The sequence below is a fragment of the Isoptericola sp. NPDC057653 genome (genome assembly GCF_042799955.1).
Classification (GTDB): Bacteria; Actinomycetota; Actinomycetes; order Actinomycetales; family Cellulomonadaceae; genus Isoptericola.
On the sequence record NZ_JBHVHP010000001.1, the window covers coordinates 542,698 to 599,349 of the forward strand.

A 56,652-nucleotide genomic window follows, 5' to 3' on the forward strand; every position below is an offset into this window, starting at 1 on the left:
CCACGTGACGTCGGGCGCGCCGTCGCCGACCCTCGGCTACCCGGTCGCCATGGCGTACGTGACGCCCGAGGTGTCCGCCGAGGGCACGGAGCTCGCCGTCGACGTCCGCGGCCGCGCCGAGCCGTTCGTCGTCGTCCGGCTGCCGTTCTACAAGAGGGCGTAGGACGATCGTCCTCGTCGCGTCCCGTCCTACCCGCTGAAGATCCCCGAAGGAGCAGTCCCATGGCCGACTTCCCCGAGAACCTCCGGTACTCCGCCGAGCACGAGTGGGTGGACGACGCGTCTCCCGCCACCATCGGCGTCACGTCCGTCGCCGCCGACGCGCTGGGCGACGTCGTCTACCTCGAGCTGCCGGAGGTGGGCGCGACGATCGAGGCGGGCTCCGTCGTCGGCGAGATCGAGTCCACCAAGTCGGTCTCGGAGCTGTACTCGCCCGTGAGCGGCACCGTGGTCGAGGTCAACCAGTCCGCGGTGGACGACCCGGCCGTGGTGAACGCCGACCCGTTCGGCGAGGGGTGGCTCTTCAAGGTCGACGTGACCGCTCGTGGGGCCCTGCTCACGGCCGACGAGTACGCCGCCCAGGCGGGCTGACGCTTTCCCGATTTCCGTGACCGAATCGTGACATTCGGGCCCGAAATGCGTTGATTGCCTGGGATAACCGCGCTGACCTGCGACAACACGGCCGGCCTCGCCTCACCGAGGGGCGGGGCCGGCCGTCGTCGTCGTCCGGCGGCAACAATCCGCAGAAATCTGCGTCATGACCGCCTCGCCTCCTCTTCCTTATCCATGACGGCTTCCCCTGGTCGACCATCGGTCGGCGGCCGTCGAGGAGGAAGAACGATGAGCACCATCGAACTGACCGGTCCCACGACGTCCCGTCTGCTGACACGCCGCGAGCGAGTGGTCCTTTCCAACCTGTCCGAGGACGTCACCCTCGAGCAGATCGCGACCAAGCTGTTCGTCACCCGTAACACCGTGAAGTCGCAGGTTCGCAGCGTGTACCGCAAGATCGGCGTCTCCAGCCGGGCCGAGGCCGTCGCATGGGCGCGACAGGCAGGTCTCGGCATCAGCTGAGGTCGGGTGGTGCGGGCCCCGCCCGGCGACAGGGGAGGTCGCCGGTGCGGGGCTCTCGCACGTCCGGGGCCGGATGAAAGACTCTGGCCATGACTGCACGCCGCCTCGTGGTCGCCGCCGCGATCGTCGACGACCTCGACCGCCCCGCCCACCTGCTCGCGGCCCGGCGGAGCCGTCCGGCGCACCTGGTCGGCCGGTGGGAGTTCCCGGGCGGCAAGGTCGACCCGGGGGAGACGCCGGTCGAGGCGCTGCACCGCGAGCTGCAGGAGGAGCTCGGCGTGAGCGTGGAGCTCGGCGACGAGGTGTCCGGCCCCGACGACGGCGGCTGGGTCATCACCGACCGCCACCTGCTGCGGCTCTGGCTCGCCGTCGTGACCGACGGCGACCCCGCACCCCTCGTGGAGCACGACGAGCTGCGCTGGCTGGGTCACGACGACCTGCTCGACGTCGACTGGCTCGACGGCGACGTGCGCATCGTGCATGAGCTCGCCGGGTCGCTGGAGCGCGCCGACGTCAATCGGTAGGCGTCCCGGGGGTCGGGTGCGCGGCGACCTCCCGCACCCAGGCATCCACAGCGCGGTGGCTGCGCAGCCGCACCACGCGCACGTGCGGTGCCTCGACGGCGAGGCGCTCGTCCAGGCCGCGCAGCTTGTGCCGCGTGCGCCAGGCCCAGCGCAGGATGTGGTCCTCGTCCGTGAAGAGCGTCCGCAGGGGCGGCTCGACGTTGCCGTTCCACAGCTCGACCCGGCCGAGCCTCCGACGCAGCGTGCGCCAGAGCACCTGTCGCAGGACGACGGGCACGGGCAGGTCGAGCCAGACCAGCAGGTCCGCGCGCCCGAGCAGCAGGGGGCGCACGGCGCCGTACTGCCACTCGCTGACCCAGGAGTCCTGCGCGACGATCGCCCGGACGTCGTCCTCGAACTCCGGCCGGGGCGTCCAGACCGGGCCGTGGTGGAGACTGTCGAGCTCGGTGTACGGGAGGTCGAGGGCGGCGGCGAGGCGTCCGGCCAGCGTCGTCTTGCCCGCGCCTGACGTACCGGCGATGAGGATGCGGTGAGGGTGCCGCGGTGGGGGAGGGGCGTCGTCGTCCGGGGTCGTCTGCAGAGACTGGGGCACCCGCAGAGGCTACGACGCCATCGACCGCGGACTGAAGATTCTTGCCCTGCGCCCAGTGTGTTGGGAAGAATTGCGCCGACTCGCGGAGGGGCGGAGCCGTCGAGCGCGAGGCATCGTTGCCAGGGAGGCCCATGGAGGTGCGGGGATGAAGGTACGACCCACGACCGGCGGCATGCGGCGCCCACGACCCCGCGAGGAGGGTGCGGGTTACGAGCTGCGCACGGACCTGCTCAGCCGGGTGGCGCACGCCCACGACGCGTCGCACTACCTGCTGCGCCCGGAGGCTGTGGCGCGCGCGGACGGTCTGGACGGCGTGGTCGCGGCGATGCGCGAGGCGAGCCGGCGCGGGCTGCCGGTGACGTTCCGCTCGGGGGGCACGAGCCTGTCGGGGCAGGCGTCGGGCGCGGGCATGCTGATCGACACGCGCACGCGGTTCACGCGCGTGGAGGTGCTGGACGGCGGCGAGCGGGTGCGCTGCCAGCCGGGCGCGACGCTGCGGCTGGTGAACGGGCACCTGGCCCGGCACGGGCGGCGCCTGGGGCCGGACCCGGCGAGCGAGATCGCGTGCACGGTCGGGGGAGTGGTGGCGAACAACTCGTCCGGGATGTCCTCGGGCACCACCCGCACGGCGTACCGCACGGTCGAGTCGATGACGGTGGTGCTGGCCGGCGGCACGGTCGTCGACACGGGCGCCGCGGACGCGGACGAGCGGCTGGCGGCGCTCGAGCCGGACCTGCACCACGGCCTGGCGGCGCTGCGGGACCGCGTGCGGTCGAGCCCCGCGATGCGCGCCGAGGTGGAGCGGCAGTTCGCGATGAAGAACACCATGGGCTACTCGGTGAACGCGCTGCTCGACCACGACACCCCGGTGAAGATCCTCGAGCACCTGCTGGTGGGGTCGGAGGGCACGCTCGGCTGGGTCGCGGACGTCACGTTCCGCACCGTGCCGCTGCTGACCAAGGTGGCGACGACGCTGCTGGTCATGGACTCGCTGGAGCGCGCCACGGACGCGCTGGTGCCGCTCGGCGCGACGGGCGCGGAGGCGATCGAGCTCATGGACGCGGCCTCGCTGCGCGTGGCCGCCGCCGACCCGAAGGCCGACCCGTCGATGCGGGCCCTCGCCCAGGGCGCGGGCATCACCGGCCAGACGGCGCTGCTCGTGGAGTACCGCGCCGCCACGGACGAGGGCCTGGCGCCCCTGCAGGACGCCGCCCGCGCGGTCGTCGACGGGCTCGCGCTGGAGCTTCCCGCCACCCTCACGACCGACCCCGCCACCCGCGAGCGCCTGTGGCGGGTGCGCAAGGGCCTGTACACGGCGGTCGCGGGCGCGCGGCCGGCCGGGGCGACGGCGCTGCTGGAGGACGTCGTCGTCCCCGTCCCCGACCTGACCGCCACCGTCCGCGACCTGGGGGGCCTGTTCGCCCGGCACGGGTACGACGGCACCCTCAACGACGAGGCGGTGACCTTCGGGCACGCGAAGGACGGCAACCTGCACTTCATGATCTCGCCGCGCCTGGGCGACGCGGCCGAGCTGGACCGGTACGCGGCGTTCAGCGACGACCTCGTGGACCTCGTGCTCGGCCACGGCGGCTCCCTCAAGGCCGAGCACGGCACGGGCCGCATCATGGCGCCGTTCGTGCACCGCCAGTACGGCGACGACCTGTACGCCGTGATGCGCGAGATCAAGCGCCTGTTCGACCCGCGGAACGTGCTCAACCCGGGCGTCGTCATCACCGACGACCCGCAGGAGCACCTGCGCGACCTCAAGGTGGAGGCGTCGGCCGGCGGCGAGGACGCCGCGCTCGTGGACCGCTGCGTGGAGTGCGGCTACTGCGAGCCCGGCTGCCCGTCGCGCACCGTCACGACGACTCCCCGCCAGCGCATCGCCCTCCTCAAGGAGCTGGCCGTGGCGCCGCCGGAGGAGCGGGAGGAGCTGCAGCGCGCGTACGAGTACTGGGGCGTGCAGACCTGCGCGGCGGACTCGATGTGCGTCGAGGCCTGCCCGGTGGGCATCGACACGGGCGTCGTGATGAAGGGGCACCGCGCGCGGTCCAACCCCGCCCTCGTGCAGAAGGGCGGCGAGGCGCTCGCGGGCAGCTGGGGGCCGGTGGTGGACGTGCTGCGCGGCGCGCTGGGCGTCGCGGCGAAGGTGCCGACCCCGGTCGTGCGGGCGGCGTCGGAGGTGGCGCGCGGCCTCGTCGGGACGGACGTCGTGCCCCGCGTGGACGACGACCTGCCCGGGCCCGGGCTCCGGCGCGAGGCCGACGACCTCCCGGCGGCCGACGGTGGCGCGCCCCGGGCCGTGCTGTTCGCGTCGTGCATGGGGGAGCTGTTCGCCCCGGCGCCCCGGGGCCTGCCGGACTTCGACGGGGGCACGGTCGGTGCCGAGTACGCCATCCGCACCCTGTGCGAGCGCGCCGGGATCGGGCTCGCCGTCCCGGAGGGGATCGGCGGGCTCTGCTGCGGCACGCCGTGGGTGAGCAAGGGCCTGCCCGACGGCGCGGCGCGGATGGCGCGGCAGGTGCTGGACGCCCTGTGGACGGCGACGCGCGGCGGCGAGCTGCCGGTGGTGTGCGACGCGTCGAGCTGCACGCACGGCCTGGTCGAGACGCCGCACCACCTCGCTGGCGAGGACGCCGAGCGGTTCGCGCGGCTGCGCATCGTCGACGCCGTGACGTTCGTGCGCACCGACGTGCTGCCGGCCCTCGCGGAGCGCGGGGTCGAGATCGAGTCGCAGGACAGCGTCGTCGTGCACCCCACGTGCGCCACGGTGCACCTCGGCGCCGTGGACGACCTGCGTGCGGTGGCGGCCGCCGTCGCGGACGAGGCGGTCGTGCCCGCCGCGTGGGGGTGCTGCGGCTTCGCCGGCGACCGGGGGATGCTGCACCCGGAGCTCACCGCGGCCGCCACGCACGCCGAGGCGACCGAGGTCCTCGCGGGCGGCCGGGCGGACGCCTACGTGTCGAACAACCGCACCTGCGAGATGGGCATGACGCGCGCCACCGGCCGCGACTACGTCCATGTCCTGGAGCTGCTGGAGGCGGCCACGCGGTCCGCGGCAGGATGACGAGGGTGAAGACGACCATCCTCTTCGACCACGACGGCGTGCTGGTGGACACCGAGCCCTGGTACTACCGCGCGGGGGAGCGGGCCCTCGCGGACGTCGGCTTCACGCAGGACCGGGACCAGTACCTGCGCGACATGGCCGACGGCAACCCCACCTGGGCCCAGGCTCGGGCGGCGGGCGTCGACGAGGCGACCATCGACCGCCAGCGCGAGGCGCGTGACGCCTACTACCAGGAGTACGTGCGCACCGAGCGCATCGAGATCGACGGCGTCGCCGAGGCCCTCGACGAGCTGTCCCGGCACGCGCGGATGGCCGTCGTGACGACGGCGCGGCGGGCGGACCTCGAGCTCATCCACTCCCACCGCGACATCCTGCGGCACATGGAGTTCGTCCTCGCCCGCGAGGACTACGCGCAGGCCAAGCCGCACCCGGAGCCCTACCTCACCGGCCTGGCGCGCTTCGGCGCCACCCGGGAGGAGACGCTGGTCGTGGAGGACTCGGCCCGCGGCCTGCGGTCCGCCGTCGCCGCCGGCATCGACTGCGCCGTCGTCCACCACGACTTCACGGCCTCGCAGGACTTCTCGGGCGCCCGCCACCGCATCGCCACCCTCGCCGAGCTGACGGACCTGGTCCGCGGCGCGAGCTGAGCCGGCCCCGCCCGCGGGCGGGGGCGTCGGGCGGCGCCCGGGCCTGGCAGGATCGCCCCCGGTCGTGCGGGCAGCGTGTCGGCGATCAGTGCCTCCGCGCCCGAAAGGTGCCCCGATGTCCCCGAGCAGTGCCTTCCCCCGCCTGTCCGCCGTCCCCGGAACCGGTGCCGAGCTGGACCAGGTCCTGGGGCTGACCTCCTCCGAGCCGGTGTGGCGGCTGCCGGCCGACGCCTACCGGGCGGAGGCCGCCCAGCGGCAGTACCGGCCGGAGTGGACCTGGGCCGCCTGGGGCCCGGACGGCCGGGTCCTGGCCCGCGCCCTCTGGTGGGGGCAGGGCGACAGCGCGCACCCGCTCGCGCTGGACTGCCTCGCCGTGGCCGACGACGTGCCCGCCGTCGACCGCGCGTCGCTCGCGGCCGCGCTCCTCGACGCGGGGCACGCGGCCTTCCTCGAGGCCGGCGCGGACGCCCCGCCCCTGTACAACCTCATGAAGCTGCCCGGCGGGTGGCGGGAGGACCCGGCGCACGTCGCCGCCGTCGCCTGGCGTCAGGAGGCCGCCCGCCGCGCGGGCCTGACCGTGGAGGTCGAGCGGCTGCAGTTCGAGTGGACGCCCGAGGCGCCGCTCCCCGCGGCCCCGGAGCGGCTGGTGTTCTCGCCCGAGCCGGACGACGAGGCGTTCCTCGCGGCGATGCGCCGCGTCGCGGAGGGCACCCTCGACGCGCACACGCTGGAGAGCGAGGCGGCCCACGGGCCGGAGGCCACCGCCCGCGAGAGCCTGGAGTTCTACCTCGACCGGCCCGGGAAGCGGGAGTGGTGGCGCCTCGCGCACACCCCGGACGGCGCGCTCGCCGGCCTCGCGATCCCGTCGGCCACGCCCTACGCCCGCAACGTCGGCTACCTCGGCGTCGTCCCGGAGCTGCGCGGGCGCGGGTACGTGGGGGAGATCCTCGCGGCCATCACCCGCTTCCACGCCGCGGACGGCGCGGAGCGCGTCACCGCCACGACCGACCTCGGCAACCACCCGATGGCGGCGGCGTTCGCCCGCGCCGGGTACACGAGCACCGAGGTCCGCCTCATCTTCTCGGCTCCCGTCCACCCGGGCTGAGCCGGCGCCGCCCGCCCGATACCGTGGGCCCATGCGCACCACGCGACCCGGAACCCTGCTGGCCGTGGGCCTCGGCGTGCTGGTGGTGATCACCGTGCTGCTGTTCACCGTGCCGCTCCACGACGGCGTCGAGATGGTGCTGCAGGTGCTGTGGGTCGCCCTCGTCGTCGTGCTGTCGTGGAGCACGTCGCGGCTCATGCGGCGGCGGCAGCGGGAGGGCGTGGGCCGCGTCAAGGCAGACGGCGCCGGCGAGACGGACGAGCTGCGTCAGCTCGACCGCCGCACGCTCACCGGGCAGGACAAGCAGCCGCCGCACGTGCGGTGACCTGCCCGCCCGGCCCCGCTCGGCCGGTCACCGCTCGGCCGGTCACCGCTCGGCCGGTCACCTGTCGGCGGGGTGCACCACCATCGCCGCCCCGCCGCCGCGGCGGCGGGGCTCGGAGACGGCGGTGAGCAGCCCGTCGTCGCCGATCTGGATGGCGGTGGCGGCGCCGATCTCGGCGGCGGACGTGAACTGGTCGCCCGACGGCACCAGGGTGTGCCCGTAGGCCTCGACCGCGGGGCCGTAGGCGGCGATGAACTCCGGCTCGGCCGTCACGGCCGCGGTGTTGCGCTGGGACGCGCGCGGTGCCGCGAGCGCGTCCCCGATGGGCATGCCGCGGTCGAGGTGGTTGGTGAGCGTCTGCAGCACCGTCGTGATGATCGTGGAGCCGCCGGGGGAGCCGAGCGCGAGCACCGGCTCGCCGTCGCGCAGCACGATCGTCGGCGCGATCGACGACCGCGGCCGCTTGCCCGGCTCGATGCGGTTCGGGTCGTCGGGGGCCCACACGGTGGTGAAGTCCGTGAGCTCGTTGTTGAGCAGGAAGCCGCGGCCCGGCACGAGCATCCCGGACCCGCCCGTCTGCTCGATCGTCAGCGTGTACTCGACCACGTCGCCCCAGCGGTCCACGACGGTGAGGTTGGTGGTGGAGACGTTCTCCGTGTCGGAGTCCGCGGGCGCCACGGTCTCGCCGCAGTCCGGGTCGTCGGCGTTCACGTCGCCGGGGGCCACCGGCTTCACGGCGGCCACCTCGGGGTCGAGGAGGCAGGCGCGCTCGGCGGCGAAGTCGTCGGAGAGCAGCGTGTCGAGGGGGACGTCGACGAACGCCGGGTCGCCCACGTAGGCGCCACGGTCGGCGAACGCCAGGGCGCTCGCCTCGAGGTAGTGGTGCAGGTAGGCGGCGTCGTCCATGCCCGCCAGGTCGAACGTCTCCAGGATGTTCAGCGCCTCGCCCACGGTCGAGCCGCCGCTGGACGACGGCGCCATCCCGTACACGTCGAAGTCGCGGTAGTCGGAGACGGCCGGGTCCTGCAGCAGGGCCTCGTAGCCGGCCAGGTCGGCGACGTCCAGGTATCCGGGCGGCACGGGGAGGTCCGTGGCCGGGTCGGAGCGCGGGTGCTGCACGACGTCCGCCATCTCCGCCGCGAGCGGGCCACGGTAGAAGGCGTCGGTGCCGTGCCTGGCGAGCAGGTCGTACGTGTCCGCGAGGTCGCGGTTGCGGAACACGCTGCCGACGGCGGGCGGCGCCCCGCCCGGCAGGTACAGCGCGGCCGTGTCGGGGAACGCGGCGAACCGCTCCGCGTTCGACGCCGTCTGGTCGTGGAACGTCTGGTCGACGACGAACCCGCGCCGCGCCAGCTGCGTCGCCGGCTTGAGCGCCTTCTTCAGCGAGTACGTGCCCCACTCGTCCAAGGCCGTCGCCCACGTGGCGGGCGTGCCCGGCGTGCCGACGGAGACGCCGCTCGTCACCAGGTCCGGCGTGAACGGGTACGGCCGGCCCGTCCCCGGGTCGATGAACGCGTCCGTCGGCATGTCGCCCGGCGCGGTCTCGCGGCCGTCGATCGTGTGCACCTCGCCGCTGCGGGCGTCGTAGTAGACGAGGTACCCGCCGCCGCCGATCCCCGCGCTGTACGGCTCCGTGACCCCGAGCGCCGCGGCCGCCGCCACCGCCGCGTCCACCGCGTTGCCGCCCTTGCGCAGCACGTCCAGCCCCACCCGGCTCGCCTCCGGGTCCACCGTGCTGATCGCACCGCCGTACCCGACGGCGGTGGGCACCTTCACGTCGTCGCGCGGGTCGGCGCTCGCGGTCGTCGTGGCGGCCGTGCTGCCGACGACGGCGGTCGTGGCGACCAGCGCGGCGCCACCGAGGGCGGCCCCGATCCGGGTACGGGCCGGCGAGCGGGTGGAACGACGGTGGTCCATGGCTGACTCCGGTGACGGTCGGTCTCGCGGCTATCGCTCCCCACAGTGGCGGAGAACGGGCGCCGTCGCGCGCCGAGGTCGTCGTCGCGCCGTCGCGGCTGCGGGCCGAAGTCGTCGGGCGGGTGGGATCGGGCGAACCCCCGCGGCACCGGCCACGTCACCGGTCGGCGGATACGATCCACGGGTGCCGACGATCAAGGACGTAGCGCGCCATGCGGGCGTCACACACGCCGTGGTGTCGCGCATCCTCAACGGCGACACATCGCTGCGGGTGCGGCCCGAGACGCGTGAGCGCGTGCTGGCCGCGGCGGCCGAGCTCGAGTACATCCCGCACCACGCGGCGAAGGCGCTCCGCGAGTCCCGCGCGGGCGCGATCGGGCTGGCTGTGCACGATCTGAGCAATCCCGTGTACGGCGAGGTGATCAAGGGGGCGCAGGAGGCTCTGAGCGCCCACCACTCCGTCCTCATGCTCGCCGACGCGGCCGAGCTGCACCGTGACGCGGCGGCCTTTCGCCGTTTCGTGGCGAGCGGCGCGATCGACGCGTTGCTGCTGCTGCCCGCAGGGGACGACTCCGACGCCGCGATCGCCCGGGACGCGGCGGCGCGCATCCCGACCGTGCTGGTCAACGAACGGTCTGCCGACTACCAGAGCGTCAGCGCGGACGAGTACGCCGCCGGCGCGCTCGCCGTGGAGCACCTGGCGGGGCTGGGGCACCGCGACATCGGGCTCCTGCACCTCGACGGGGCGACACGCCGCGGCTCGGACCGCATCGACGGGCACGTCGCCGGCCTTCGCGAGCACGGCCTCGAGCTGGACGAGCGTTGGGTCCTCGACGGCGGGCACGAGCCGGAGACCGGCCGGGAGGCGCTGCGTGAGCTGGTGGCTCGAGGCCCGCTGCCGTCGGCCGTCGTCGTGCACAGCGTCCAGGCCGCGGTGGGCGTGCTGCTCGGGGCGAAGGGGCTGGGGATCCAGGTGCCGGAGGAGCTCTCGATCGTCGGGTTCCACGACATGCGGTTCGCCGCCTACCTCGAGCCGGCGCTGACGGTCGTGCGGCTGGGGCTGCGCGAGATGGGTGCGGCCGCGGTCGAGACCGCGATGCGCCTGCTGGACGGTCAGGCGGTGGAGCGCCATGTGAAGGTCACCGAGCCGGCGCCGAGCCTCGTCGTGCGCGGCTCCACCTCGCCCCCGCGGCCTGCCGTGACGCCCGCGGCGCGCTGACCGGCCGAGCGCCGACGACTCCCGAACCGATGCCGAGGGTCCCTTGGCGACATCGTTAACACGTGTTACCGTCGCTCTCGCCCACGCCGGACGGCGTCCGTACGAGCCCGTCCCCCCGACACGTCAAGGAAGACGCCACATGTCGACAACAACCCTCAGCAGGCCCCGGATCGTCGCGGCGGCAGCCGCCGGAAACTTCGTGGAGTGGTACGACTTCGCGATCTACGGGTACTTCTCGGCCGTCCTCGCGAAGGTCTTCTTCCCCGAGAGCGAAGGGGTCGTCGGCCTGCTCGCCACGCTGGCGATCTTCGCGGCGGCATTCGTCCTCCGGCCCGTCGGCGCCCTGGTGTTCGGCCACCTCGGGGACCGTCACGGACGGCGCTGGGTCCTCTCCGTGGTCATCCTCCTGATGGCGGGGGCGACCACCCTGATCGGGGTCCTGCCGTCGTACGCGCAGATCGGTGCCTTCGCGCCCGCCGCCCTCACCGTCCTGCGACTGGTCCAGGGATTCTCGGCGGGCGGTGAGTTCGGCGGTGCCGCGTCGCTCCTGTTCGAGACCGCCAAGGACGGTCGCCGCGGCCTGATGGGCTCGGCGCAGCCCGCGAGCATCGTCGCCGCCCTCGCCGTCTCCGCGGGGCTCGGTGCCGCGCTGACCTCGGCGATGAGCGAGGAGTTCCTGTACAGCTTCGGGTGGCGCATCCCCTTCCTCCTCTCGCTGCCCCTGGGTGTCGTGGGGTGGTACATCCGCCGCCGCATCGACGAGTCCCCGGCGTTCGTCGAGCTCCAGGCGACGGACTCGCTGGAGGAGGCCCCGATCAAGGAGGTCTTCCGCTCCAGCTGGCGCATGATCGTGGCGGGCACCGCCGCGATCGTGTCCTGGACCGCCGGCGGCTACGTGACCCTCCAGTTCCTGCCCACCTTCTTCGAGGGGGTCCTGGAGCGTCCGCTCCACCAGGGCCTGACGGCCTCGCTCGTCGGGCTCACCGCGTACGCGGGCTTCGTCGTGCTCGGCGGCTGGCTGTCCGACCGCTTCGCCCGCTGGAAGGTCATGCTCGTGGGCGCGGTCCTGCTCGCGGTCCTCGCGATCCCCTGCTACCAGCTGCTCGTGGTGGGCACGCCCGCGGCGATCGGCGCCGCGGTGCTCCTCTTCGCCGCCGCCCTCGGACTGGTGGCCGGGCCCACCCCGGCGCTGCTGTCGGAGCTCGCCCCTGACAAGGTGCGGACCTCGTTCCTCGGCATCGTCTACGCCGTCGCGAACGCGGCGTTCGGCGGCGTGGCCCCCTACATCGTCGTGGCGCTCGTGTCGTCGACAGGGTCGCTGCTGGCCCCCGCCTACTACCTGATCGTCCTGCAGGTCGTCGCGATCGCCGGACTCGTCGCGGTCGGTGTCCACCAACGGAACGTCGCCCGGCGCCCGGTGCTCCAGACCGCGGTCTGACCGGCCCCATGCACCCCTGACCGAAGGAGTACCCCGGCATGCCGACCACCACCCTGCGCGGGCTGATCTGGGACCACCCACGAGCCGTCGACCCCATTCTCCGGGCCACCGACGAGCACGAAGCCCGTACGGGCACGACGGTGGCGTGGACCGCACGCCCGCTCGAGGAGTTCGAGGACGTCCCGCTCGACGAGCTGGCGGAGGACTTCGACGTCCTGGCCATCGACCACCCCTTCGTCGGGGACGCCGCGCGCAACGGCGCCCTCGCGCCGCTGTCGGAGCTTGTCGCGGCCGGCGAGCTGGACCGGCGCGACCGCGACTACGTCGGGCCGAGCCTCCGGAGCTATCTCTGGGAGGGGCGGCTGATGGCCCTCCCGGTCGACGCGGCGTGCATGGTGAGCGCCGCCAGGACCACGGGAGGTGCGGGCGTCCTGCCCCGCACCTGGCAGGACGCGGTCCTGCACCTGGCGTCGCTCGGGCCGGAGCGCACCCTGCTCGCCGCGAACCCCACGCACCTGTGGGGGACCTTCCTCTCGATGTGCGAGGCCGTGCACCAGGGCGGTCGGGCCGGCGACCGGCCGGCGTGGTGGGGCGACGGCGGACTGGACGAGGACACCGCGCTCGGCGCCCTCGACCTGCTCCGGGACGTCCTGGCGCTGGTGCCCGAGCGCTCGTTCGGCGCCAGCCCGATCCAGGTGCTCGACGAGCTCGCCGGAGCGGGTGCGGCCGTGTACTCGCCCCTCGTCTTCGGCTACGTCACGTATGCGCTGGAGCGGCCGGGTGCCGCGCGCGTCGCGTTCGGGGACGCGCCGTCCGGCGCGCCGGGGACGCCCACGGGCTCCCTCACCGGCGGGGTGGGGCTCGCCGTGTCGGCACGCTCGACGAACCTGCAGGAAGCTGCGGACTTCGTCCTCCTCGCGACGTCGCCCGACGTCCAGGCGGGAAGCTACGCCGCCGCCGGCGGCCAGCCCGCCGCCGCCCGGGCCTGGCACGACCCCGGGACCGACCGGCGCGCGGGCGGCTTCTTCGGCGGCACGCTCGCGACCATGGAGCGGTCCTTCCTGCGCCCGCGGGGCCCGGGCTACCCGCGGTTCCAGCGCGCCGCGGCGACGGCGCTGCACGACCTGATCCGCGGGGGTGCGAGGGACGCGCAGGTCGTCGCGCACCTCGACGAGCTCTGGGCGGGCGCTCGTGTCGGCTAGCCCACGCCTCGCCGGGACGCTCCCCGCCGTCCTCCGGGCGACGTACGAGCGGCACGCGGACGCCCCCGCGCTGTGGCACGACGGCCGCTGGCTGTCGTTCGCCGAGACCGCGCGGGTCGCCGCCGGGATCCGGGCGGTCCTCGCGGAGCGCGGGGCCGGGCCCGGGGACCGGGTCGTCGTGCACCTCGGGAACGGCGTCACGGCTCGGCTCGTCGACCAGGCGCTGCTCGGCCACGGCCTCGTCCGGGTGGCCGTGTCGGCACGGCTCCACGTGCGCGAGGTCGCGGCCATCGCCGCCGACTCGCGGGCGGCCGTCGTGTGCGGTGACACCGGGGAGGTCGCCCAGCTCCGGGCCGCGCTGCGCGAGGTCGGGTCGGCCGCCGTCGTGCTGGGGCTGGACCCCGACCAGCCGCCCGACGGCTCGTCGGCGTCCGACGAGCCGACGGCCCCGGGCCGCCTGCACGACGACGACGTCGCCATGCTCATGTACACGTCGGGCACGACCGGTGACCCGAAGGCGGCGGTGGTGACCCAGGGGGCGTGGGCGGCCCGTACCCGGGCGTCCCTCGCCCTGCTGCCGCGGCTCACAGAGGCCGACACGGTGGTCCTCGCCGCGCCGATGGCGCACTTCGCCGGGTCGGTGGCCCTCGACTGCCTGACGCAGGGTGCCCGCACCGTGGTCGCGCCGCGGTTCGACGCCGATGCCGTCCTCGACCTCGTGCAGGCGCACGACGGCACGGTGGTGCCGCTCGTGCCCGTGCTGCTGGCACGGCTGGTCGACGCGGCGGTACGGCGGCCGACCGCGGGCGGGAGCCTGCGCAGCCTCCCGTACGGCGGCTCGGCCGTGGGCACGGACACGCTGGTCCGCGCCTCCCGCCGCTTTCCCGGGACGCTCACCCAGTTCTACGGCCTCGCCGAGGCGCTCGCGCCGCTCACGGTGCTCACCCCCGAGGAGCACGACGCCGCGGCGGAGGCGCTCGTCGCCGGCGGCCCGGACGTCGCCTGGGCGCGCGGACGGCTCGCGTCGGCCGGCCGCTTCGTCGACGGTGTCCGGCACCGGGTCGACGACGGTGAGCTCGCCGTGCGCGGCCCGGCCGTCATGCCCGGCTACTGGGGCCGGCCGGACCTCGACGCCGAGGTGCTCCGCGACGGGTGGTTCGCGACCGGGGACCGCGCCAGCATCGACGACGACGGCTATCTCCGGCTGGCCGGGCGCGGCGCCGACGCCATCGCGTCCGGCGGGTTCACCGTCCACCCGCGCGAGGTCGAGCGGGTGCTCGAGCGGGTCACGGGGGTGGCCGACGTCGCCGTCGCCGGAGTACCGGACCCCCGGTGGGGCGAGGCCGTCCACGCGTTCGTCGTCGTCGATCAGGACGGACCGCTGCGGGACCCCGAGGTCCTGGCGGCGGCGCTGCGCGACGCGTGCACGGCGGCCATCGCCTCGTACAAGAAACCGCGTCAGATCCATGTGCGCGCCACGCTGCCGCGCAACCACCACGGCAAGGTCGACCGGCGGGCCCTGCGCGCCTCGGTCGAGCCCGAGCCGGTATCCGAGGAGAACGACTCATGACCCAGGCACTCGAGGGGATCCGCGTCCTCGACTTCACGCAGATGATGCTCGGCCCGTACGGCACGCAGATGCTCGCGGACCTCGGCGCGGACGTCATCAAGGTGGAACGCCCCGCGGGGGAGTGGGAACGCGGGCTGGAGATGATGGGCGACCTGGTCGCCGGTGAGTCGGCGGCCTTCCTCGCGATGAACCGCAACAAGCGGTCGGTCGCGCTCGATCTCAAGGACCCCGCTGCGCGGGCGGCCCTGCTGCGGCTCGCGGAGACCTGCGACGTCGTCGTGGAGAACTTCCGCCCGGGCGTGCTGGACCGGCTGGGGCTCGGCTACGACGATGTCCGGGCGGTGCGGCCCGACATCGTCTACTGCTCGGGCTCCGGGTGGGGGCAGAACACGCCGTTCGCCCGAGAGGGCAGACCCGGCCAGGACCTCCTCATCCAGGCCATGTCGGGGCTCGCGGCCGCCACCGGTCGCCGTGGCGACCCGCCGACGCCGGCAGGGACGGCGATCGTCGACCACGCCACGGCCCTCACGCTGGCCAACGGCGTCCTCGCCGCCCTCGTGGCGCGCGAGCGGCACGGCGTCGGACAGCGCGTCGAGGTGGACCTCTACTCCACCGCGATCGCGATGCAGTGCCAGGAGATCTCGGCGTTCCTCAACCAGGACGAGGCCTACGAGCGGTCCGAGGAGGGCATCGGGCAGGCATGGCTCTCCGCGCCGTTCGGCGTCTACGAGGCGCGGGACGGCTGGGTCGCGCTGGCCATGGCTCCGCTGGACGTGGTCGCCGCCGTCGTGGGCGACCCGTCCCTCGCGGACCTCGACCCCTGGGCCGAGCGCGACGAGGTCAAGCGCCTGCTCGAGGGACACCTGCGCCGAGAGCCGGCCGCCCACTGGGTCCGGGAGCTCGGGGCCGCCGGGCTCTGGGCGGCGCGGGTGCGGACGACCCAGGAGGCCGTCGCCGAGCTCCAGGAGCAGGGCTCCGACCTCCTCGTCACCACCGACGGCCCCGACGGCACGCCCATCTCGCTGATCGGCTGTCCCGTCACTCTCAGCGAGACCCCCTGGCAGCTGCGCCTGCCCCCGCCCCGCGTGGGTGAGCACACGGCAGAGGTGCTGCGCGAGGTGCTCACCGACGACGAGGTCGCACGACTCACGACGACCGCGACCACCACCGGCGAGAGGACCCCGACCCATGGCTGACCAGCGACGTGTCCACCCGCACCTCGTGGTCCACGACGACGGCGCGGTCCGCGTCCTGCGGATCGACCGGGAGGAGAAGCTCGGTGCCTTCTCCGGTTCGCTCGTCGCGGCTCTCGGGCGCGAGGTCGCCGCGCTGCAGGACGCGGAGGACGTGCGCGCCGTCGTCCTCACGGGGACCGGCAAGGGCTTCGTGGCCGGTGCCGACATCGGCGAGTACGCGACGTCGGGCCGGGCCGAGTTCGAGGCGTATCAGCACCGTTCGCGCCTCGTCTTCGACGCCCTGAGCGCGCTGCCGCAACCGACCGTCGCCGCGGTGAACGGCTATGCCTTCGGCGGGGGTTTCGAGATCGCGCTCTGCTGCGACGTCATCCTGTGCTCGTCCAACGCCCGGTTCGGGCTGCCGGAGGTCCGGCTGGGACTGGTCCCCGGCGGGGGAGGGCCGCCACGGCTGGCCCGCGAGTTCGGCACCCGGTGGACCAAGGAGCTGGTCATGACCGGGCGCACCGTCTACCCGGAGGAGGCGCGTGCCCGCGGCGTCGTCGCGCGGGTGGTCGAACCGGACCAGCTGTCGGGCGCGGCGCTCGAGCTGGCCACGACGCTCGCGGAGCTGCCGGCCGAGGCGGTGCGTGTCGCGAAGCGACGGATCGACCTCGGCCGGGAGCAGGACCTCGAGGCGGCACTCACCGACGACCAGACGGCCCTCGGTGAGCTGTTCGAGACGCCGGACGCGCGCGAGGGGATCGAGGCCTTCCTCGAGAAGCGCCCGCCGGTCTTCGCCCGGCCGCCGCTCGGCTGATGAAAAGTTTCCCTGCCTGTTGACATCATGAAAGTTGATGGCAACCTGGACGCGGGACGCTGCGACGGCGCACGTCCCGGCCCGACCAGCGGAGGATCCGATGAGCCGAGCTCTGCCCCCTGCCCGACGCCCAGCGACCGTCCCGGCAGGGATCGGCGTCCTGCTCGGCCTGGCGATGGCGGTCCCCGCCGGCGCCGCCGCGGCCGCGACGCCCGACCCCGACCTGCCGGTCGCGACCGCCGACCTCGCGCCCGCCGTGGCCACGGCGCTGCGCGACGACGTCGTGGACGTGCCGCTCGACGACGGCGGCGCGGCCATCGTCACCGAGCGCACGGAGCGGCTGATCGCCCCCGGCCTCGAGCTCACCGAGTTCGCGCGGGTGTCCGCCGCGGGCTGGCTGAGCGGCGAGGTGCTGGTCGCCCACCTCGGGCAGGACGACGGACCGCGGCTCGGCTACCTCGGCCCGGACGCCGTCGCCGGCAACGCCACCGTGAGCGAGATGGCCGCCGACCGCGGTGCCGTCGCGGCGGTCAACGGCGACTTCTTCGACATCAACAACTCCGGCGCGGCCCTCGGCGCCGCGGTGGACGACGGCACCCTGCTGAAGTCGGCGACCCCCGGGCGCGAGAAGGCCCTGACGGTCGACACGTCCGGCGTCGCGCGGCTCGCGGAGCTCTTCCTGGAGGGCACCGTCTCCTTCGGCTCGGGCGCCGGCGCGCGCGAGCTGCCCGTCGCCGGGCTCAACGTCACCGGCGTCCCGGCCGGCGGCGTCGCCGTCTTCGACGCCGCCTGGGGCGACGTGGCGCGCACGCGCCCGCTGGGCGCGGGGGAGCAGGGCGTCGAGGTGCAGGTCCGTACCGCGGACGGTGCGACCACGGGGACCGTCGTCTCCGTCGGGACGCCGGGTGCGGGCCGCCTGCCCGCCGACGTGCGGGCCGTCGTCGCCCGCCCGGGCGCCGCGGCCGACGCGCTCAAGGCGCTCGCGCCCGGCGCCGAGGTGTCCCTCGCCTACGGGCTGCGCGAGGACCTCGGCGAGATCCGCACCGCCATCGGCGGCGACCCGGACGACTGGCTGCTCGAGGACGGCGAGGTCACGTCGTCCACCAGCGACTTCGCGACGCTGCGGCACCCGCGCACGGCCGTCGGGATCAGCGCGGACGGCGGCACGGCCTACCTCGTCGTCGTCGACGGGCGGCAGGCGCAGAGCATCGGCGCGTCGCTGCCGGAGCTCGGCCGGTTCCTCGGCCAGCTCGGCGCCGACGACGCGATCAACCTCGACGGCGGCGGCTCCACGACGATGGTCGCGCGGCTGCCCGGCGACGCCGGCACCAGCGTGCTCAACAGCCCGTCCGACGGCACCGAGCGGCTCGACGCCAACGGCCTCGGCCTGTTCACCCCCGAGGGCTCGGGCGAGGTGCACGGGTTCGACGTCCGCGCGGCCGTCCCCACCGGGGACGCCCCGGCGACCGACGCGCTGCGCGTCTTCCCCGGCCTGCACCGCACCCTGACGGCGGCCGGCTTCGACGAGACCCGGGCGGCCGTCGACACCCGCCCGGACTCCTGGACGACGAGCGCCGCCGCCGCGGCGACGGTCGCGCGCGGCGAGGACGGCGCGGGCGTCGTCACCGGCGTCGCGGCCGGCACGACGACCGTCCGCGCGGCGGCCCCGGCGTCCGACGGCGTGGCGACGGGCTCCGCGGACCTCACGGTGCTCGGCGAGCCGGTGCGGCTCACGGTCCCCGAGCCCGTGGTGACGCTCCCCGACGACGACGCGACGGCGTCGCTCACCATCGTCGGGCACGACGCCGACGGGTACTCCGCGCCGGTGGAGGCGCGCGACGTGGAGGTCACGGGCGGCGACGGCGTGGCCGCGCTGGAGCCCGCGGCCGACGGGTCGTTCACCGTCCGTGCGCTGCGCCCCTCGGGCGCCGCGAGCTTCACGCTCGCCGTCGGGGACGAGGAGGTCGAGGTCGCCGTGGCGGTCTCGCTGGAGGACGTCGTCGTCGCCGACCTGGCGGACGCCGCCCGCTGGACCTCCGCGAACGACCGGGCCGCCGGCGGCTCGGTCGCCCCCGCCGCCGGGCACGACGGCGCGGCCGGCCTGAAGCTCACCTACGACTTCACGCAGTCCACCGCCACGCGCGGCCAGTACGCCGTGGCCCCCGACGGCGGGATCGTCGTGGCGGGCCAGCCCCGCAAGGTCACGATGTGGATCGACGGCGACGAGCAGGGCGCCTGGCTGCGCCTGCAGGTGCGCCAGGGCGACGGCGTCGTCACCAACCTCGACGGCCCCACCGTGTCCTGGAAGGGGTGGCGACAGGTCGAGTTCGCCGTCCCGGAGGGCGTCGCGTACCCCCTCACGGTGCAGCGCGTGCGGGTGCTGGAGACGCGCGCGGCCTCCCAGTACAAGGGCGCGCTCACGATCTCGGACGTGCGAGCGCAGGTGCCGCCGGACGTCGACGCGCCGCAGGCCGAGCGCGTCGAGGACCCCGTGGTCGTGGCGGAGGGCGCCACGGACGACGCGCCGCTGCGCGTGGCCGTCCTGTCCGACGCGCAGTTCGTCGCCCGCGACCCGGGTTCCGGCGCCGTGCAGGGGGCGAAGCAGGCGCTGGCCGAGATCGTCGCCGAGGACCCGGACCTGCTGGTCATCAACGGCGACCTGGTGGACGAGGCGTCGCCCGCCGACTTCGACCTGGCCCGCGAGGTGCTCGACGAGGGTCTCGCCGACGCCGACTTCCCCTGGTACTACCTGCCGGGCAACCACGAGGTCATGGGCGGCTCGATCGCGAACTTCGAGGACGAGTTCGGCGAGCGCACGCACGTCGTCGACGTGCCCGACCCGCGCGACCCCGACGGCGGCACCACGCGCCTCGTGATGCTGGACTCGTCCAGCGGGCGGCTCGGCAGCGACTTCGCCCAGCTGCGTGCCCTGCGGGACGCGCTCGACGACGCGGCGTCGGACGACGCCGTCACCGGCGTCGTGACCCTCTTCCACCACCCGCTGGACGACCCGCTGCCCACCAAGGCCAGCCAGCTCCAGGACCGGGTGGAGGCCCGGACGCTGCGCGCGTGGTTCGAGGACTTCCGCGAGACGTCGGGCAAGCAGGTCGCGTCCGTCGGGTCGCACGTGGGCGTCTTCCACGCGGGCACCGAGGACGGCATCCCCTACGTCGTCAACGGCAACTCCGGCAAGAGCCCGGCGAGCACGCCGGCCGACGGCGGCTTCACCGGCTGGTCGATGGTGGGGATCGACCCGGCCGCGCGGGGCACCGGCGACGGCGGCTGGTTCTCCTGGGAGGTCAACGCCCGCGCCGCGAGCGTCGCGGTGAGCGGGCCCGAGGAGCTCGCCGTGGGCACGTCCGGCCAGGTCAGTGCCCTGCTCACGCAGGACGGCACCCGCGAGGTGCCGGTCGCGTGGCCGGTCTCCTCGCGCTGGGGCGGTGACCGGGTGTTCGTCGGGTCGGCCGACGACGCCCCCCGCGGCACCGTCCTCGCCCTCGACCCGGTCACCCACGAGGCGACCGCCGTCGCCCCCGGCCGCGCGACCGTCGAGGTCGAGGTGAACGGTGTCGTCGGGACGCGCGAGGTGCTGGTGCCCGCGGGGGCGCCCGGCCAGGCGCGGATCAGCGACGACAACGGCTGGGACACGGGCCTGCGCGACGGCGACTACGACGTCCTCGTCGACCTCTGGTGGGGCGAGAACGCCACCAGCATGCGGCTCTACGAGGACGGAGCGCTGATCCACACGGAGAAGCTGACGCACGGCGGCACCGGCGCCCAGCGGGTCGCCGTCCCCGTCACCGGCAAGAGGAACGGCGCGTACGAGTACACGTGCGAGCTGGTCAACGCCGCGGGCACCACCCCCTGCGCCGGCAGCCACACGGTGCGGGTCACGGACGCGAACCCGGGCACGCCCACGCTGTCGCACGACAACGGCGACGGGGACGGCGACTACGCCGTCACCATGCACAAGTGGTGGGGCACGCAGGCCACCGGGTACGTCCTGTACGAGGACGGCGTCGAGGTGGACCGGCAGGAGCTCGTGCCGGGGACCGGGGGAGACGCGCAGTCGGCCACGACCGTCCTCACCGCCCGCGCCGCCGGCGCGCACCGGTACGTCGCGGTGCTCACCAACGCCGCGGGCGAGACGCGCAGCAAGGAGCTCACGGTGCGCGTGCGGTGACGTCCGGGGAGTCGCCCGCCGCGGTCGTTGGCCCCGCCCGCGGCGGGCGGCATATCCTCGGACCATGAGCGACTTCCAGGTCAACCCGCGCGTCAAGTCCGAGCCCACCGGTGCCGTCCTCGGGCGCTTCATCGGCGCGTTCGTGCTCTTCCTGGGCGGCCTCGTGCTGTTCGGCTCCGGCGTCTCCGGCGGGAACCCGACCCTGGACCCCTACTTCGTCGTCGGCGGCATCCTCGCCGTCTCGCTGGCCTTCGGCCTGCCGATGATCGGCGCGCACGAGCGCGGCTGACCCCGCCGCGCCGCACTGCCGAACAGGCGGTTGGCACCGGTATGGACCGATCTCTCGCTCCATACCGGTGCCAACCGCCTGTTCGTCGTCCTGCGGGGTCGGTCAGGTCATGACCGGCGCACCGTGAGGACCTCCGAGACGTTGCCCGCCCGGTCCGTCGCCCGGGCCTCGACCCGGTCGTGGGGCCGGATCCCGACCACGTCCTCGTAGCGCGTCCAGGCGGCGCCGTTCACCCGGTACTCCAGCAGCGCGACGCCCGACGCGTCGTCGGTGGCGCCGAGCGTCAGGGACTTCCGGTTCGGGTGGGCCCACGCGAAGGTCACCTCGGGCGCCGTGACGTCGGGCAGCAGGTATGCCCCGGTGCCCTGCACGGCCGTGCGGGTGGTGTCCTCGAGCAGCCACCGGGTGGCGTCGGCCGGGTCGGTGAGGGTGAGGGATACGCCCGAGGTGGTACGGCCGTCGACGTCGAGGGCGCCACCGCTCGCCGCGTTCACGAGCCGCCCGTCGTACTCCTCCGCGGTCGAGGTGTCCGGGACGAACCTCCACCGCTGTCGCGGGTCGTCCGCGTCCGCCTCGACGCCGGCGTACCGGACCTCGGTGTCCGAGACCGCGGCGAGGGCGCCGGAGCCGTCGGACGCCGCGATCGTGTACGCGCCGCCGCCCGCCGGGGCGAGCGACCCGACGCCGTCGCCCCACCGCGACCAGACGACGACGTCGCGCTCGGGGTGGTCGGGGTCGCCGGCGTACCGGTCCACCTGGTACTCGGTGCCGACGCCGGTGGTCACGATCCGGAACGCGTCCGTGGCGAAGTCGACGTCCTGCGCCGTCTCCCGCTCCGGGGCCGGGGGAACCTGGGTGTAGTCGCCGTGGTAGACGTCGGGCGCCGGCTCGTCCCACGGGGCGGGGAGCGTGAGGTCGGCGGGGTAGACCTTGGCGAACAGCGCGTAGGCCTGCGGGTCGTACTCCTTCAGCTCGGCCCGGGTGTTGATGGGGCTGCGTACGCCGTCGGTCCAGTCCGGCTTCTCCGCCATGACGTCGAACCAGATCGCCGAGAGCGTCGCGAAGTACTCGTCGATGTTGCCGATCGCGTAGGTGTTCGGCCACCGACCGGTCGCCCAGGAGTTCTCGTACGCCGCGTACAGCTCGTCGGAGAGGCTCTCGTCCGCGAGCGTCTCGATCCCGACCAGGCGCACGGCGTGGCCGAACTCGTGGACCAGGATGTTCTCGTTCCGGTAGCCCGTGTTGAGGAACGCGTTCTCGTCGTCGCGCGTGCGCAGCACGTTGCGCTCGGAGATCGACGAGACGCAGCCGTTCCACTCGCTGCCGCCGTAACCCTCGACGTCGTACATCTCGGGGTCGTACCCGCCGCGGTGCTCGGGGACGAGGTACGCGTTCTCGCGCGCCGCGTACACCGCCAGGGAGCAGCCGAAGTCGGCCATCCGGTCCGCGATCCCGTTGTCCGTCTTGCCGAGCTGGACGTCCACCTGGGCGGCGGCGAGGTCCAGCGTGGCCGGGTCGACCCGCGGGTCCGCCTTGACCGTGATCCCCGCCCCCGTGGTCACCGACTGCGTGTAGTAGTCGAGCCGGGGGACGCCGGTGTAGGTCACGTCCTGGGCGGGGCGGCCCTCGGCGTCCTCGATGCTCGAGCCGTCGATCGTGAGGGTGAGCGGCTGGTCGGGGTCGAGGGCGCCGGTGTACGCCACGCTCGCGAGGTGCAGGTCGTCGGGGAGCCGCGCCATGCTGTCGGCGTCCGACGCCGCGATCTGCCGGTTGTCCTTGTCGAAGAAGATCGTGTCCGTCGGTCCGGTGGCGGGCTTCGGAGTGAGGGCGACCCTGGTGCCGCCGCTGGTCAGGGTGAGGTTGTCGACGCTGACCGCCGCGGTCTCGTCCACGTAGCGGTCCCAGGAGATCTCGAGGAACTTGCCCTCGTTGATGACGCGGACCTCGGTGACCTGGGGGCCGTCGAACCCAGGGTCCGTCGCCACCGTGCCGTCGGCGGCGACGGGGACGGCCGCCGCGTCCTCGTCCGCGGCGGCCGGCCCGCCCGTCCCTGCGAGCAGCGCCGCGAGCGTCGCCGACGCCGTGAGCGTCGCGGTCAGGGCGGCTCGAGCGCCCCGTTCTCGTCCGTTCTTCACACCAGTCTTCCCTTCGTCTGCGGAGGTCCTGCCTGACGTTGGTGACGCGGGTGTTGCTCGTCCCTGCCCCGGCCGGCGCCGGGGCAGGGACGCCTTCAGACGGACGGGGCCAGCAGGTCCGTCGTCCAGGCCTCGACGCCGGCCGCGTCGATGGGCAGGGCGTCGGAGAGCACCTCGTGCCCGTCGTCCGTGACGAGCAGGTCGTCCTCCAGCCGCACGCCGACGCCGCGCAGCTCCGGCGGCACGGTGAGGTCGTGGGCGTGGAAGTACAGCCCCGGCTCGACGGTCATGACGACGCCCGGCTCGAGGTCGGCGCCCATGTAGTCCTTCCAGTCGCTGTGCGCGCAGTCGTGCACGTCGAGGCCCAGGTGGTGCCCGATGCCGCACACGAGCCAGCGGCGGTGGTGCTGGCCCTGCGGCGACAGCGCCTCGTCGACGGAGACGGGCAGCAGGCCCCAGTCGTGCAGGCCCTCGGCGAGCACCTCCATCGCCGCGTAGTGGAAGTCGAGGTAGTTCACGCCCGGCCGCACGTGCGCCATCCCGGCCCGGTGGCTCTTCTCCACCAGGTCGTGCACGGCGCGCTGCTCGGCGCTGAACCGGCCGGACGGCGGCACGGTGCGCGTGACGTCGGCGGTGTACAGGGTGTCGGTCTCGACCCCCATGTCGAGCAGCAGGGGCGCGTCGGGCAGCACGGGGCCGTCGCAGCGCACCCAGTGCAGCGTGGGGGCGTGCGGCCCGCTGCCGATGATGGTCGCGTAGCCGGGGCCGTTGCCCGTGGTCCGGGCGTGGCGGTCGAACGTGCCCTGCAGCCAGCGCTCGCCGCCCGAGCGCACCGCCGCCGGGATCTCGCGCGCCACCGCCTCGAAGCCGGTCACGGTGTGGTCGACGGCGGCGCGCAGCTGCGCCACCTCCCAGGCGTCCTTGACCATGCGCAGGTCGGAGCAGACCCGGGCGAGCTCGGCGGACCGCTCCAGGCCGTGCCGTGTCACGACGTCCGCCGGCACCCCGCGCCCGGCCCACCAGCCGGACCCGTGCGCGAGGGCCTCGTCCAGGTCGGCCAGGGGCCGCACGGGGACGCCCAGCGCGCGCTCCCACTCGCCGAGACCGGGGGAGGCGCCCACCCACAGCTCGCCGTGCAGGGCGTCGGAGTAGAACGCCGGGTCGCCCGGCCTGGCGGGGGGCGGCGCGAAGAGCACGGCGTCGGTGCCGTGCAGCACGACGACGGCGTCCTCGATCTGGCACCCCGTCAGCCACACGAAGTCGCTGTCGGCGCGGAAGTCGTACGAGGTGTCGTTGCTGCGCACGGGCGCGCGCCCGGCCCCGACGACGACGGTGCGCCCGCCGAGCCGTTCCGCGAGCCGCGCGCGGTGGGCGGCGGCCGCCTCGGCCGCGCCGTCGGGCACCCGGGCGGGCACGACGTCGGTGCCCCAGCCCTCGGCGATCATCGCGTTGAAGGCGGGCACCTCCGTGAGGCGTGGGGTCCGGTTGCCCGCGTGGGGCGGACGGTGGCCCTGGTCGTGGTGCGTCATCGTCGTTCTCCTCCCGCGTCCCGGACGAGCTCCCGCAGGCGCCGCAACACCCGGGGGTCGCCGAGACCGTCGTGCTCGTACTCGTTGGTCACCCAGGCGTGCGAGCCGCCCAGCCTGGACAGGGTGTCGAGCTGCAGGCCCGAGTCCACGTACATGTCGTCGAAGTAGACGGCCGCGGCCAGGGGCACGTCGTTCGCGGCGAGCCGCTCGAGGTCGTACAGCGGGCTCCACCCCGCGCGGGCGGCGAGCGCGTGCACGGCCGGGGCGAACGGCCGCAGCAGCCGCACCTCGTCGAACATCCACGGGAAGGCCATCTCGCCCGTGAGCAGCAGCGGCCGCTCGTCCGGGCCGAACTGCGGCCGCTCGTCGCGGGCCCGCTGCGCCGCCCAGGCGGTCGGGCCGTTCGCCCCGTCGCCGTAGATGGACTCCTGCAGGGTCCAGAACAGCGGGTTCGACGCCGACGACGAGCGCACCAGCACCTGCTCGAGGAACCCGTGCGACAGCCGGCCGGGGCGTACGAACGCGTCGTCGACCAGCCAGTGCAGGCGCTCGGACCCGGGCTTCATCCCCAGGTCGATCCCCAGGGACTGGAACCGGTGCACGGTGAGGGCGTCGCCGTCGGGCAGGCGCACGTCGCCGGCGGCGAGCCGGTCGGCGATCGCGGCGACGGCCTCGACGTCCTGCGGGTACAGGTCGTAGTAGCGGCGGGTCTTGGCCTCCGCGCGGGCGAACGTGCGCCGGTACACCTCGTCGGCGCTCGCCGGCGTCCCCGGGATGCCGCCGGTGACGTAGCAGGCGGTGAGCCCCTCGGGCGCCGTCGACAGGTACGCGAGGGTGATCCAGCCGCCGAACGACTGGCCCAGGCTCGCCCAGCGGCGGCCGTCGTAGTGCGTGCGGCGCACGTGCTCGAGGTCGGCCACGATCGAGTCCGCGCGGAAGCAGGCCAGGTAGTCCGCGCCCGCCTCGGCGTCGCCGCGCGCGGCGACCTCCTCGCCGTCCAGCGGGGTGCTGCGGCCGGTGCCCCGCTGGTCGGGCAGCACGACGCGGTACGTCTTCAGGGCCTCGTCGATCCATCCGCCGCGGTCCAGGGGGCGCGGGGACGCGCCGCCCGGCCCGCCCTGCAGGTAGACCAGGAGGGGCAGGTCGTCGCCCCGGCGGTCGGGGTCGACCACCTCGCGCCAGAAGACGCGGATCTGCTCGCCGTCGGGCCGCGACCAGTCGAGGGGGACGGTGGTGCCGTGCTCGGTGACGTGCAGGCCGGGCAGGTGGTAGGTCGTCACGCGGTGGTCTCCTCCTCGGGGGCGGCGGGCCGGGCCCGGGCCGCCTCGCGGCGCGCCCGCTCCCACTCGGGCCGGATCCGCGGCACGGCGGCGAGCAGGGTCCGGGTGTACTCGTGCTGCGGGTCGTCGAAGACGGCGTCGCGCGCGCCCTGCTCGACGATCCGGCCCTTCGACATGACGGCGACGCGGTCGGCGATCTGCCGCACCACCGCGAGGTCGTGCGCGATGAAGAGGTAGCTGAACCCCTCCTCGCGCTGCAGCCGCCGCAGCAGGTTGATGATCTGCGCCTGCACGGACACGTCGAGGGCGGAGACCGCCTCGTCGCACACCACCAGCCGAGGCGAGACCGCGAGGGCCCGGGCGATGCCGATGCGCTGCGCCTGGCCGCCGGAGAACTGGGACGGGTAGCGGCGGTGGTGGTCGGGGTCCAGGCCCACGCGCTCCATGAGCTGCTGCGTGAACGCCCTGGTGCCACCGGGCACGTCGTGCCCCTGGTAGACGAGCGGCGCGGTGACGATCCGCTCCACCGTGTGCCGCGGGTTCAGCGACGAGTACGGGTCCTGGAACACCACCTGCACGTCGTTGCGGAACCGGCGCAGCCGCTCGCCGCGCACCTGGGTGACGGGCTCGCCGTCGAACATGATCTCGCCCGACGTCGCGTCCATGAGCCGCGCGACGATCCGCGCCGTCGTCGACTTGCCCGACCCGGACTCGCCCACGAGCGCGAGCGTCTCGCGGTCGCCCACCTCGAGGCTCACGCCGTCGACCGCGCGGAACGTGTCCGCCCGGGCCAGCAGGCCGCCCGTGCCGGGCACGGCGAACTCCTTGACCACGTCGGTGACGGTCAGCAGGGCCTGCCCGGTGCGGGCGGCCGGGGCGGCGGGGGCCTCGGTCCCGGTGCTGATGGTGCTCATGCGTTCCCTCCCACCACGTCGATGCTGCGCAGCTCGCCGATCTCGTCGTCGATCCGGGGGACGGCGTCGAGCAGCGCGCGGGTGTACGGGTGCTGCGGGTCGGAGAACAGCCGCTCGGCGGACGCCTGCTCGACGCTCACCCCGTGCCGCATCACGACCACGTCCTCGGCGATCTCGCTGACCACCGCGAGGTCGTGCGAGATGAGGATCAGGGCCGTCCCGGTCTCGCGCCGCACCTCCTGCAGGAGGTCGAGGATCTGGGCCTGCACGGTGACGTCGAGCGCGGTGGTGGGCTCGTCGGCGATGAGCAGGTCCGGCTCGGTGGACAGCGCCATCGCGATCATCACGCGTTGGCGCATGCCGCCGGAGAACTGGTGCGGGTAGTGGTCCACGCGGCGGGCGGCGTCCGCGATGTGCACGCGCTCCATGGCCTCGACCGCGACCTTCCGGGCCTGCCGCCGGGTCACGCCCGCACGGTGGGCCCGGTAGGCCTCCTCGATCTGCTGCCCCACCGAGTAGTAGGGGTTCAGCGAGGACAGCGGGTCCTGGAAGATCATCGACATGCGGTCGCCGCGCAGGTGCCGCACCTTCGACTCGGACAGCGAGGTCAGGTCGGCGCCCTCCAGGGCCACGCGGCCCCGCAGGCTCGCCGTCGGGGGCAGCAGCCCCATGACGGCCAGGGACGTCATCGACTTGCCGGAGCCCGACTCGCCGACGATCCCCAGCGACGCGCCCCGCTCCAGGGTGAAGGAGAGCCCGTCGACGACGTCCACCGGGCCCTGCGCGGTGCGGAAGGTGACGGTGAGGTCCTCGACCTCGAGCAGCGCGCTCATGCCCTCGCTCCGATCCGGACCCGCGGGTCGATGGTCGTGTAGACGATGTCCACGACCACGTTCCCGACGATCACGAGGAACGCCGCGACGAGCGTGACGCCCATGATGACCGGCTGGTCGTTCTTGGTGATGGAGTCGGACGCCATCTTGCCGACGCCGTTGAGACCGAACACGGTCTCGATGATGATCGCGCCGCCCAGCAGCCCGGCGAAGTCCATGCCGAACAGCGTCACGACCGGCGTCAGGGCGGGGCGGAGGGCGTGCCGCCGCCACACGAGCCGCGGGGCGAGGCCCTTGGCCCGCGCCGTGCGGACGAAGTTCTCGTCGAGGGTGTCCAGCACGTTCGCCCGGGTGAGCCGCTGGTACATCGACGCGTAGGTGAACGCGAGCACGAGCCACGGCATGACGAAGTTGAGGAACCACTGGCCGGGGTCGGTGCCGAACGGCACCGCCTGCGGGAAGGGCAGCCACCCGAGCCGGACCACCAGCACGTACTGCAGCACCAGGGCCAGCACGTAGTTGGGGATCGAGACGCCCCCGAGCGCGGCGCCGGTGGCGGCGCGGTCGAACCAGGTGCCCTTCTTGATCGCGGCGAGCAGCCCGCCGCCGACGCCCATGAGCAGCCACAGCACGGCCGCGCCGACGGCGAGCGTCGCGGAGACGCCGATCCGCTGCTCGAACATCGCGAGCACGGGCTGGCCGGTCTGGAAGGAGTAGCCGAGGCACGGCGCCGCGCAGTCGATCGCGTTGGCGCCGGTGCCGTAGGTGGTGCCGACGAACAGCCCCGACAGGAACCCGAGGAACTGCTCGTAGAACGGCCGGTCGAGACCCAGGTTGGTGCGGATCTGGTCGATCAGCTCGGGCGTGCAGTTCTTGCCGCAGATCTGCACGGCGGGGTCGGGGGAGAGGGCGAAGAAGATCGCGTAGGTGAACAGGACGACGAGGAACAGGACGCCGACCATGCCGGCGAGCCTCGTCACGAGAAAGCGGGCCATCAGCGCCTCTCCCCCGCGTCGACCACGTCCTTGAGCCGGTCGCCGAGGACCGTGAAGGACAGCACGAGCAGGAACAGGAAGGTCCCGGGGATCGCGAAGTACATGGGGTCGACGGCGTACCAGCTCATCGACTGCGCGATCATCTGGCCCCAGGAGGGGGTCGGCGGGACCACGCCGACGCCGAGGAAGCTCAGCCCCGCCTCCGTGCCGATGTACCCCGGCACGGCGAGGGTGGTCATGACGATGATCGTGGAGCGCAGGTTCGGCAGGATCTCGAGGAGCACGATCCGCCACCCCGACGCCCCGGACGCGCGGGCCGCCTCGACGAACTCGCGCTGCGCGAGCGTCATCGTCTGCCCGCGCACGACGCGGGCGAGGTACGGCCAGCCAAAGACCGAGATGACCAGCACCAGCAGCGGCGCCCGGTTGCTCGCCGGCAGCGCCGAGAGGATCGCGATCATGAAGATCAGCGCCGGGAACGCCATGAGGAAGTCCATGACGCGCGAGACGACCTGGTCGACCTTGCCGCCGTGGTACCCGGCGAGGAGGCCGAAGAGGACGCCCAGCAGGGTGGTGAGGGTGGTCGCCGCGAGCGCGATGAGCATGGAGGTGCGCGCGCCGTAGACGATGCGCGCGAACAGGTCGCGCCCGGTGCCGGGCTCGACGCCGAACCAGTGCTCGGCGCTGATCCCGCCCAGGGGCCCGATCGGCAGGCCGCCGAGGTTCGGGTCGATGGCCGACTGGTCGAACTCGTACGGCCCCCAGCCGGAGAGCTTGACGACGAGCGGCGCGGCGACGGCCAGCAGCGCGACGAGCGCGATGTAGGACAGGGCGAGCACCGCGCCGCGGGAGCGGAGCAGGTGGTGCCAGACCCCCTGCCGGCGCGCCGGGGGCGCGACGCCGACGGACGGCGCGCCCCCGGTCTCGGTCTCGAGCGTGGTCATGCTGATGGTCATGGGTCAGCCCTTGCTCGGGTCCTTGAGGCCGACGCCGGTGTAGTCGAGACCACCCGTCGCCACGCCGGGGCTGGAGTACACCCCGGTGATGTTCTCGCCGGGCAGCAGCACGACCTTCTCCACCAGGAGCGGCACGATCGGCGCCTCCTTGAGGACCTGCTCGTCGAGGTTGCCCCAGGCCTCGTTCGCGGCCGCCGGGTCGGTGATGGCGAGCGCGTCGTCGATGGCGGAGTTGATCGCCGGGTCGTCGATCTGCCCGAGGTTCGAGTTGCCCTTGGGGGTGATGCGCCGGCCGTCGAACAGCGGCGGGACGACGGTGCTCGCCGACGACGCCCAGTCGGGGCACCAGCCGGTGATCGCGGCGTCGTTCTGCAGCTTCGGCGTGCCGATCGTCTCGTAGAACTTCGAGGTGTCGATCGGGTTGAAGGTGACCTTGATGCCCATGCGGGCCAGCGACTGCTGCACGGCCTCTGCCTGCGCCTGCAGCTTGGGCTGGGTGCGCATGTCGAGCACCATCGAGAACCCGTCGGGGTAGCCGGCCTCGGCGAGCAGCTGCTTCGCCTTGTCGGCGTCGCCCGCGTTGTTCTCGCTCGGGTACAGGTCGAAGTCCTTGTAGCCCGCGACGGACGTGGGGATCGTCGTGGTGGCGATGTCGGCGAGCATGGTGCCGCCGGTGCCGTTCTGGACGGCGGTCTTGTCGATCGCGTACGAGATCGCCTGGCGCACCTTGACGTCGTCCAGCGGCTTCTTCGTGGTGTTGAGGCCCATGTAGGTGGTGCAGACGCCGGGCCAGTCGACGAGGCGGTCCTTGTACCGCGGGTCCTGCACGCGGGCGAGGGTGGCGGGCTGGAGGTTGCCCGCGATGGCGTTGACGTCCGTGCCCTGCCCGGCGAGCAGGCGCTCGTCGATCGTGGACGGGTCCAGGCCGAGCTGGAAGTTCCAGCCGTCCGGCTTGGCGGTCCGCACGTCGTCGGTCGCCGGGTCCCAGTTCTCGTTGCGCGCCAGCTTGATGACGCTGCCGGGGGTGTAGGTGTCGAGCGTGTAGGGCCCGGAGGCGACGATGTCGTTGAGGAACTCGTCGCCGGCGCCGGAGCCCACGGGGAACGGCGCGAAGTTCGGCTGCGACGCGACGGCCGGGAAGTCGGGGAACGGCGCCTTGAGGTGGAAGACGATCGTCGTGTCGTCGGGCGTCTCGATGGTCGGCAGGTCGCCGGACCTGTACGGCCCCTCGTAGTCCTTCGGGGCGTCGATGACCTGCTTGGCGTAGGGGGAGCCGATGCCGATCTCCGGGTCCCAGGCGCGCGAGACGCCGAACTTGACCTCCGCCGACGTGATCGGGTCGCCGTCGTCGAACTTCAGGCCGTCCTTGAGCGTGAACGTCCAGGTGAGGCCGTCGTCCGACACCGTGCCGGTGTCCGTGGCGAGGTCGGGCACGATCTCGTTCGGGTCCTCGGCGCTGCCGGACGCCGGCGTCGTGAGGGTGCGGTACACGAGGCGGTAGAAGTTGTTCACGCCGCCGTCCCAGCCCTTGGCCGGGTCGAGGTAGGAGAAGTCGGCGTTCTGCAGCACCTGGACGACGCCGCCCTCGGCGGGCTCGCCCTCGAGGCCGCCGGCGGTGCTCGCCGTCGAGCCGCCGCCACCGCCCCCGGACGAGCAGGCGCCGAGCGCGAGGAGGGCCGCGACGCCGAACGCTGCGGCACGGAGGGCTGGTCTGGTCACTCGTCGTGTCATGGAAAACCTCCCAGGTGGGGATGGTGCGACGGGTCGGTCGGGTGAGCGGTGGTGCGGGTCAGGACAGGCGGAGGAAGACGCGCATGGCGCCCGCCTCGCGGTTGCCCCAGAGCGCGTAGGGCACGAGGGCCACGTGCGCGCGGTCGGTGGCGGGCGCCGCGGGGGCGCCCAGCGGGGGGTACGGGTCGTCGCCCGCGGGGGGCGCGACGGCGAGCGCGCCGCGCAGCACGTGCCACGGGTGGTCGTCGTCGGCGACGAGCCCGGGCACGTCCTCGGCGGCGAGGAGCAGGTCGTCCACCGGGGCGGGGGAGTCCTGCTGCTCGACGCAGTACACGAGCGGCCCGCGCAGGACGGCGGCCGTGCCGCGCGCGGCGTCCAGGTGCGGGTGCGCGGTGACGGCCCGCACCGGCATCGGCAGGTCCAGGGTGACGGTCTGTCCCGACCGCCAGGCGCGCGTCAGCCGCAGCCACCCTTCGGTGGGCCGCTCCGGGACCGCGACGCCGTCCACCGCGGCGGCGGCGCCGTCGGCCCAGGCCGGCACGCGCAGCACCAGGGTGGCGGGGTCGTCGGTCGCGCGGCGCACGTGCACGGCCACGCGGCCGTGCCACGGGAGGTCCGTCTCGACGTCCACGTCGATCGCCGGCGAGCTCACCGCGACGCTCGCGTACAGCGCGAGGGTGAGGGAGTCGTCGTCGGCGACGGCGAGGTGGTCCTGCAGCTCGGACATCCACCGCACCACGTTGGGCGGGCAGCACGGGCAGCCGAACCAGGCCCGGCGCAGCAGCTCGCCGTCCTTCTCGGCGCCGCTGCGCTGCTCGTGGTCGGGGCGGCGCTGCAGCGGGTTGTCGTAGAAGAAGGCCGCGCCGTCCTCCGACAGACCGACGGCGAACGCGTTGTGCAGCACGCGCTCGAGGTGGTCGAGGACGTCGGCCCGCCCGGTCGCGAGGAAGAGCCGCCACCCCCACTGCAGGGTGCCGATGGCGGCGCAGGTCTCGGCGTAGGCGCGCTCGCCGGGCAGCTCGAAGCGGTCGCCGAACGCCTCGTCCGAGTGCCGGGACCCGATGCCGCCCGTGAGGTAGGACTTGCGGGCCACCATGTCGTCCCAGAGGCGCTCCAGGTGCGCGACCAGGGCGGCGTCGCCGGTCTCGAGCGCGACGTCGGTGGCGCCCGCGGCGAGGTAGACCATGCGCACGGCGTGCCCGGTGACGGAGCCCAGCTCCCGCAGCGGGACGGCGTCCTGGAAGTAGTCGGCGGCGAAGATCGTGTGCTCCAGCGTCCCGGCGCCACGGCGCTCGACGAACAGCCGGGCCTGCTCGAGGTAGCGCCGGTCGCCGGTCTCGCGGGCGAGCTCGACCAGGGCCATCTCCACCTCCGGGTGGCCGCAGTACGCGGGCTCGCCCTCGGGTCCGTAGCGCTCGACCACCAGGTCCGCGAACCGGGCCGCGACGTCGAGGAGGCGGCGGTCGCCAAGCTGGCGGGACGCGGCGACCGCGGCCTGGGCGAGGTGCCCCAGGTTGTACATCTCGTGCCCCCAGGACAGGTCCTGCCACGGCTCCTTGGGGCTCTGGGGCGACTGGTAGAAGGTGCCGAGGTAGCCGTCGGGCCGCTGGGCCCGCTCGATCAGCGCCACCGACTCCTCGTAGAAGTCGCGGGCGACGGCCTGCGCGTCGGCCTCGCCCGCGTCCTCGGGCTCCCGGGCGAGCTCGTAGGCCAGGCCCTCGAGCGTCTTGTACACGTCGGTGTCGAGGAACGGGTAGCGGCCCCGGTAGTCGCCGACCGCGGGGTCGGCGAGCCGGCGGAAGTTGTCGAGGTTGCCCGCGCCGCGGACCTCCCGCACGACGTGCGGGACGGTGACCGTCCGGTTGCGGCGCTGCCAGTCGTGCAGCAGGCCGCCCGTGAGCCGCACCCGGTCGGCGCCCAGGGGCGAGCCGGGACGGCCGCTCGCCGTGACGGCGGCGGCCCGGGTGGGGACGGGGGTCGGGTGCGGGGCGATGGCCACGAGGCCTCCTCAGTGATATATCACATTGCACAGGTGCTGACGGGTCGCCCAGGGCTCACCGTCAGGACGCCGTCGTCCGGTCCGTTCCGGCGACTACGGCGTCGCGTCGTCCAGGTCTCTGTCGGGGCGGGAAACGTGGTGTTCTCCCGGGTGGGGAGAGGGTCCGGGTCGCGGTCTCCCCCGCCATCGACGGGCGGGCCGCCTTGACCTCTGCGCCGATGTGGGCGGTAACATATCACGCGCTACTGTGATGTCTACCACCCCCGCGAAGCCCGTCCCGAGGAAGTGTCCATGTCGGAAGCCGTGTCGTCGTTCCGCCGTATCGAGGCGCCGGTGAGCCTGCGCGAGAGCGTCTCGCGCGCCCTCACCGCGGCCATCGTGTCGGGCGACCTCGCCCCCGGCACGCTCGTGTCCGTGCCCTCGCTCACCGCGCGGTTCGCGGTGTCGGCCACCCCGGTGCGGGAGGCGATGCTCGACCTCGAGAAGCGCGGCTTCGTGACCGCGGTGCGCAACAAGGGCTTCCGGGTCACGGAGGTGTCGCCCGAGATGCTGGGCCACATCGCCGCCGTCCGGCAGCTCCTCGAGCCGCCGGCGATGGAGCTCCTCGCGGGCCGGTTCCCGCAGGCGGCGCTGCCCGCGCTGCGGGAGCAGGCCGACGCGATCGTGACCGGCGCGCGCTCGGGGGACCTGGTGACCTACCTCGAGGCCGACCGGGACTTCCACCTGCGCCTCACGACCCTGGCGGGCAACCCGCTCCTCGTGGACGTCGTCGCCGACCTGCGGAGCCGGGCGCGGCTGCTCGGTCTCTCGCAGATGGTCGCGACCGACCGCCTGGAGCAGTCCGCGGCGGAGCACCACGAGCTGCTGGACCTGCTCGCGTCCGGCGAGGCGGCCGGCGCGCGGGACCTCATGCACCGGCACATCGGTCACACCACGGGCTGGTGGGCGGGGCGCCCCGAGGAGGAGTGACGCGCCCGGGTCGGCCCCCGGGCCGACTCGTACCCGTCGCTGGTATGTGACATATTACTGATCCGTCGTGAGGGGAGCCGCATGTCCGACGTCGTGGTCGTGGGAGCGGGGATCGTGGGTGCCGCGTGCGCCCGGGCCCTCGCGCGCCGCGGGGTCACGGTGACCGTGCTCGACCGGCGCGGCGCGGCGTCCGGCACCACCGCGCACGGGGAGGGGAACCTGCTCGTCTCCGACAAGGAGCCCGGCCCCGAGCTGGTGCTCGCTCAGCACGCCGCGCGCCGCTGGCCGTCGCTCGTCACGGAGCTGTCCGACGAGCTCGGCCCCCGGTTCCCCGACATCGAGTACGACGCGAAGGGCGGGCTCGTCGCCGCGACCACGGCGGGCGGAGCGCAGCCGCTGCGCGACTTCGCCGCCCGGCAGCGTGGCGCGGGCGTCGACGCGCGCGAGGTCGACGTCGCGCAGGCGCTCGAGCTCGAGCCCGCGCTCAACCCGGGCCTGACCGCCGCCGTCTGGTACCCCGAGGACGCTCAGGTGCAGCCCGTCGCCGCCGCGGAGGCGCTGCTCGCCTCCGCCCGCCGCGCCGGGGCGCGCGTGCGCACGGGGGTCGAGGTCCTCGGCGCGCTGCGCGCGGGCGACCGGATCGTCGGGGTGCGCACGTCCGACGGCGACCTGCCCGCCGGGGCCGTCGTGCTCGCCGCGGGCCCCTGGTCCGGCGTCGTCGCCGCGCGGCTCGGCGTGGCGCTGCCGGTGCGGCCCCGGCGCGGGATGGTGCTGGTGACCACCCGGATGCCGCACGTGGTGCGGCACAAGGTCTACGACGGCGACTACGTCGGCGCGACCCAGTCCGGCGACGCCGCGCTGCAGACGTCCAGCGTCGTGGAGTCGACGGCCGCCGGCACCGTGCTCATCGGGTCGAGCCGTGAGCAGGTCGGCTTCGACGAGCGGCTGCGCGCCGTCGTGCTGCGCGAGATGGCCGCGCGCGCGATCCGCCTGTTCCCGTTCCTCGCCGACGCGAGCGTCATGCGCACCTACCTCGGCTTCCGCCCCTACGTGCCCGACCACCTGCCGATCGTCGGCGCCGACCCCCGGTCGCCGGGGCTGTGGGTGGCGACGGGGCACGAGGGAGCCGGCATCGGCCTGGGGCCCGTGAGCGGCGAGCTGCTCGCCGACCTGTTCACCGGCGCGCCGCCCGCGGTCGACCCCGCGCCGTTCCGCGTCGACCGCCCGGCGGTGCTCGCCGGCCCGCCCGTCGAGCCCACCGAGGAGGCCTCATGACGCCGGAGTCGCCCGGTGCCCCGGACCCGCTGACCATCACCCTCGACGGCGAGCCCGTCGCGGGCACCGCGGGGCAGACCGTCGCCGGGATCCTGCTCGCCGCCCGCCGCAGGTCGTGGCGCACCACCAGCGTGGACGGCGCGCCGCGCGGCGTCTTCTGCGGCATCGGCGTGTGCTTCGACTGCCTCGTCACCGTCAACGGCGACCGCGACGTGCGGGCCTGCCTGCGCCGCGCCGCCGACGGCGACGTCGTCGAGTCGCAGCACGACCCGCTGCCGGGGGCGGCGTCGTGAGCCGCCGCACGGTGGTCGTCGTCGGGGCGGGCCCCGCCGGCCTGTCCGCCGCCCGCGCCGCGGCCCGCGCGGGCGCGGACGTGACCCTGCTGGACGCGTCCGACCAGGTCGGGGGCCAGTTCTGGCGCCACCGCGTGCTCCCCGGCGGCGGCACGGCACCCGACGAGCCGACGTTCCACCACGGCTGGGGCACGTTCACCTCCCTGCGCGACGTCGTCGCCTCGCACCCGCGGGTCACGCTGCTGACGTCGGCCCAGGTGTGGGCCCTGGAGCGGCTCGACGACGGTGTGCGGCTGCGCGTGCTGGTCGGCCCGGCCGACTCCCGCGACCGCGAGCACCTCACCCTGACCCCCGACGCGCTGGTCCTGGCCACCGGAGCGCACGACCGCACGCTGCCGTTCCCCGGCTGGCAGCTGCCCGGCGTCACCACGGCCGGGGCGGCCCAGGCCCTCGCCAAGGCCGAGCGCGTGGCCGTCGGCGAGCGGGTCGTCGTCGCCGGTGCGGGACCGTTCCTGCTGCCCGTCGCGACCTCCCTGCTGCGCACCGGCGCGCGCGTCCTGTCGGTCCACGAGGCCGCGACCCCGGCGTCGCTGGCGCGCGGCTGGGGCGCGCGCCCCGCCGGGCTGCTCGGCGCCGCGCACAAGCTGGGCGAGCTCGGCGGGTACGCCGGCGCGCTCGCCCGCCACCGGGTGGCGTACCGCCTCGGCGAGGCCGTCGTCGCCGCCCGCGGGGACGGCCGGGTCGAGGAGGTGACCGTCTCGCGCGTCGACGCCCGCTGGGCGCCCGTGCCCGGCACCGAGCGCACCGTCGCGGCCGACGCCGTGTGCGTCTCGCACGGATTCACGCCGCGGCTCGAGCTCGCCGTCGCTGCCGCGTGCGCGATCTCGCCCGACCGGTTCGTCGTCGTCGACGAGCGGCAGCGCACCAGCGCCGCCGGGGTCTGGGCCGCGGGCGAGGTCACCGGCATCGGCGGCGCCGAGGCCGCGCTCGCCGAGGGGTGGGTGGCCGGGCACCACGCGGCGTCCGGGGCCCCCGACGACGCCGCCCTCGTCCGGGCCGTGCGCCGGCGGGACCGCTCCGGCGACTTCGCCCGCAGGCTCGAGGCGGCGCACGGGATCCGGCGCGGCTGGACCGCGTGGCTGCGCGACGACACGCTCGTGTGCCGCTGCGAGGAGGTCGACGCCGGCACCCTGCGCGCCGCCGCCCGCGCCACCGACTCCACCGACCTGCGCTCCGTGCGGCTGACCAGCCGCGCGGGCCTCGGCCCGTGCCAGGCGCGGGTCTGCGGCCGCACCGTCGCCGAGCTGGTCGGGGCCACCGGGCCCGCGGCCGCGGGCTGCGGGGCGACGTCCGGGTTCCCGCCGGAGTCGCCGCCCGCCGTCCCCGACCGCCGGCCCCTCGTCGTCCCGGTGCGTCTGGGCGACCTCGCCACGCTGCCGGACGACCTGACCCGACCTGACCCGACCTGACCCGACCGCCCCGGCCCGCCGCCGGACACCGACCTTGCGCGTCCGAGCCCGTGACGCGCGAACCGAGAGGAAGACACCACATGAGCTCCCGCACCATGGACCTGGGCGGCGTCGTCGTCGCCACGACGCTCCCGTTCGTCGCCGACGCGGCCGCGCCCGCCGGCCTCGCCGTCGACCACGAGGGGTACGCCGCGCACGTCGACCACCTGATGAACGCCGGCTGCCGCGGCGTGGGGCCGAACGGGTCGCTGGGCGAGTACTCGTCGCTCACCGACGACGAGCGCCGGCAGGTCGTGAAGACCGCCGTCGAGGCCGTCGCCGGCCGCGGCATCGTCATCGCGGGCGTGCACGGCGTGGGCTGGCACCAGGCCCAGCACTGGGCCGAGCTCGCCGCCGAGGACGGTGCCGACGCCGTCCTGCTGCTGCCGCCCACGATCTACCGCGCGAACCGGCGCGAGATCGTCGAGCACTACACGCGTGTCAACGAGGTGGGCCTGCCGATCATGGTCTACAACAACCCGTTCGACACCAAGGTCGACCTCACGCCGGACCTCGTCGCCGAGCTCGCCGAGCTCGACAACGTCGTGGCGATCAAGGAGTTCTCGGGCGACGTGCGCCGCATCACCGAGCTGCGCGAGGTGGCCGACATCGACGTCGTCGCCGGCGCCGACGACCTCCTGCTCGAGTCGCTCGTCATGGGCGCCACGGGCTGGTTCGCCGGGTACCCGAACGCCATCCCGGAGGTCGCCGTCGAGCTCTACGAGCTGGTGCGGGCCGGGAAGGTCGTGGAGGCGCGCGCCCTGTACGAGAACGTCATCGCCATGTTCCGCTGGGACTCGCGGACCGAGTTCGTCCAGGCCATCAAGCTGTCCACGCAGATCGCGGGTCGCCCGTTCGGCACCGAGACGCGCCCGCCCCGCGGTCCGCTCTCCGCCGAGCAGGAGGCCGCCGTGCGTCGTGACACCGAGAAGGCGCTGGCGTACATCGCCAACCGCTGATCCTGTACAGACACCTCGAACCCGTCCCACCGAGCCCCACCGAGGAGGCCGACCATGCGATCGTCCCGGACCTTCACCGCCGTCGACTCGCACACCGAGGGGATGCCCACCCGGGTCGTCACCTCCGGGGTGGGCGTCATCCCCGGCGCCACGATGAACGACAAGCGCCTGTACTTCGTCGAGCACCTCGACGACGTGCGGAAGCTGCTCGTCAACGAGCCGCGGGGGCACGCCGCGATGAGCGGCGCCATCCTGCAGCCCTCGACGCGTGACGACTGCGACTGGGGCGTCGTCTACATCGAGGTGTCCGGCTGCCTGCCGATGTGCGGGCACGGCACGATCGGCGTCGCGACGGTGCTCGTGGAGACGGGCATGGTGACGGTCACCGAGCCGACGACCACCATCCGGCTGGACACGCCGGCCGGGGTGGTCGTCGCGCAGGTGGAGGTGCGCGACGGGCACGCCGAGTCCGTGACCATCGCGAACGTGCCCAGCTTCGTCGTGCGGCTCGACGACGAGATCGAGGTGCCCGGGCTCGGCACCGTGCCGTACTCGCTGGCGTTCGGCGGCAACTTCTACGCCCTCGTCGACCTCGACGAAGTGGGGCTGCCGTTCGACCGGTCCCGGCAGCAGGACATCCTCGCCGCCGGCCTGGCGATCATGGACGCCATCAACACGACGGCGCCCCCGTCGCACCCGACGATCGCCGGGGTGGACCACTGCCACCACGTGGAGTTCATCGCGCCGGGCTCCACCGCCCAGCACTCGCGGCACGCGATGGCGATCCACCCCGGCTGGTTCGACCGGTCGCCCTGCGGCACCGGGACGTCCGCCCGGCTGGCGGAGCTGTGGGCGCGCGGCGAGCTGGGGCTCGACCAGGACCTCGTCAACGAGTCCTTCATCGGCTCGCGGTTCGTGGGCCGGGTCGTCGGCGAGACCGAGGTCTCCGGCATCCCGGCCGTGCTGCCCACCGTCACCGGCCGCGCCTGGGTCACGGGCCTGGGCACCTACCTGCTCGACCCGAGCGACCCGTTCCCCACCGGCTTCCAGTTCTGAGGTTCCGCATGTCGATCCCCACCACGCCACAGGTCACCTCGCCCGTCCCCGCTGCCATGGCGCCGGCCGACGTCGAGGCGGTCGCGCGCGCCGCGCAGCAGGCCGCGCCCGCCCTCGCCGCGCTGCCGCCCCGCGCCCGGGCCGCCGCGCTCCGGGCCGTCGCCGACGCGCTCGGCTCGCACGCCGACGAGCTCGTGGGGCTCGCGGCGGCCGAGACGCACCTGGCCGACGCCCGCCTGCGCGGCGAGCTGAACCGCACCCAGGTCCAGCTCCGCCTCTTCGCGCGCACGATCGAGGCGGGCGACTACCTCGACGTGCGGCTCGACGCCGCCGACCCGGGCTTCGTGCTCGGGCCGCGGCCCGACCTGCGCCGCACGCTGTGGCCCGTCGGTCCGGTGCTCAACTTCGCGGCGAGCAACTTCCCCTTCGCGTTCTCCGTGGCGGGCGGCGACACGGTGGCGGCCCTGGCGGCCGGGTGCCCGGTCGTCGTCAAGGCGCACCCCGGCCACCCGGGCCTGTCCCGACGGGTCGCGGCCCTGGTGACCGAGGCGCTGACCGCCGCCGGGCTGCCCGCGGGCACGTTCGCCCTGGTCGAGGGCGACGACGCGGGCCGCGCGCTCCTGGCGCACCCCGCGGTCCGCGCGGCCGCGTTCACCGGGTCGACACGGGTGGGCCGCCTGCTCGCCGACGCCGCGGCCGCGCGGCCCGACCCCATCCCGTTCTACGGCGAGCTCGGGTCGCTCAACCCGGTGCTGGTGACCCCGGCGGCCCTCGCCGAGCGCGGGGAGGAGATCGCCCGCGGCTGGGTCGCGTCCGTGAGCGGCTCCGCCGGTCAGCTGTGCACCAAGCCGGGCTTCCTGCTGGTGCCCGAGGGGCACGGCCTGGAGGGCGTCGTCGCCGAGGCCGCCGCCGCGGTCGCCGAGCACCCGCTGCTCAACCCCCGCGTCGGGGCGGGGTACGTCGCCCGCCGGGACGCCGTGCTCGGCACCGACGGCGTGACGGTGCTGGCCGAGGGCGCCGTCGCGACCGACGACGACGGGACCGTGCGGGCCACGCCGACGCTCGTCGCCACCGACCTGGAGGCCCTGCGCGCGCACCGCGACCCCGTGCTCGAGGAGACGTTCGGACCGTTCGCCGTGCTCGTCACCTACCCCGCGGGCACGGACCTCGGCGCCGTCGTCGGGGAGCTGTTCGCCGGCGAGCTCACCGCCACCGTGCACCGCGGGTCGGGGGAGTCGGGCGAGCTCGCGGGGCTGCTGGGCACCCTGGGCCGGCACGCCGGGCGGGTGCTGGTGGACGGGTGGCCGACCGGCGTGGCCGTCACCCCCGCGATGCAGCACGGGGGTCCGTGGCCCGCCACCACCAGCGACGGGACGTCGGTCGGCACCGCCGCCATCGGCCGGTTCCTGCGCGGTGTCACCTACCAGGACGCCCCGCAGGACGCGCTCCCGGCGCCGTTGCAGGACGGTAACCCGTGGGGGGTCCCGCAGGCGCGGTCGGGTGTGGGAGAGTCGGCGCACTGGTGAGGCAGCGAGGCCGGGACCAGCCGCGACACACGGGAGGAACGACGACGTGCTCATCGCCGAGGAGCTGCTGGTGCTCGCCCACGACGACCGCCGCACGGGCCCGTCGCTGTTCGACGACGCGCCCTACCGGCTTGCCGGTGCGCTGCTCGTCGAGCTGGTGATCTCCGGCCGGGCCGCGGTGCTCGACGGGCCGGCCGAGGACGGGCGGGTCGTGGTCCTGGACCCGGCGCCGACCGGGCGGCCCGAGCTGGACCGCGCCCTCGGGCTCGCCGGCGGGCGCCGCGCGGTGGAGCTGGTCGACCTGCTGGCCCGCGACGTCGAGCGGCCCCTGCTCGACGGTCTCGTCGCGCAGGGGCTGCTCCGGCGCGAGGAGCGGTCGGCCTGGGGCGTCCTGCGCAGCACGCGCTGGCGCACCGCGGACGGGCCGGCCCTCTCGGCGCTGCGCCGCCGCGTGCACGGTGTGCTGCTCGACGGCGGCGAGCCCGACGACCGCACCGCCGCGCTGCTCACCCTCGCGGACGGGTCCGGCTGGCTGCAGCCCCGGGTCCCGCGCGAGCGGCGGCGCGACGCCGAGGCGCGGATGGGCGAGGTCGCGGCGACGTGGTGGCGCGGCACCCCGGTCCGGGAGGCCGCCGGGGCGGTCGCCGCCGCCGTCCTCGGCGTCGTCGGCTCGGCCGCGCTGCTCGTGCCGGCCGGCACCTGACCGTCAGCGGTCGTCGTCGAGGCGGCCCAGCAGGTCGACGGCGGCGCGGGCGTAGTCGCCGATCCACCGGTCGTGGAGGCGCTTGATCGGCAGCGGCGCGAGGGCCAGGTGCCGCTCCCGCCCGACCTTGCGGCCGGTGACGAGCTCCGCGCGCTCCAGCACGCGCAGGTGCTGCAGCACGGTGGTGCGGTCCAGCTCGGGGAACAGCCCGCACAGCTCGCCGGTGGTGCGCGGGGAGGTCTTGAGCGCGTCGAGCATCCGCCGGCGCACCGGCGCCGCCAGGGCCTTGAACACCCGGTCGTCGTCGGCCGCGTCGTCGTCCGCCGCCCTGGTCGCGTCCCCACTCATGTGATAAAAATACAACATGAACGAGCAGCAGGCACTCACCGAGCTGACCTTCACGGTCTCGGGCCGCGTCTCGCGCCCGAGCCGCGACGTCTACGAGGCCATCGCGGACCCCGCACAGCTGTCCCGCTACTTCACGACCGGCGGCGCCCGTGGGCGCCTCGAGCCCGGGGCCGACGTGTCCTGGGACTTCGCCGACTTCCCCGGCCGCTTCCCCGTCACCGTCGTCGAGGCGGACCCGCCGCGGCGCATCGTCATCCGGTGGGAGGGCTCCGAGACGGCGGGCGGCTCCGCCACGACCACCACCACGTTCGAGCTCGAGCCCCTCGACGACGACACCCGCACCCTCGTCACCATCTCCGAGTCGGCGTGGTCCGCCACCCCTGGCGGCGCGAAGAACGCGTTCGGCAACTGCGAGGGCTGGACGGGCATGCTCGCCGCGCTCAAGGCCTGGGTCGAGCACGGCATCAACCTGCGCGACGGCTTCTACCGGTAGGGCTGCGCCGGTCGTCGTCCGCCGCTACGGTGAGCGCACGCCGCGCGACGTCGCACACCCGCCGGCCGTTCCTGCAGGTCGGTCGACGGATCGGGGACCCATGGACGCCACGCTCCTCGTCGGGGTCGCGACGGCGGTGCTCACGTATGTCGCGCTGCGCGCCGGGCGCGCGTGGCGGGCGGTGGCGGCGATCCTCGTGCTCGCCGCCTGCGTCGACGGGCTGGCGGGCGACGACGGCGACCCGCCGTGGCTCGTCCCGTTCATCGTGGGTGCGGGCGTCGCGTTCCTGGCGGACGCCCTCGTCTCGGGTGCTCGCGCCCTGCGGCAGGCGGACGCGGACCGCCGAACAGGCACCTGACACCGTGATCGGGGGTGAATGCCCCGAGAACGGTGTCACGTGCCTGTTCGGCACCGGTCCGCGGCGCGCGTCAGGCGGTGCGGCGGACCTCGTCGAGGAAGCGGCGCACGCGGTCGCGGAGCGAGTCCACGCGCCGCTCGATGATGGCGGCCCGCACGCCCTCGTCGTCGGACCCGGCCTCGGCGAAGGTCGGGCGCCGTCGGGCGTTGCGGGAGCAGTGGAACTCGCTGCAGATCAGCGTGCCGATCGTGTCGCCGTTGCGGCCCGCGGCGCCGCCTCGCTTCGCGACGTAGAGCTGGACGTCGTTGGTCGCGACGACGTCCTCGCACCACGCGCACATCGCCGCGCGCCGCCGGCCGGTGCCGTCGTTGGAGCGCAGGAGGACGCCGACCGGGGTGTCGTCCACCCAGGTCACGACGTACGCGGCCAGGGGCTGCTTGCGGTCGCGCCAGCCCAGGTACTCGAGGCGGTCCCACCGGACCTCGGCGAGGTCGGGGGGCAGGAGGCGCTGCCGCTCGCTGCGGGTGGCGTTGACGAGGCTGTCGCGGAGCTGCTTCTCGGTCAGGGGGTTCATGAGGATCGGCTTTCGGGTGAGCGGGGGGGGGTGGGCACGACGACGTCCCGCACCGCCCGGCCTGCCGGACCGATCAGCCTGAAGAGGGTGCCTGATCGATCAGCGGGGGGCGGTACCGGGGCAGGCGGGACTGCCCGAGCAGGCCTGGTGGCCCACCCCGCTCCCTGCGACGCCCGGCATCGCTCTCTCCTCGCTCGTGAAGTCTTGGTCCGCTCGCGCTCGTCGGCGCGACCGGCCCGTCCATGGTGCCACGGTCCGTCGCCCGGGTCGACGAGAATTCCGTCACCCCGGTCCCGGCCCGACGCCGAACAGGCAGTTGACACCCTGATGGGGCCATGTCGAGCCCCATCACGGTGTCAACTGCCTGTTCGGCAGCCCGGGGAACGGGTCAGAGGGCGGCGCGGACCGCCCGGGCCGCCTCGACCAGGTGCGCCAGCGCCGGCTCGACCTCCGCGTACCCGCGGGTCTTGAGCCCGCAGTCCGGGTTCACCCACACGAGCGCGGGGTCGATCGACTTCACCGCGAGCTGCAGCAGCTCGGTGACCTCGCCGGCCGACGGCACGCGGGGGGAGTGGATGTCGTAGACGCCCGGCCCGATGCCGCGGGAGTACCCGGCGTCGGCGAGCTCCGGCACGATCTCCATGCGCGAGCGCGCCGCCTCGACGGAGGTGACGTCCGCGTCCAGGCCGTCGATGGCGCCGATGACCTCGCCGAACTCCGAGTAGCACAGGTGGGTGTGGACCTGCGTGGCCGCCTCGACGCCGGACGTCGCGAGCCGGAACGACCCGACCGACCAGTCGAGGTAGGCGGGCTGGTCGGCGCGCCGCAGCGGGAGCAGCTCGCGCAGGGCGGGCTCGTCCACCTGCACGATGCCGATGCCCGCGGCCTCCAGGTCCGCGATCTCGTCGCGCAGCGCGAGGCCCACCTGGTTCGCGGTGTCGCCGAGGGGCTGGTCGTCGCGCACGAACGACCACGCGAGGATCGTCACCGGGCCGGTGAGCATGCCCTTGACCGGCTTCTCGGTGAGCGAGGCCGTGTACGCGGACCACTCGACGGTGATCGGGGCCGGGCGCTGCACGTCGCCCCACAGGATCGGCGGGCGCACGCAGCGCGACCCGTACGACTGCACCCAGCCGTTCGCCGTCACCGCGAAGCCGTCGAGCTGCTCGGCGAAGTACTGCACCATGTCGTTGCGCTCGGGCTCGCCGTGCACCAGCACGTCGAGGCCCAGCTCCTCCTGCAGCGTCACGACGCGCCCGATCTCCGCGCGCATCGCGGCGGAGTAGTCGGCGTCGGCCAGCTCGCCCCTGGTCCACGCGGCGCGGGCCTTGCGGATCTCCGGGGTCTGCGGGAACGAGCCGATCGTGGTGGTCGGCAGCGCCGGCAGGTTCAGCCGCGCGGCCTGCGCGGCCGCGCGCTCGGCGTACGGGCCGCGCGCGAAGTCGGCGTCGGTGAGCGCCGCGGCACGGTCGCGCACCGCGGGCACGACGACGCCGGCCGCCACCGCGCGGGAGGCCACGGCCGCGGACGACGCGGCGAGCGCGTCCGCGACGGCGTCCCGGCCGTCGGCCAGCGCGCGGGCCAGGGTCGCGACCTCGCCCACCTTCTGGTCGGCGAACGCCAGCCAGTCGCGCAGGCGCGGGTCGAGCGTGGTGCCCGCGCCCTCGCCGAAGACCTCGTCCTCGACGTCGTGCGGCACGTGCAGCAGGGACGTCGACGTGCCGACCGCGAGGGCGCCCGCGCCGAGCGCGCGCAGCGGCTCCACGACGTCGAGCTTCGCGGTCAGGTCGGCCCGCCAGACGTTGTGGCCGTCGATCACGCCCGCGACGAGGGTCTTGCTCTCGAGCCCCGGCACCGGCGTGGTCGGCGTCGCGCCCTTGACCAGGTCGATCGCGATCGCGTCGACGTCGGTCGCGGCGAGGAGCGCGAGGGCGTCGTCGTGCAGGCCACCGAACGGCGCCGTCACGAGGATCGCCGGCCGCTCGCCGTCGGCGTCGTCGGTGCCCGTCGCGAGGTCGGTCGCCAGGGCGCGGTACGCGGAGGCGATCGCCGCGTGCAGGCGCTCGGCGGGCACGTCGAGGGAGTCGGTGACCAGCGCGGGCTCGTCGAGCTGCACCCACGGCACGCCGACGGCGGCGAGCGCGCGCAGCAGCTCGGCGTACGCGGCGACGACGTCGTCGAGCCGGTCGAGCGGGTGGAAGCCCTCGCCCGCCTCGTCGGCCGCCTTCGACAGCGCGAGGAACGTCACCGGGCCCACCAGCACCGGGCGGGTGGTGACGCCGGCCTCCTTCGCCTCGGCGTACTCGCGGACGACGCGGTGGTCGGCGAACGAGACCGGCGTCGTCTCGCTGATCTCGGGGACCAGGTAGTGGTAGTTGGTGTCGAACCACTTGGTCATCTCGAGCGGGGCGTCCTCGCCGCGCCCGCGGGCCACGGTGAAGTAGCCGTCGAGCTCGAGGGAGCCGTCCTCGTCGTCGAGCAGGTCGCGGAAGCGCTCCGGGACGGCGCCCAGCAGCGCGACGACGTCGAGCACCTGGTCGTAGTAGGAGAACGTGGCCGGGACGGAGCCGTCGTCGGGGTTCAGCCCGAGGTCGACGAGGCGGCGCACGGTCTCGCGGCGCAGCGCGCCGGCGGTGACCTCCAGGTCGACGGCGTCGGTGCGCCCGGCCCAGAACGACTCGACGGCCTTCTTGAGCTCGCGGCGGCGCCCGATGCGCGGGTAGCCGAGGATCGTGCCGCCGGGGAAGGCGGCGGGGGTGGTGGACATGAGCACTCCTCACGGTTCGCTCCGATGGGTCCGACGTCGCCGACCAGGCGGTTGCTCCCGGTACGGCACCCCGCGGGGTGCGAGAACGGTGGCAACCGCCTGTTCGGCGGGTGGTCAGACGGCGGAAGCCTGGGTCGGGATGCTCGGTACCCACGGCCTTCTGGCCAGGTCCGCGCCGTCCGACGGGGCGTCGGAGAGCGCCGGTCCGCCGAGGTGCACACCCTCGAGCAGGTCCAGAGCGGGACGGTACTTGTTGAACGTGTACACGTGGAGGCCGGGGGCGCCCGCGTCGAGCACGCGCTGGGCGAGCTCCACGGCGCGCGCCGTCCCGTAGGCGTGCTGCGCCTCCGGGTCCGGCAGGGCGTCGAGCGCGTCCAGCAGGTGCCGGGGCGCGCGGACGCCGGTGAGCTCCTCGACGCGACGGAGCCGGCGCGGCTCGGTCGTGGGCAGCTGCCCCGCGAGGATCGGGATCGTCACGCCGGCCGCGCGGGCCTCGGCGACGAAGTCGGTGTAGGAGTCGGCCTCGTAGAACAGCTGCGTGATGGCGAAGCTCGCCCCCGCGTCCTGCTTCTCCTTGAGGCGCCCGACCTCCTGGGCCCGGGTGGTGCCGGCCTGCACGTTGCCGTCGACGAACGTCGCGACGGCGATCGTCATCGGCCGGGCCGCGCCGCGCAGGGCGGCGCCGGGGTCGCTGGCGCACCGCCGCGCCTCGACCTCGCGCAGCAGGTGCACCAGCTCGATCGAGGACGCGACGCCGTCGGCGGGCGGGCGCCAGTCCGGCTGGTCCTTGGGCGGGTCGCCGCGCAGGGCGAGGAAGGCGCGGGTGCCGGCGTCGAGGAAGTCGTCGATGACGGCGGAGACGTCCTCGCGGTGGGCGCCGACGCACGTCAGGTGCGCCACGGGCAGGACGGGCGTGCCTTCGAGCAGCGTCGCGACGACCTGCCGTGCCGTCGCCCGGTCACCGCCGCCCGCGCCGTACGTCACGGACACGAAGTCCGGGCGCGCGGCCACGAGCCGGCGCGCGGTCTCCCAGAACTTGGGGGCGGCGTCCGGCCGGCGCGGCGGCATGAGCTCGAACGAGACCGTCGGGCGTGCCGGCAGCGCCGGGGTGGGCGGAAGGGATGCCTCTGCGACCATGCGTCACTCCATCGATCCTGGCGTGAGCACCTTCGTCCTCGGGAGGCTTCCGTCGGAGAACGGGTTGCTGCGGCGTCGTCGAGCCAGGACTCTCGGCCGCTCTGGATGGCTGGACCTCGATCGTACGCAGCATCCGCGATGCGGTCGAGGATGAGACCGCTGGGTGAGACGAAGGCCGGACGACGCGCCTGGTCAGGGGGTCAGTACGACCTTGCCGCCCGGGTGCCCGGACTCGACGAGCGCGTGCGCACGGGCCGCGTCGGCCAGCGGCAGCACGGCGCCGACGGTGGTGGTGAGGTCGCCGCGGGCGAGGGCGTCGACGACCTCGGCGAGCTCCCCTGCGTCGCGCTCCGAGCGGTAGCTGGCCGTCACGCCGAGGTCGGCCGCGGCGTCGTCGGCGATGGTGACGATCCGGGAGGTGCCACCGCGCAGCGCGATCGAGTCGGGCAGCACGCCCGCGCCCGTGGTGTCGAGGACGGCGTCCACGCCGTCGGGCGCGAGCGCGCGGACGCGCTCGACCAGGCCGGCGCCGTAGGTGGTCGGCGTCGCCCCGAGGGCGGCGACGCGGTCCTGGTTCCGCGCCGACGCCGTCCCGATCACGCGGGCGCCGCGGCGCACCGCGAGCTGGGTGGCCAGCGCGCCCACCGACCCCGACGCCCCGTGCACCAGCAGCGTCTCGCCCGCGCGCACGTCGAGGAGGCGCAGCACGCGGGTCGCGGCCTCCGCCGCGACCGGGAGCGTGACGGCGTCGGTCGCCGCCAGCCCGTCGGGGACGTGCGCGAAGACCTTCGTGAGGGCGAGCTCCGCGTACCCGCCGCCGACGGCGAACCCGACCACCCGGTCGCCCGGCGCGACGCCCGTCACCCCGTCGCCGAGCGCGTCCACCACGCCCGCCACCTCGAGGCCGGGCACGACCGGGGAGGTCGGCGCCGGGGCACCGGTCGTCCCGGCGCGGGACTTCACGTCCCAGCCGTTGACCGCCGCCGCCTCCACGCGGACGCGGACCTGCCCCGGCCCGGGCAGCGGCGCGGGCACGTCTGCCGGGTGCAGCACCTGCGGGCCGCCGAAGCTCTCGAACACCATCGCGCGCACGTCGTCCTCCTTCGTCGACCACCGCCCTCAGGAGGTCGAGGTCGTCCCCCACCCCGAGGCCGCGCGGTAGGCCGCGAACCCGGCGTCGGTGGTCCTGAACCGCACCACGGGTGCGCCGTCCTCGTCGTCGGGATCGGGGCCCTGCCAGCTTCGGGGGTCGGCGAGCGCCTCGGGCACGTCGTCCGCCGTGAGCCGTCGGGAGGTGTCGAAGTCGCTCGACCACGGACCGACGGCCAGCTCGATCAGCCCCGAGCGGAGGAGGTCGACCAGCAGCCCGACGCGGCGGTCCCACGCCGTCCGTCCGGGCGCTGCGTCGTCGCCGTCTTCCCAGGACACTTCCCAGAGCCCTGAGACGTCTTCGTATCCGAGCCACAGGAGGTCGGCGGTCACCGTGTTCATGGCAGCGTCGGGTTGCCTTTCAGGGGTACGCGGGTAGGTGCGCCACGTCCGTCGCTCACGCGGAGATATGGCCCGGTGTGAAGCGGATCCGGGTGACCCGGCCATCCGCTCTCGTAGATGATCTGCTGCCCGGTGTTCTTGATCGGCGGCTCGTGCTTGACCGCGGTTCCTCCCGGCGGGACCTTCTTGGGTGTCGAGGCTACCCAGTCGTCCGGGATCATCTGCTTGACGTCGTCGTACGACTTCCCGGTGGCGCCCTTGACGTTGGTGATGACGTCGTTCGCGGCCTTCTTGGCGGCCTCGCGGGCGACCTTGTCGTGCCCGCCCGCGTTGTGGACGAGGACGGGCAGGTCGCCGGCCAGGACGTAGTAGTTGTGGTGGGTCTCGACGTGGATGTTGTAGACCGTGACCGCGTCGCCCGGGTCGCGGTGCTCGATGTCGATCCGGTCGAGGGTGACCGTGCCGTCAGGCGTCACCAGGATGTCGCCGGGCTGCAGGTCGCGGGCGAAGATCCAGCCCATGTTCCGCACCATGAACGGGTGCTCGTCCGTGGTCGTCACGACCTGCCCGGCGATGGTCAGGTGGAACAGCGTCGTCGTGGTGCGGACGAACGTCTCGATCACGAGCTGCAGCTCGTCGGCCCCGGTCTGAAGGTTGTGGGCGTAGACCTTGTCCCCGGCCCGGATGTCCTCGATCGCGGTCACGTCGCCTGGCCCGTCGCCGGTGCGGACCAGGGTCCCGGCGGTGAAGCAGGTCCCGAACCCGACCTTGCACCACGCCTTCTTCGCCCCCAACTTCAGCCCGGACTTCATGCCCTGCTTGAACGCGGCCTTCGACAAGCCCGTGGCGGCCTTCGCCGCACCACCCAGCCCGATCACGCTCAACGCGGCGCCCGCGATCGCGATGCCCGCCTCCGCCCACGAGCGTTCCCCCGTCGCCGCCAACGTGATGTTCGCCAACGCGGACACGATCGCCGCGACCGCGGCGACCACGATCAACACCCCCGCCAGCGCCGTCCCGACCACGGGGATGAACGCGACCACGATCGCGAGCAACCCGGCGATCGTGGAGATCATGTCCGCGATGTCCGCGATCGCGGCCACGACCTTCGAGCCCCAGTCGTCCCACCACGAGTCGTTCAGGTCATCACCGGAGGTGATGTCCTCGATCCGGGACACCGCATCGCTGGCGGCCCGGTCCCGGTCGGCGACCGACCCCTCGATGTCCGAGCGGGCCGCCGCGGCCTGACCGTTCGCGTCGTCCGCGTTCCCGCCCGCGGCATCCGCCTGCTGCTGATACTCCCGCTTGGTCTCCACGTCCGTGGTCTGGTCCGCGAGGTCCTGATACCGGTCCCGCGACCCTGCCGCGGAGTCCGCCGCATCCCGCGCCGACCTGGCCTTCTCCAACGCCGCCAGGGTCTCGGCCTGCACCCGGTCCAACGTCCGCGCGTAGTCCACCAACGCCTCACCCGTCGCCTGATACCGCGAGTGCGCGCGCCGGATCTCCGAGACCGTGTCTTCCTTCGTCTCCATCAACGCGTCCACGGCCTGGGAGACCGTCCCCGCCACGTCCAGGCGGGACATCGCGCCCGCGGCGTCGTCGATCGAGCCCGCGACCTCCAGATAGTCCTGACCACCCGCCAGCACCAGCACCGGATCCCCCGGCGTCGGGTCCGAGTCCAGACCCACCGGCGACCAGTCCGACGGCCTCACACCGGGCCACCGGGCCGCGCCGGCGCGGGCTGGCCCTCGCCGCTGATCCCGTCGGCCAGGTCGGAGTCGATGTCGGTGAACGCCTGCGCCACCTGCACCGACGCGTCCGCGAGGAGGCGCAGGTTGTCGGTCATCTTCTTGCGCGTGTCGTCCCACGAGCTCGCGAAGTCGCGCACCGTGCCCGCCAGGCCGTCGTGCCCCACCGCGTCCGCGATCCGGTCCGACCGCGTCGTCGCGTTCTCGAACTCGTCCGCCACCGTGGTCAGGCTCGACCCCAGCTCCGTCACCGCATCCAGGTCCACCCGGAGATCCGCCACCGGCCCTCACCCCCTTCGCCCGCAAGAGAGTAACCAGGGTCACGTCTGATGCACCACGGGGAGAACTCCCCGTCGTGCCTGCTCAGCAGCAGCGCGACCCGGGGTTGCGGTCCTGCTCGGCGTAGCGCTCGCGCCAGAACGCGCGCTCGCCCAGCGGCTCACGGTCGGGGTGGGCGGACCGTTCGTGCGCGAGGTACGTCGCGTAGGCGTCGTCACCCATCACCTGGCGCACGTACCAGCGCGCCGCCGACGCCGCCCGGGCGAGTGCCCGGGCGGCGTCGCGCGCCGTCGACCCGACGGTGCGGGCGTCAGTGGTGCCCGGCACCGGCGTTCTCCCGCAGGCCGGCCTCGACCCACTGCCTCTCGATCCGCTTCTCGGCGGCCGACGCGAACAGGTTCGCCGGGGCGAACCGCCGCGACGCGACCGGCGGGTCCTCGTGGTTGGCGCCGCCGCCCGCGCGGAGGGCGTTGATCGTCACGATCACGGACGCCACGATCACGATGATCGACAGCACCACGAAGATGATCGAGAGCGTGCCCTGCACGAACGTGTTGCGGACCACGGCCTCCATCGCGGCGACGTCGGGCGCGGTCCCGAACGACGTCTCCCCGGCGTCGAGGGCCTCCTGGAACGCGCGGTGCTGCGCCCAGTACCCGACCGCAGGGACGTCCGAGAAGATCTTCTCGAACGAGGCGGTGATGGTGATGACCGCGGTGAACGCGAGCGGCAGGGCGACGATCCACAGCCACGCCCAGTAGGAGCGGCCCCGCTTCGCGACGATGGCGAGCACGACGGCGAGGGCGATCGCGGCCAGCAGCTGGTTCGCGATGCCGAACAGCGGGAAGAACGTGTTGATGCCGCCGAGCGGGTCGGTGACGCCGAGGTAGAGGATGCTGCCCCACCCGGCGACCATGATCGCCGTGCAGACCCACACCCCGGGTCGCCAGCTCACGTCCTTGAACTTCGGGGCCACGTTGCCGATGGTGTCCTGCAGCATGAACCGGGCCACGCGGGTGCCGGCGTCGACGGCGGTGAGGATGAACAGCGCCTCGAACATGATCGCGAAGTGGTACCAGAAGCCCATCATCGCGGTGCCGCCGAACAGCTGGTGCATGATGTGCGCCAGCCCGAGCGCGAGCGTCGGCGCGCCGCCGGTGCGGGACACGATCGACGGCTCGCCCACCTGGCTCGCCAGGGTGCTGAGCGTGTCGGGGGAGAGGTTCACGCCGGCGAGGCCGAGCGAGTTCACGAACGCGACCGCGCCCTCGATGGTGCCGCCGGTGGCCGCCGCCGACGAGTTCATCGCGAAGTACACGCCGCGGTCGATCGAGATCGCGGCGACCAGGGCCATGATCGCGACGAACGACTCCATGAGCATGCCGCCGTACCCGATGAAGCGCGTCTGGCGCTCCTTCTCGACGAGCTTCGGCGTCGTGCCGGACGCGATGAGCGCGTGGAACCCGGACAGGGCGCCGCACGCGATGGTGACGAACAGGAACGGGAAGAGGCTGCCGGCCACGACCGGGCCCGTCTCCGAGCCGGCGAACTCGCTGACCGCGGGGACGGTGATCTCGGGGCGCACGATGACGACGGCGCCCGCGAGCACCAGGATGACGCCCACCTTCATGAAGGTGGACAGGTAGTCGCGGGGGGCCAGCAGCAGCCACACGGGCAGCACGGCGGCGACGAAGCCGTAGACGATGACGCCGACGGCGATCGTCGTGCGGTCGAGGTGGAAGAACTCCGCGCCCCACGCCGTGTCGGCCACCCAGCCGCCGCCGATGATGGCGGCCATCAGCAGCACGAAGCCGATGATCGAGACCTCGGTGATGCGGCCCGGGCGGAGGTACCGGAGGTACACGCCCATGAACAGGGCGATCGGGATCGTCATGGAGACGGAGAAGACGCCCCACGGGCTCTCGCCGAGGGCGTTGACCACCACGAGCGCGAGGATGGCGACGATGATGATCATGATGAGCAGGGACGCGACGATCGCGGCCGCGCCGCCGATCCGGCCCAGCTCCTCGCGCGCCATCTGCCCGATGGTGCGGCCGCCGCGGCGCATGGAGAAGAAGAGGACCAGGTAGTCCTGCACGGCACCCGCGAGCACCACGCCGACGATGATCCAGATCGTGCCCGGCAGGTACCCCATCTGGGCCGCGAGGACGGGGCCCACCAGCGGGCCCGCGCCGGCGATGGCGGCGAAGTGGTGGCCGAACAGCACCCGGCGGTCGGTGGGGACGAAGTCCTTGCCGTCCTCGCGCGTCTCGGCGGGGGTGGCGCGGCGGTCGTCGGGCCGGGTGATGAACTTCTCGATGACCTTCGAGTAGAAGCGGTACCCGATGAGGTACGTGCAGACCGAGGCGAAGACGAACCAGATCGCGTTCACGGTCTCGCCGCGCACCAGCGCGAGCATGACCCAGGCGACGCCGCCGAGCAGCGCGATCGCCGCCCAGAGCACGACCTTCTGCCATGTCCAGCGCGGGGTGAGCTCCTCGGCGGGGACCGCCGTCGGGGGGAGCGCGGGGTCGGGGACGATCTCGTCCGTCGCCACGGTGGCTCCGGAATCTGCTGACAAGGTGAGCCTCCAAGGCGTCGCGTCGTTGCGGGACCCGACACAGGATAGGGGGTGAAAAAAGTGCGGAGGTCACCGCGAGGTGTGGACGGCGCGCCAGAGGGCGTGATACGCCCCCGCGCTCCCCGCGTGCGCGGGTGCGGCATCGGGGGAGTCGGATCACCAGGGGACGACGCCGTGCTCGGCGAGGAACGTCCCGGACGGCGCCCCGGCGGGCAGCGTGGCCGCCCGCAGCACGACCTTCGCCGCGTCGTCGGCCGACGTCGGCGCGTGGTCCCGGTTCCCGGGAGCGAGGTCGGTCCGGACCCAGCCGGGGCGCACGGAGGTCACGACCGTCGGAGTGCCCGCGAGGCGCTTGGCGAGCGCCACGGTGATGCCGTTGAGCGCGGCCTTCGAGGCCTGGTAGGCGGGCAGGACCATCCCGAACCAGGGCGAGTCCGGGTCCTGCTGGTCGGTCAGCGAGCCCATCGTCGAGGAGACGTTGACGATGCGGGCGCCGGCGGACCGCTCGAGGAGGGGGAGGAACTCCTCGATGACGGCCACGGGACCGAAGACGTTCGTCCGGAACGTCTGCTCGAGGACGCGGGGGTCGGCGAACCGGGGCCCGTGCCGCGTCGGGTCGGCGCCCGCCTCGGGCAGGATCCCGGCGTTGTTGACGAGGATGTCGAGGTGGTCGAAGCGGTGCGCGACCTCGGCCGCGGCGGCGCGCACGCTCGCCGGGTCGTCCACGTCGAGCGTGACCCCGGTGACGTCCAGCCCGTTCGCGCGGAGGGCCGCCACCTCGTGGCAGACGGCGTCCGCGCTGCGGCCGGCCAGCAGGACGGCCGCCCCCTGCGTGGCGAGCGCCTCGACGACGGCGCGCCCGAGCCCGCGCGTGCCCCCGGTGACCAGTGCGACGGTTGTCATGAGTCCTCCTGAGCGTGGGTGGACCGGCAGGGTCGCCGGCGCGCCCACTCTCGCCGACCGGTCGCCCGGCCTCTGGCGCGGATCGGACGTCGCACTCGCGCCCCGGCGCGGCCTCGGAGAGGCCGCGTCATCGGCCCGGCTCGTCCGGCTGGCGTGTGGTCGCGACGGCCTGCCGCATGACGTGCAGGAAGCGGTCGACGGCGGCGACCTCGGCCGGGGTGAAGGCGCTCAGCGCCGTGACGGCTTCTCCGATGAGCGGGCCGAAGAACGACCGGCCGAGCTCGTCCGCCCGGTCCTCCAGGGCCAGCAGGACCCGGCGCCGGTCGCCGGTGTCGCGTTCGCGGCGGACGTGCCCGAGGCGTTCCATCCGGTCCACGAGGGCGGTCACCGTGGACGAGTCCAGGCCCAGGCGCCCCGCGAGCTGTCCCGCGCTGATCGCCTGGCCGGCGCGCTCCGCCTCGACGAGGACGATCAGCGCGCGCACGTCGGTGGGGTGCAGCCCGTGCCGTCGGGCGAACTCCCCGCCCAGGAGGTCGAGCTCGACGGTCAGCGCTCGCAGCTGCGACACCAGCCGGCGCGCCGGTTCGTCATCGGTCACGCCGACCTTCTTCCCTTGACCGTCCAACATCTTGATGGTCAAGATACCTGGAACGTCGGCGGAGGGAGCGAGGGGTGGACGGATCGGCAGGGGTGGACGTGTTCGCGGCGACCACGAGGCAGAGGCGGTCGATGGCAGACCTGCTCGAGGAGCTGGACGGCGCCCAGCTCGCCGCGCCGAGCCTGTGCGCCGGGTGGGACGTCCACACCGTCGCGGCGCACGTCGCCGAGGCCACCGCGCCCCGAGCCCTCGGGCGGCTGCTGGTGGACCTGGCCCGTGCCGGCGGCAGCGTGCACCGGGCCAACGACGCGGCGGCCCGCCGCGCCGGGCTGCGCCCGGTCGGCGAGACCGTGGCCCTGCTGCGCGAGCGGGCGGAGAGCCGGGTCGCGCCGCCGGTCACCGGCCCGCGCGCCCCGCTCGCGGACGTGCTGGTCCACGAGGGCGACATGTGCCTGCCGCTCGGCCTTCCGTACGCGCCGGACGGCGCTTCCGTCCGCGTCGCGCTGGAGTTCGTCACGAGCGGGCGGCCGGTCGGGTTCGTCCCGCGGGGCCGGCTGAGCGGTCTGCGGCTGGTCGCCACCGACCTCGGCTGGTCGTGGGGCGAGGGCGCCGAGCTCAGCGGTCGGGGTGTGGACCTCCTCATGGCCGCCTGCGGCCGCGCCGCCGTCCTGCCGCGACTCACGGGTGCGGGCGTCCCGCTGCTGACCGCCCGCCTGGGCGCCGGCCCGGGCTGACCGGGGAGGTCGGCGTCGGGCTGTCCGGGAGTGCCGGGCATAGTGTGGCCGCCATGGACACCGAAGAGCGCCTCGCCGTCTTCCTCGACTACGAGAACCTGGCGCTCGGCGCCCGCGACCACCTGGGCGGTATGCAGTTCGACTTCAAGCCGATCGCGGACGCGCTCGCGGTGCGGGGGCGCGTGGTCGTGCGCCGCGCGTACGCCGACTGGTCGTACTTCGACGAGGACCGCCGGATGCTGACCCGCCACCAGGTCGAGCTCATCGAGATGACGCAGCGCATGGGCGCGTCCCGCAAGAACGCCGCCGACATCAAGATGGTGGTCGACGCGATCGAGATGGCGTTCGAGCGCGAGTACATCACCACGTTCGTCATGTGCACCGGCGACTCCGACTTCTCCCCGCTGGTGCACAAGCTGCGCGAGCTCGACAAGCGCGTCATCGGCGTCGGGGTCGAGAACTCCACGTCGCGGCTGCTGCCCCCGGCCTGCGACGAGTTCCTCTTCTACGACCGGCTCGAGGGCGTCGACGTGCCCGACGAGTCGGAGGCGCCGGCCCCCAAGCGGTCCGGCCGCGGGGCGGGCAAGGGCACCAGCCGGGGTGGTCGGGGCGGCCGCGCCAAGGCGCCCGCCGCGGAGGCGCCGGCCGAGGCCGCGACGGAGGCGCCGGCCGCCACCGAGACCACCACCGGGGCTCCCGCCGAGGAGGCCGCGCCCGCGACGTCGGGCACCGCGCCCCGCAGCCGCCGCAAGAAGGCGCCGGCGGCGGAGGCGCCCGCCGTCGAGCCCGTCGCGGAGCCCGCCGCCGAGGTGGACCAGGACGTCGAGCACGACGAC

Annotated in this window: 51 protein-coding genes and 1 riboswitch (2 of these 52 cut by a window edge); of the genes, 28 read left to right on the plus strand and 23 right to left on the minus strand. The window is 74.3% G+C overall.

Annotated features, from left to right (window positions below; all coding sequences use genetic code 11):
* The 4 genes from gcvT to ACFU9A_RS02430 all read left to right on the plus strand — a co-directional run.
* Positions 1–163: the 3' end of a glycine cleavage system aminomethyltransferase GcvT gene (gcvT, locus tag ACFU9A_RS02415; protein ID WP_430573661.1), read on the plus strand. Its footprint begins 1,004 nt before the window's first position; only the last 163 of its 1,167 coding nucleotides appear in the window; its start codon lies beyond the left edge, outside the window; its stop codon occupies positions 161–163.
* A gap of 59 nt (positions 164–222) precedes the next feature.
* On the plus strand, positions 223–591 hold the full coding sequence (gene gcvH / locus ACFU9A_RS02420) for a glycine cleavage system protein GcvH (protein ID WP_430573662.1): 369 nt from the start codon (positions 223–225) through the stop codon (positions 589–591).
* Positions 592–840: 249 nt separating this feature from the next.
* On the plus strand, positions 841–1,074 hold the full coding sequence (locus tag ACFU9A_RS02425; protein ID WP_430573663.1) for a LuxR C-terminal-related transcriptional regulator: 234 nt from the start codon (positions 841–843) through the stop codon (positions 1,072–1,074).
* Between the two features lie 89 nt (positions 1,075–1,163).
* Positions 1,164–1,598 carry an NUDIX domain-containing protein gene (locus ACFU9A_RS02430; RefSeq protein WP_430573664.1) on the plus strand — a complete coding sequence of 145 codons (435 nt, stop codon included), beginning with the start codon at positions 1,164–1,166 and terminating at the stop codon, positions 1,596–1,598.
* Here the strand turns inward: ACFU9A_RS02430 and ACFU9A_RS02435 are convergent.
* Complete coding sequence (locus ACFU9A_RS02435) at positions 1,588–2,190, minus strand: AAA family ATPase (protein WP_430573665.1); 603 nt, start codon at positions 2,188–2,190, stop codon at positions 1,588–1,590. The genes ACFU9A_RS02430 and ACFU9A_RS02435 overlap by 11 nt on opposite strands.
* A 145-nt stretch (positions 2,191–2,335) precedes the next feature.
* Here ACFU9A_RS02435 and ACFU9A_RS02440 point away from each other — a divergent pair, with 145 nt between their 5' ends.
* The 4 genes from ACFU9A_RS02440 (at position 2,336) to ACFU9A_RS02455 (ending at position 7,334) form a co-directional block, all read left to right on the plus strand.
* Positions 2,336–5,257: an FAD-binding and (Fe-S)-binding domain-containing protein gene (locus ACFU9A_RS02440; protein ID WP_430573666.1), complete on the plus strand. Its 2,922-nt coding sequence runs from the start codon at positions 2,336–2,338 to the stop codon at positions 5,255–5,257.
* A 5-nt stretch (positions 5,258–5,262) separates the two neighbouring features.
* Complete coding sequence (locus ACFU9A_RS02445; RefSeq protein ID WP_430573667.1) at positions 5,263–5,904, plus strand: HAD family hydrolase; 642 nt, start codon at positions 5,263–5,265, stop codon at positions 5,902–5,904.
* Positions 5,905–6,019: 115 nt separating this feature from the next.
* On the plus strand, positions 6,020–7,009 hold the full coding sequence (locus ACFU9A_RS02450) for a GNAT family N-acetyltransferase (RefSeq protein ID WP_430573668.1): 990 nt from the start codon (positions 6,020–6,022) through the stop codon (positions 7,007–7,009).
* A gap of 31 nt (positions 7,010–7,040) precedes the next feature.
* The gene (locus ACFU9A_RS02455) at positions 7,041–7,334 is read left to right on the plus strand and encodes a hypothetical protein (protein WP_430573669.1); all 294 of its coding nucleotides are present in this window, start codon (positions 7,041–7,043) and stop codon (positions 7,332–7,334) included.
* Positions 7,335–7,391: 57 nt separating this feature from the next.
* Here ACFU9A_RS02455 and ggt read toward each other — a convergent pair whose 3' ends face one another.
* Positions 7,392–9,251: a gamma-glutamyltransferase gene (gene ggt / locus ACFU9A_RS02460; RefSeq protein WP_430573670.1), complete on the minus strand. Its 1,860-nt coding sequence runs from the start codon at positions 9,249–9,251 to the stop codon at positions 7,392–7,394.
* 184 nt (positions 9,252–9,435) lie between these two features.
* Between ggt and ACFU9A_RS02465 the strand changes: the two genes are divergently transcribed.
* The 8 genes from ACFU9A_RS02465 (at position 9,436) to ACFU9A_RS02500 (ending at position 21,144) form a co-directional block, all read left to right on the plus strand.
* Positions 9,436–10,470 (plus strand): LacI family DNA-binding transcriptional regulator, encoded by a 1,035-nt coding sequence (locus ACFU9A_RS02465; protein ID WP_430573671.1) that lies wholly within the window; start codon positions 9,436–9,438, stop codon positions 10,468–10,470.
* 139 nt (positions 10,471–10,609) lie between these two features.
* A complete protein-coding gene (locus tag ACFU9A_RS02470; RefSeq protein WP_430573672.1) occupies positions 10,610–11,908 on the plus strand; it encodes an MFS transporter in 1,299 nt (432 codons plus the stop codon).
* A 38-nt stretch (positions 11,909–11,946) separates the two neighbouring features.
* Positions 11,947–13,110, plus strand: coding sequence for an extracellular solute-binding protein (locus ACFU9A_RS02475; protein WP_430573673.1), 1,164 nt, complete (start codon positions 11,947–11,949; stop codon positions 13,108–13,110).
* Positions 13,100–14,680 carry a class I adenylate-forming enzyme family protein gene (locus ACFU9A_RS02480; RefSeq protein ID WP_430573674.1) on the plus strand — a complete coding sequence of 527 codons (1,581 nt, stop codon included), beginning with the start codon at positions 13,100–13,102 and terminating at the stop codon, positions 14,678–14,680. The genes ACFU9A_RS02475 and ACFU9A_RS02480 overlap by 11 nt, the downstream gene beginning before the upstream one ends.
* Positions 14,677–15,876: a CaiB/BaiF CoA transferase family protein gene (locus ACFU9A_RS02485; protein WP_430573675.1), complete on the plus strand. Its 1,200-nt coding sequence runs from the start codon at positions 14,677–14,679 to the stop codon at positions 15,874–15,876. Before ACFU9A_RS02480 ends, ACFU9A_RS02485 begins: the two co-directional genes overlap by 4 nt.
* On the plus strand, positions 15,869–16,672 hold the full coding sequence (locus ACFU9A_RS02490; RefSeq protein WP_430573676.1) for an enoyl-CoA hydratase/isomerase family protein: 804 nt from the start codon (positions 15,869–15,871) through the stop codon (positions 16,670–16,672). The genes ACFU9A_RS02485 and ACFU9A_RS02490 overlap by 8 nt, the downstream gene beginning before the upstream one ends.
* A 100-nt stretch (positions 16,673–16,772) precedes the next feature.
* Positions 16,773–20,855, plus strand: a complete 4,083-nt coding sequence (locus ACFU9A_RS02495; protein ID WP_430573677.1) for a phosphodiester glycosidase family protein — start codon at positions 16,773–16,775, stop codon at positions 20,853–20,855.
* Positions 20,856–20,919: 64 nt separating this feature from the next.
* Positions 20,920–21,144 carry a hypothetical protein gene (locus ACFU9A_RS02500; RefSeq protein ID WP_430573678.1) on the plus strand — a complete coding sequence of 75 codons (225 nt, stop codon included), beginning with the start codon at positions 20,920–20,922 and terminating at the stop codon, positions 21,142–21,144.
* 107 nt (positions 21,145–21,251) lie between these two features.
* On the opposite strand, the gene ACFU9A_RS02505 is transcribed toward ACFU9A_RS02500, so the two are convergent.
* The 9 genes from ACFU9A_RS02505 to ACFU9A_RS02545 form a co-directional block, all read right to left on the minus strand.
* A complete protein-coding gene (locus ACFU9A_RS02505; protein WP_430573679.1) occupies positions 21,252–23,279 on the minus strand; it encodes an RICIN domain-containing protein in 2,028 nt (675 codons plus the stop codon).
* A 95-nt stretch (positions 23,280–23,374) separates the two neighbouring features.
* On the minus strand, positions 23,375–24,808 hold the full coding sequence (locus ACFU9A_RS02510) for an aminopeptidase P family protein (RefSeq protein ID WP_430573680.1): 1,434 nt from the start codon (positions 24,806–24,808) through the stop codon (positions 23,375–23,377).
* The gene (locus ACFU9A_RS02515) at positions 24,805–26,088 is read right to left on the minus strand and encodes an alpha/beta hydrolase family protein (protein WP_430573681.1); all 1,284 of its coding nucleotides are present in this window, start codon (positions 26,086–26,088) and stop codon (positions 24,805–24,807) included. Before ACFU9A_RS02515 ends, ACFU9A_RS02510 begins: the two co-directional genes overlap by 4 nt.
* Positions 26,085–27,002, minus strand: a complete 918-nt coding sequence (locus ACFU9A_RS02520) for an ATP-binding cassette domain-containing protein (RefSeq protein WP_430573682.1) — start codon at positions 27,000–27,002, stop codon at positions 26,085–26,087. Before ACFU9A_RS02520 ends, ACFU9A_RS02515 begins: the two co-directional genes overlap by 4 nt.
* On the minus strand, positions 26,999–27,835 hold the full coding sequence (locus ACFU9A_RS02525; RefSeq protein WP_430573683.1) for an ABC transporter ATP-binding protein: 837 nt from the start codon (positions 27,833–27,835) through the stop codon (positions 26,999–27,001). Before ACFU9A_RS02525 ends, ACFU9A_RS02520 begins: the two co-directional genes overlap by 4 nt.
* Positions 27,832–28,830: an ABC transporter permease gene (locus ACFU9A_RS02530; RefSeq protein ID WP_430573684.1), complete on the minus strand. Its 999-nt coding sequence runs from the start codon at positions 28,828–28,830 to the stop codon at positions 27,832–27,834. Before ACFU9A_RS02530 ends, ACFU9A_RS02525 begins: the two co-directional genes overlap by 4 nt.
* On the minus strand, positions 28,830–29,786 hold the full coding sequence (locus tag ACFU9A_RS02535; protein WP_430573685.1) for an ABC transporter permease: 957 nt from the start codon (positions 29,784–29,786) through the stop codon (positions 28,830–28,832). The genes ACFU9A_RS02530 and ACFU9A_RS02535 overlap by 1 nt, the downstream gene beginning before the upstream one ends.
* Before the next feature lie 3 nt (positions 29,787–29,789).
* On the minus strand, positions 29,790–31,517 hold the full coding sequence (locus ACFU9A_RS02540) for an ABC transporter substrate-binding protein (protein ID WP_430573686.1): 1,728 nt from the start codon (positions 31,515–31,517) through the stop codon (positions 29,790–29,792).
* 58 nt (positions 31,518–31,575) lie between these two features.
* Positions 31,576–33,516 (minus strand): glycoside hydrolase family 127 protein, encoded by a 1,941-nt coding sequence (locus ACFU9A_RS02545; protein WP_430573687.1) that lies wholly within the window; start codon positions 33,514–33,516, stop codon positions 31,576–31,578.
* A 291-nt stretch (positions 33,517–33,807) separates the two neighbouring features.
* On the opposite strand from ACFU9A_RS02545, the gene ACFU9A_RS02550 reads away from it, so the two are divergent.
* The 8 genes from ACFU9A_RS02550 to ACFU9A_RS02585 all read left to right on the plus strand — a co-directional run bounded on the left by ACFU9A_RS02550 (position 33,808) and on the right by ACFU9A_RS02585 (position 41,805).
* Positions 33,808–34,485 carry a GntR family transcriptional regulator gene (locus ACFU9A_RS02550; protein WP_430573688.1) on the plus strand — a complete coding sequence of 226 codons (678 nt, stop codon included), beginning with the start codon at positions 33,808–33,810 and terminating at the stop codon, positions 34,483–34,485.
* A gap of 81 nt (positions 34,486–34,566) precedes the next feature.
* The gene (locus tag ACFU9A_RS02555; RefSeq protein ID WP_430573689.1) at positions 34,567–35,760 is read left to right on the plus strand and encodes an NAD(P)/FAD-dependent oxidoreductase; all 1,194 of its coding nucleotides are present in this window, start codon (positions 34,567–34,569) and stop codon (positions 35,758–35,760) included.
* Positions 35,757–36,053 carry a (2Fe-2S)-binding protein gene (locus ACFU9A_RS02560; protein ID WP_430573690.1) on the plus strand — a complete coding sequence of 99 codons (297 nt, stop codon included), beginning with the start codon at positions 35,757–35,759 and terminating at the stop codon, positions 36,051–36,053. The genes ACFU9A_RS02555 and ACFU9A_RS02560 overlap by 4 nt, the downstream gene beginning before the upstream one ends.
* A complete protein-coding gene (locus ACFU9A_RS02565; RefSeq protein WP_430573691.1) occupies positions 36,050–37,522 on the plus strand; it encodes an NAD(P)/FAD-dependent oxidoreductase in 1,473 nt (490 codons plus the stop codon). Before ACFU9A_RS02560 ends, ACFU9A_RS02565 begins: the two co-directional genes overlap by 4 nt.
* Before the next feature lie 80 nt (positions 37,523–37,602).
* Positions 37,603–38,520 carry a dihydrodipicolinate synthase family protein gene (locus ACFU9A_RS02570; RefSeq protein WP_430573692.1) on the plus strand — a complete coding sequence of 306 codons (918 nt, stop codon included), beginning with the start codon at positions 37,603–37,605 and terminating at the stop codon, positions 38,518–38,520.
* 54 nt (positions 38,521–38,574) lie between these two features.
* On the plus strand, positions 38,575–39,576 hold the full coding sequence (locus tag ACFU9A_RS02575) for a proline racemase family protein (RefSeq protein ID WP_430573693.1): 1,002 nt from the start codon (positions 38,575–38,577) through the stop codon (positions 39,574–39,576).
* Positions 39,577–39,584: 8 nt separating this feature from the next.
* Positions 39,585–41,102 carry an aldehyde dehydrogenase family protein gene (locus ACFU9A_RS02580; RefSeq protein ID WP_430573694.1) on the plus strand — a complete coding sequence of 506 codons (1,518 nt, stop codon included), beginning with the start codon at positions 39,585–39,587 and terminating at the stop codon, positions 41,100–41,102.
* A 46-nt stretch (positions 41,103–41,148) separates the two neighbouring features.
* Positions 41,149–41,805, plus strand: coding sequence for a GPP34 family phosphoprotein (locus tag ACFU9A_RS02585; RefSeq protein WP_430573695.1), 657 nt, complete (start codon positions 41,149–41,151; stop codon positions 41,803–41,805).
* Positions 41,806–41,808: 3 nt separating this feature from the next.
* Here the strand turns inward: ACFU9A_RS02585 and ACFU9A_RS02590 are convergent, their stop codons facing one another.
* Positions 41,809–42,153, minus strand: a complete 345-nt coding sequence (locus ACFU9A_RS02590) for an ArsR/SmtB family transcription factor (protein ID WP_430573696.1) — start codon at positions 42,151–42,153, stop codon at positions 41,809–41,811.
* A gap of 16 nt (positions 42,154–42,169) precedes the next feature.
* Here ACFU9A_RS02590 and ACFU9A_RS02595 point away from each other — a divergent pair, with 16 nt between their 5' ends.
* The gene (locus ACFU9A_RS02595) at positions 42,170–42,646 is read left to right on the plus strand and encodes an SRPBCC domain-containing protein (protein ID WP_430573697.1); all 477 of its coding nucleotides are present in this window, start codon (positions 42,170–42,172) and stop codon (positions 42,644–42,646) included.
* Between the two features lie 100 nt (positions 42,647–42,746).
* The gene (locus tag ACFU9A_RS02600) at positions 42,747–43,004 is read left to right on the plus strand and encodes a hypothetical protein (protein WP_430573698.1); all 258 of its coding nucleotides are present in this window, start codon (positions 42,747–42,749) and stop codon (positions 43,002–43,004) included.
* 70 nt (positions 43,005–43,074) lie between these two features.
* On the opposite strand, the gene ACFU9A_RS02605 is transcribed toward ACFU9A_RS02600, so the two are convergent.
* From ACFU9A_RS02605 to ACFU9A_RS02655, 11 genes are all read right to left on the minus strand, one after another.
* Complete coding sequence (locus tag ACFU9A_RS02605) at positions 43,075–43,578, minus strand: FBP domain-containing protein (RefSeq protein ID WP_430573699.1); 504 nt, start codon at positions 43,576–43,578, stop codon at positions 43,075–43,077.
* A 388-nt stretch (positions 43,579–43,966) separates the two neighbouring features.
* Entirely contained in the window at positions 43,967–46,345 is a 2,379-nt protein-coding gene (gene metE, locus ACFU9A_RS02610; protein ID WP_430573700.1) for a 5-methyltetrahydropteroyltriglutamate--homocysteine S-methyltransferase, read from the minus strand.
* A 114-nt stretch (positions 46,346–46,459) separates the two neighbouring features.
* Entirely contained in the window at positions 46,460–47,482 is a 1,023-nt protein-coding gene (locus ACFU9A_RS02615; RefSeq protein WP_430573701.1) for a methylenetetrahydrofolate reductase, read from the minus strand.
* Between the two features lie 5 nt (positions 47,483–47,487).
* Positions 47,488–47,594: riboswitch (SAM riboswitch) on the minus strand.
* Positions 47,595–47,674: 80 nt separating this feature from the next.
* Positions 47,675–48,574 (minus strand): NADP-dependent oxidoreductase, encoded by a 900-nt coding sequence (locus tag ACFU9A_RS02620; protein ID WP_430573702.1) that lies wholly within the window; start codon positions 48,572–48,574, stop codon positions 47,675–47,677.
* A 27-nt stretch (positions 48,575–48,601) separates the two neighbouring features.
* Positions 48,602–48,964 carry a hypothetical protein gene (locus ACFU9A_RS02625; protein ID WP_430573703.1) on the minus strand — a complete coding sequence of 121 codons (363 nt, stop codon included), beginning with the start codon at positions 48,962–48,964 and terminating at the stop codon, positions 48,602–48,604.
* 5 nt (positions 48,965–48,969) lie between these two features.
* Positions 48,970–50,661, minus strand: a complete 1,692-nt coding sequence (locus ACFU9A_RS02630; protein ID WP_430573704.1) for a polymorphic toxin-type HINT domain-containing protein — start codon at positions 50,659–50,661, stop codon at positions 48,970–48,972.
* 20 nt (positions 50,662–50,681) lie between these two features.
* Entirely contained in the window at positions 50,682–51,002 is a 321-nt protein-coding gene (locus ACFU9A_RS02635) for a hypothetical protein (RefSeq protein WP_430573705.1), read from the minus strand.
* Positions 51,003–51,084: 82 nt separating this feature from the next.
* Positions 51,085–51,327: a YbdD/YjiX family protein gene (locus ACFU9A_RS02640; RefSeq protein ID WP_430573706.1), complete on the minus strand. Its 243-nt coding sequence runs from the start codon at positions 51,325–51,327 to the stop codon at positions 51,085–51,087.
* Entirely contained in the window at positions 51,311–53,557 is a 2,247-nt protein-coding gene (locus tag ACFU9A_RS02645) for a carbon starvation CstA family protein (protein WP_430573707.1), read from the minus strand. The genes ACFU9A_RS02640 and ACFU9A_RS02645 overlap by 17 nt, the downstream gene beginning before the upstream one ends.
* A gap of 180 nt (positions 53,558–53,737) precedes the next feature.
* Positions 53,738–54,484, minus strand: a complete 747-nt coding sequence (locus ACFU9A_RS02650) for an SDR family NAD(P)-dependent oxidoreductase (RefSeq protein WP_430573708.1) — start codon at positions 54,482–54,484, stop codon at positions 53,738–53,740.
* Between the two features lie 127 nt (positions 54,485–54,611).
* Entirely contained in the window at positions 54,612–55,082 is a 471-nt protein-coding gene (locus ACFU9A_RS02655) for a MarR family winged helix-turn-helix transcriptional regulator (RefSeq protein WP_430573709.1), read from the minus strand.
* Between the two features lie 98 nt (positions 55,083–55,180).
* Between ACFU9A_RS02655 and ACFU9A_RS02660 the strand changes: the two genes are divergently transcribed.
* Positions 55,181–55,816, plus strand: coding sequence for a maleylpyruvate isomerase family mycothiol-dependent enzyme (locus ACFU9A_RS02660; protein WP_430575328.1), 636 nt, complete (start codon positions 55,181–55,183; stop codon positions 55,814–55,816).
* Positions 55,817–55,869: 53 nt separating this feature from the next.
* Positions 55,870–56,652, plus strand: partial view of an NYN domain-containing protein gene (locus ACFU9A_RS02665; RefSeq protein ID WP_430573710.1) — the 5' portion only. The gene runs 489 nt beyond the window's last position; the window shows 783 of its 1,272 coding nt (coding positions 1–783); the start codon lies at positions 55,870–55,872; its stop codon lies off the right edge, out of view.

Bases quoted from the DNA above. Each gene is read 5' to 3' on its own strand.
- gcvH (WP_430573662.1), top strand. From the start codon at position 223: ATGGCCGACTTCCCCGAGAACCTCCGGTACTCCGCCGAGCACGAGTGG.
- ACFU9A_RS02425 (WP_430573663.1), top strand. From the start codon at position 841: ATGAGCACCATCGAACTGACCGGTCCCACGACGTCCCGTCTGCTGACA.
- ACFU9A_RS02430 (WP_430573664.1), top strand. From the start codon at position 1,164: ATGACTGCACGCCGCCTCGTGGTCGCCGCCGCGATCGTCGACGACCTC.
- ACFU9A_RS02440 (WP_430573666.1), top strand. From the start codon at position 2,336: ATGAAGGTACGACCCACGACCGGCGGCATGCGGCGCCCACGACCCCGC.
- ACFU9A_RS02450 (WP_430573668.1), top strand. From the start codon at position 6,020: ATGTCCCCGAGCAGTGCCTTCCCCCGCCTGTCCGCCGTCCCCGGAACC.
- ACFU9A_RS02455 (WP_430573669.1), top strand. From the start codon at position 7,041: ATGCGCACCACGCGACCCGGAACCCTGCTGGCCGTGGGCCTCGGCGTG.
- ggt (WP_430573670.1), bottom strand. From the start codon at position 9,251: ATGGACCACCGTCGTTCCACCCGCTCGCCGGCCCGTACCCGGATCGGG.
- ACFU9A_RS02470 (WP_430573672.1), top strand. From the start codon at position 10,610: ATGTCGACAACAACCCTCAGCAGGCCCCGGATCGTCGCGGCGGCAGCC.
- ACFU9A_RS02475 (WP_430573673.1), top strand. From the start codon at position 11,947: ATGCCGACCACCACCCTGCGCGGGCTGATCTGGGACCACCCACGAGCC.
- ACFU9A_RS02485 (WP_430573675.1), top strand. From the start codon at position 14,677: ATGACCCAGGCACTCGAGGGGATCCGCGTCCTCGACTTCACGCAGATG.
- ACFU9A_RS02490 (WP_430573676.1), top strand. From the start codon at position 15,869: ATGGCTGACCAGCGACGTGTCCACCCGCACCTCGTGGTCCACGACGAC.
- ACFU9A_RS02495 (WP_430573677.1), top strand. From the start codon at position 16,773: ATGAGCCGAGCTCTGCCCCCTGCCCGACGCCCAGCGACCGTCCCGGCA.
- ACFU9A_RS02500 (WP_430573678.1), top strand. From the start codon at position 20,920: ATGAGCGACTTCCAGGTCAACCCGCGCGTCAAGTCCGAGCCCACCGGT.
- ACFU9A_RS02510 (WP_430573680.1), bottom strand. From the start codon at position 24,808: ATGACGCACCACGACCAGGGCCACCGTCCGCCCCACGCGGGCAACCGG.
- ACFU9A_RS02520 (WP_430573682.1), bottom strand. From the start codon at position 27,002: ATGAGCACCATCAGCACCGGGACCGAGGCCCCCGCCGCCCCGGCCGCC.
- ACFU9A_RS02525 (WP_430573683.1), bottom strand. From the start codon at position 27,835: ATGAGCGCGCTGCTCGAGGTCGAGGACCTCACCGTCACCTTCCGCACC.
- ACFU9A_RS02530 (WP_430573684.1), bottom strand. From the start codon at position 28,830: ATGGCCCGCTTTCTCGTGACGAGGCTCGCCGGCATGGTCGGCGTCCTG.
- ACFU9A_RS02535 (WP_430573685.1), bottom strand. From the start codon at position 29,786: ATGACCATCAGCATGACCACGCTCGAGACCGAGACCGGGGGCGCGCCG.
- ACFU9A_RS02540 (WP_430573686.1), bottom strand. From the start codon at position 31,517: ATGACACGACGAGTGACCAGACCAGCCCTCCGTGCCGCAGCGTTCGGC.
- ACFU9A_RS02550 (WP_430573688.1), top strand. From the start codon at position 33,808: ATGTCGGAAGCCGTGTCGTCGTTCCGCCGTATCGAGGCGCCGGTGAGC.
- ACFU9A_RS02555 (WP_430573689.1), top strand. From the start codon at position 34,567: ATGTCCGACGTCGTGGTCGTGGGAGCGGGGATCGTGGGTGCCGCGTGC.
- ACFU9A_RS02560 (WP_430573690.1), top strand. From the start codon at position 35,757: ATGACGCCGGAGTCGCCCGGTGCCCCGGACCCGCTGACCATCACCCTC.
- ACFU9A_RS02570 (WP_430573692.1), top strand. From the start codon at position 37,603: ATGAGCTCCCGCACCATGGACCTGGGCGGCGTCGTCGTCGCCACGACG.
- ACFU9A_RS02575 (WP_430573693.1), top strand. From the start codon at position 38,575: ATGCGATCGTCCCGGACCTTCACCGCCGTCGACTCGCACACCGAGGGG.
- ACFU9A_RS02580 (WP_430573694.1), top strand. From the start codon at position 39,585: ATGTCGATCCCCACCACGCCACAGGTCACCTCGCCCGTCCCCGCTGCC.
- ACFU9A_RS02590 (WP_430573696.1), bottom strand. From the start codon at position 42,153: ATGAGTGGGGACGCGACCAGGGCGGCGGACGACGACGCGGCCGACGAC.
- ACFU9A_RS02595 (WP_430573697.1), top strand. From the start codon at position 42,170: ATGAACGAGCAGCAGGCACTCACCGAGCTGACCTTCACGGTCTCGGGC.
- ACFU9A_RS02600 (WP_430573698.1), top strand. From the start codon at position 42,747: ATGGACGCCACGCTCCTCGTCGGGGTCGCGACGGCGGTGCTCACGTAT.
- ACFU9A_RS02605 (WP_430573699.1), bottom strand. From the start codon at position 43,578: ATGAACCCCCTGACCGAGAAGCAGCTCCGCGACAGCCTCGTCAACGCC.
- metE (WP_430573700.1), bottom strand. From the start codon at position 46,345: ATGTCCACCACCCCCGCCGCCTTCCCCGGCGGCACGATCCTCGGCTAC.
- ACFU9A_RS02615 (WP_430573701.1), bottom strand. From the start codon at position 47,482: ATGGTCGCAGAGGCATCCCTTCCGCCCACCCCGGCGCTGCCGGCACGC.
- ACFU9A_RS02650 (WP_430573708.1), bottom strand. From the start codon at position 54,484: ATGACAACCGTCGCACTGGTCACCGGGGGCACGCGCGGGCTCGGGCGC.